57 protein-coding genes (1 of these 57 running past the window's edge) are annotated in these 57,671 nt (G+C 27.7%); 13 read left to right on the top strand and 44 right to left on the bottom strand.

Annotation, left to right across the window (positions count from 1 at the left end):
* The 8 genes from KGF38_RS09470 to KGF38_RS09435 form a co-directional block, all read right to left on the bottom strand.
* On the bottom strand, window positions 1–253 hold the 5' portion of the coding sequence (locus tag KGF38_RS09470) for an RrF2 family transcriptional regulator (RefSeq protein ID WP_003419409.1). 194 nt of this gene lie to the left of the window's left edge; 253 of the gene's 447 nt are visible here — the first part of the coding sequence; it begins with the start codon at window positions 251–253; its stop codon lies beyond the left edge, outside the window.
* Window positions 254–362: 109 nt separating this feature from the next.
* Window positions 363–1,133 carry a GNAT family N-acetyltransferase gene (locus tag KGF38_RS09465; protein WP_054269772.1) on the bottom strand — a complete coding sequence of 257 codons (771 nt, stop codon included), beginning with the start codon at window positions 1,131–1,133 and terminating at the stop codon, window positions 363–365.
* Between the two features lie 30 nt (window positions 1,134–1,163).
* Window positions 1,164–2,429: a replication-associated recombination protein A gene (locus KGF38_RS09460; RefSeq protein ID WP_054269771.1), complete on the bottom strand. Its 1,266-nt coding sequence runs from the start codon at window positions 2,427–2,429 to the stop codon at window positions 1,164–1,166.
* Window positions 2,430–2,545: 116 nt separating this feature from the next.
* Complete coding sequence (codY, locus tag KGF38_RS09455; RefSeq protein WP_021384027.1) at window positions 2,546–3,331, bottom strand: GTP-sensing pleiotropic transcriptional regulator CodY; 786 nt, start codon at window positions 3,329–3,331, stop codon at window positions 2,546–2,548.
* A gap of 165 nt (window positions 3,332–3,496) precedes the next feature.
* Entirely contained in the window at window positions 3,497–5,584 is a 2,088-nt protein-coding gene (gene topA / locus KGF38_RS09450) for a type I DNA topoisomerase (RefSeq protein ID WP_054269770.1), read from the bottom strand.
* Window positions 5,585–5,616: 32 nt separating this feature from the next.
* On the bottom strand, window positions 5,617–6,717 hold the full coding sequence (gene dprA, locus KGF38_RS09445; RefSeq protein ID WP_176702472.1) for a DNA-processing protein DprA: 1,101 nt from the start codon (window positions 6,715–6,717) through the stop codon (window positions 5,617–5,619).
* 18 nt (window positions 6,718–6,735) lie between these two features.
* Entirely contained in the window at window positions 6,736–8,319 is a 1,584-nt protein-coding gene (locus KGF38_RS09440; RefSeq protein ID WP_074178889.1) for a YifB family Mg chelatase-like AAA ATPase, read from the bottom strand.
* 30 nt (window positions 8,320–8,349) lie between these two features.
* Window positions 8,350–8,694 (bottom strand): YraN family protein, encoded by a 345-nt coding sequence (locus KGF38_RS09435; protein WP_054269767.1) that lies wholly within the window; start codon window positions 8,692–8,694, stop codon window positions 8,350–8,352.
* Window positions 8,695–8,878: 184 nt separating this feature from the next.
* Here KGF38_RS09435 and KGF38_RS09430 point away from each other — a divergent pair, with 184 nt between their 5' ends.
* The 6 genes from KGF38_RS09430 to KGF38_RS09405 all read left to right on the top strand — a co-directional run bounded on the left by KGF38_RS09430 (window position 8,879) and on the right by KGF38_RS09405 (window position 14,716).
* Window positions 8,879–10,039: a sensor histidine kinase gene (locus tag KGF38_RS09430; RefSeq protein WP_054269766.1), complete on the top strand. Its 1,161-nt coding sequence runs from the start codon at window positions 8,879–8,881 to the stop codon at window positions 10,037–10,039.
* Window positions 10,032–10,676, top strand: coding sequence for a response regulator transcription factor (locus KGF38_RS09425; RefSeq protein WP_054269765.1), 645 nt, complete (start codon window positions 10,032–10,034; stop codon window positions 10,674–10,676). Before KGF38_RS09430 ends, KGF38_RS09425 begins: the two co-directional genes overlap by 8 nt.
* Before the next feature lie 188 nt (window positions 10,677–10,864).
* Window positions 10,865–11,800 (top strand): ATP-binding cassette domain-containing protein, encoded by a 936-nt coding sequence (locus KGF38_RS09420; RefSeq protein WP_054269764.1) that lies wholly within the window; start codon window positions 10,865–10,867, stop codon window positions 11,798–11,800.
* 13 nt (window positions 11,801–11,813) lie between these two features.
* Window positions 11,814–12,911 carry an ABC transporter permease gene (locus KGF38_RS09415; RefSeq protein WP_054269763.1) on the top strand — a complete coding sequence of 366 codons (1,098 nt, stop codon included), beginning with the start codon at window positions 11,814–11,816 and terminating at the stop codon, window positions 12,909–12,911.
* A gap of 2 nt (window positions 12,912–12,913) precedes the next feature.
* A complete protein-coding gene (locus tag KGF38_RS09410; protein WP_054269762.1) occupies window positions 12,914–13,978 on the top strand; it encodes an ABC transporter permease in 1,065 nt (354 codons plus the stop codon).
* A 240-nt stretch (window positions 13,979–14,218) separates the two neighbouring features.
* Window positions 14,219–14,716, top strand: coding sequence for a CarD family transcriptional regulator (locus tag KGF38_RS09405; RefSeq protein WP_054269761.1), 498 nt, complete (start codon window positions 14,219–14,221; stop codon window positions 14,714–14,716).
* A 174-nt stretch (window positions 14,717–14,890) separates the two neighbouring features.
* On the opposite strand, the gene KGF38_RS09400 is transcribed toward KGF38_RS09405, so the two are convergent.
* The 24 genes from KGF38_RS09400 to KGF38_RS09285 form a co-directional block, all read right to left on the bottom strand.
* A complete protein-coding gene (locus KGF38_RS09400; RefSeq protein WP_054269760.1) occupies window positions 14,891–15,139 on the bottom strand; it encodes a hypothetical protein in 249 nt (82 codons plus the stop codon).
* A 65-nt stretch (window positions 15,140–15,204) separates the two neighbouring features.
* Entirely contained in the window at window positions 15,205–16,221 is a 1,017-nt protein-coding gene (locus KGF38_RS09395) for an alpha-hydroxy-acid oxidizing protein (protein ID WP_227832318.1), read from the bottom strand.
* 57 nt (window positions 16,222–16,278) lie between these two features.
* Window positions 16,279–17,046 (bottom strand): ribonuclease HII, encoded by a 768-nt coding sequence (locus tag KGF38_RS09390; RefSeq protein ID WP_223152563.1) that lies wholly within the window; start codon window positions 17,044–17,046, stop codon window positions 16,279–16,281.
* A 68-nt stretch (window positions 17,047–17,114) separates the two neighbouring features.
* A complete protein-coding gene (locus tag KGF38_RS09385; protein ID WP_054276285.1) occupies window positions 17,115–19,307 on the bottom strand; it encodes an adenosylcobalamin-dependent ribonucleoside-diphosphate reductase in 2,193 nt (730 codons plus the stop codon).
* 428 nt (window positions 19,308–19,735) lie between these two features.
* The gene (gene brnQ / locus KGF38_RS09380) at window positions 19,736–21,028 is read right to left on the bottom strand and encodes a branched-chain amino acid transport system II carrier protein (protein ID WP_074178888.1); all 1,293 of its coding nucleotides are present in this window, start codon (window positions 21,026–21,028) and stop codon (window positions 19,736–19,738) included.
* A 1,158-nt stretch (window positions 21,029–22,186) separates the two neighbouring features.
* Window positions 22,187–23,479, bottom strand: coding sequence for a branched-chain amino acid transport system II carrier protein (brnQ, locus tag KGF38_RS09375; protein WP_074178887.1), 1,293 nt, complete (start codon window positions 23,477–23,479; stop codon window positions 22,187–22,189).
* Window positions 23,480–23,869: 390 nt separating this feature from the next.
* Entirely contained in the window at window positions 23,870–24,766 is an 897-nt protein-coding gene (gene ylqF, locus KGF38_RS09370) for a ribosome biogenesis GTPase YlqF (protein ID WP_054269754.1), read from the bottom strand.
* Window positions 24,767–25,084: 318 nt separating this feature from the next.
* Window positions 25,085–25,435: a 50S ribosomal protein L19 gene (gene rplS, locus KGF38_RS09365; protein WP_021383988.1), complete on the bottom strand. Its 351-nt coding sequence runs from the start codon at window positions 25,433–25,435 to the stop codon at window positions 25,085–25,087.
* A 190-nt stretch (window positions 25,436–25,625) separates the two neighbouring features.
* Window positions 25,626–26,315: a tRNA (guanosine(37)-N1)-methyltransferase TrmD gene (gene trmD / locus KGF38_RS09360; RefSeq protein WP_227832317.1), complete on the bottom strand. Its 690-nt coding sequence runs from the start codon at window positions 26,313–26,315 to the stop codon at window positions 25,626–25,628.
* Between the two features lie 8 nt (window positions 26,316–26,323).
* Window positions 26,324–26,839: a ribosome maturation factor RimM gene (rimM, locus tag KGF38_RS09355; protein ID WP_054269752.1), complete on the bottom strand. Its 516-nt coding sequence runs from the start codon at window positions 26,837–26,839 to the stop codon at window positions 26,324–26,326.
* 109 nt (window positions 26,840–26,948) lie between these two features.
* Window positions 26,949–27,176: a KH domain-containing protein gene (locus KGF38_RS09350; RefSeq protein WP_054269751.1), complete on the bottom strand. Its 228-nt coding sequence runs from the start codon at window positions 27,174–27,176 to the stop codon at window positions 26,949–26,951.
* A gap of 63 nt (window positions 27,177–27,239) precedes the next feature.
* Window positions 27,240–27,512 (bottom strand): 30S ribosomal protein S16, encoded by a 273-nt coding sequence (gene rpsP / locus KGF38_RS09345; RefSeq protein ID WP_054269750.1) that lies wholly within the window; start codon window positions 27,510–27,512, stop codon window positions 27,240–27,242.
* A 38-nt stretch (window positions 27,513–27,550) separates the two neighbouring features.
* The gene (gene ffh / locus KGF38_RS09340) at window positions 27,551–28,903 is read right to left on the bottom strand and encodes a signal recognition particle protein (protein ID WP_021383940.1); all 1,353 of its coding nucleotides are present in this window, start codon (window positions 28,901–28,903) and stop codon (window positions 27,551–27,553) included.
* Window positions 28,900–29,268 carry a YlxM family DNA-binding protein gene (ylxM, locus tag KGF38_RS09335; protein ID WP_003419333.1) on the bottom strand — a complete coding sequence of 123 codons (369 nt, stop codon included), beginning with the start codon at window positions 29,266–29,268 and terminating at the stop codon, window positions 28,900–28,902. The genes ffh and ylxM overlap by 4 nt, the downstream gene beginning before the upstream one ends.
* Window positions 29,269–29,370: 102 nt before the next feature.
* The gene (gene ftsY / locus KGF38_RS09330; RefSeq protein WP_074178886.1) at window positions 29,371–30,645 is read right to left on the bottom strand and encodes a signal recognition particle-docking protein FtsY; all 1,275 of its coding nucleotides are present in this window, start codon (window positions 30,643–30,645) and stop codon (window positions 29,371–29,373) included.
* A gap of 26 nt (window positions 30,646–30,671) precedes the next feature.
* Window positions 30,672–34,226 (bottom strand): chromosome segregation protein SMC, encoded by a 3,555-nt coding sequence (smc, locus tag KGF38_RS09325; RefSeq protein ID WP_074178885.1) that lies wholly within the window; start codon window positions 34,224–34,226, stop codon window positions 30,672–30,674.
* 27 nt (window positions 34,227–34,253) lie between these two features.
* The gene (locus KGF38_RS09320; RefSeq protein WP_227832316.1) at window positions 34,254–35,324 is read right to left on the bottom strand and encodes a radical SAM protein; all 1,071 of its coding nucleotides are present in this window, start codon (window positions 35,322–35,324) and stop codon (window positions 34,254–34,256) included.
* Window positions 35,325–35,377: 53 nt separating this feature from the next.
* Window positions 35,378–36,088 (bottom strand): ribonuclease III, encoded by a 711-nt coding sequence (gene rnc / locus KGF38_RS09315; protein WP_021383953.1) that lies wholly within the window; start codon window positions 36,086–36,088, stop codon window positions 35,378–35,380.
* A 163-nt stretch (window positions 36,089–36,251) separates the two neighbouring features.
* Window positions 36,252–36,707 (bottom strand): CD1247 N-terminal domain-containing protein, encoded by a 456-nt coding sequence (locus KGF38_RS09310; RefSeq protein ID WP_054276277.1) that lies wholly within the window; start codon window positions 36,705–36,707, stop codon window positions 36,252–36,254.
* 91 nt (window positions 36,708–36,798) lie between these two features.
* The gene (gene efp, locus KGF38_RS09305; RefSeq protein WP_054269745.1) at window positions 36,799–37,356 is read right to left on the bottom strand and encodes an elongation factor P; all 558 of its coding nucleotides are present in this window, start codon (window positions 37,354–37,356) and stop codon (window positions 36,799–36,801) included.
* A 311-nt stretch (window positions 37,357–37,667) separates the two neighbouring features.
* Window positions 37,668–38,198, bottom strand: a complete 531-nt coding sequence (locus KGF38_RS09300; RefSeq protein ID WP_054269744.1) for a hypothetical protein — start codon at window positions 38,196–38,198, stop codon at window positions 37,668–37,670.
* Window positions 38,188–38,607, bottom strand: a complete 420-nt coding sequence (locus tag KGF38_RS09295) for a hypothetical protein (protein WP_054269743.1) — start codon at window positions 38,605–38,607, stop codon at window positions 38,188–38,190. Before KGF38_RS09295 ends, KGF38_RS09300 begins: the two co-directional genes overlap by 11 nt.
* Before the next feature lie 19 nt (window positions 38,608–38,626).
* Window positions 38,627–39,310, bottom strand: a complete 684-nt coding sequence (locus KGF38_RS09290; RefSeq protein ID WP_227832315.1) for a hypothetical protein — start codon at window positions 39,308–39,310, stop codon at window positions 38,627–38,629.
* Entirely contained in the window at window positions 39,294–39,656 is a 363-nt protein-coding gene (locus tag KGF38_RS09285; RefSeq protein WP_054269741.1) for a hypothetical protein, read from the bottom strand. The genes KGF38_RS09290 and KGF38_RS09285 overlap by 17 nt, the downstream gene beginning before the upstream one ends.
* Before the next feature lie 475 nt (window positions 39,657–40,131).
* Between KGF38_RS09285 and KGF38_RS09280 the strand changes: the two genes are divergently transcribed.
* Both KGF38_RS09280 and KGF38_RS09275 read left to right on the top strand, forming a co-directional pair.
* On the top strand, window positions 40,132–40,539 hold the full coding sequence (locus KGF38_RS09280) for a sigma-70 family RNA polymerase sigma factor (protein WP_074178880.1): 408 nt from the start codon (window positions 40,132–40,134) through the stop codon (window positions 40,537–40,539).
* Between the two features lie 484 nt (window positions 40,540–41,023).
* Window positions 41,024–41,200, top strand: a complete 177-nt coding sequence (locus tag KGF38_RS09275) for a hypothetical protein (protein ID WP_054269740.1) — start codon at window positions 41,024–41,026, stop codon at window positions 41,198–41,200.
* A 239-nt stretch (window positions 41,201–41,439) separates the two neighbouring features.
* Here the strand turns inward: KGF38_RS09275 and KGF38_RS09270 are convergent, their stop codons facing one another.
* Window positions 41,440–41,949, bottom strand: a complete 510-nt coding sequence (locus KGF38_RS09270) for a VanZ family protein (protein ID WP_074178879.1) — start codon at window positions 41,947–41,949, stop codon at window positions 41,440–41,442.
* A gap of 247 nt (window positions 41,950–42,196) precedes the next feature.
* Between KGF38_RS09270 and KGF38_RS09265 the strand changes: the two genes are divergently transcribed.
* Together KGF38_RS09265 and KGF38_RS09260 are read left to right on the top strand one after the other, a co-directional pair.
* A complete protein-coding gene (locus KGF38_RS09265; protein WP_227832314.1) occupies window positions 42,197–42,838 on the top strand; it encodes a TetR/AcrR family transcriptional regulator in 642 nt (213 codons plus the stop codon).
* 3 nt (window positions 42,839–42,841) lie between these two features.
* A complete protein-coding gene (locus KGF38_RS09260; protein WP_074178877.1) occupies window positions 42,842–43,654 on the top strand; it encodes an alpha/beta fold hydrolase in 813 nt (270 codons plus the stop codon).
* A gap of 134 nt (window positions 43,655–43,788) precedes the next feature.
* Here the strand turns inward: KGF38_RS09260 and KGF38_RS20575 are convergent, their stop codons facing one another.
* Window positions 43,789–44,403 (bottom strand): DUF1653 domain-containing protein, encoded by a 615-nt coding sequence (locus tag KGF38_RS20575; protein ID WP_223152566.1) that lies wholly within the window; start codon window positions 44,401–44,403, stop codon window positions 43,789–43,791.
* 550 nt (window positions 44,404–44,953) lie between these two features.
* On the bottom strand, window positions 44,954–45,172 hold the full coding sequence (locus KGF38_RS09250; RefSeq protein ID WP_223152567.1) for a hypothetical protein: 219 nt from the start codon (window positions 45,170–45,172) through the stop codon (window positions 44,954–44,956).
* Between the two features lie 280 nt (window positions 45,173–45,452).
* Between KGF38_RS09250 and KGF38_RS09245 the strand changes: the two genes are divergently transcribed.
* Window positions 45,453–45,590, top strand: coding sequence for a hypothetical protein (locus KGF38_RS09245; RefSeq protein WP_227832313.1), 138 nt, complete (start codon window positions 45,453–45,455; stop codon window positions 45,588–45,590).
* 107 nt (window positions 45,591–45,697) lie between these two features.
* Here KGF38_RS09245 and KGF38_RS09240 read toward each other — a convergent pair whose 3' ends face one another.
* Window positions 45,698–45,856 (bottom strand): type I toxin-antitoxin system toxin, encoded by a 159-nt coding sequence (locus tag KGF38_RS09240; protein WP_054276265.1) that lies wholly within the window; start codon window positions 45,854–45,856, stop codon window positions 45,698–45,700.
* A 331-nt stretch (window positions 45,857–46,187) separates the two neighbouring features.
* Here KGF38_RS09240 and KGF38_RS09235 point away from each other — a divergent pair, with 331 nt between their 5' ends.
* Window positions 46,188–47,705 carry a recombinase family protein gene (locus KGF38_RS09235; protein WP_074178875.1) on the top strand — a complete coding sequence of 506 codons (1,518 nt, stop codon included), beginning with the start codon at window positions 46,188–46,190 and terminating at the stop codon, window positions 47,703–47,705.
* Between the two features lie 22 nt (window positions 47,706–47,727).
* Entirely contained in the window at window positions 47,728–48,012 is a 285-nt protein-coding gene (locus KGF38_RS09230; protein ID WP_021383999.1) for a sigma-70 family RNA polymerase sigma factor, read from the top strand.
* Between the two features lie 95 nt (window positions 48,013–48,107).
* Here the strand turns inward: KGF38_RS09230 and KGF38_RS09225 are convergent, their stop codons facing one another.
* The 8 genes from KGF38_RS09225 to KGF38_RS09190 all read right to left on the bottom strand — a co-directional run bounded on the left by KGF38_RS09225 (window position 48,108) and on the right by KGF38_RS09190 (window position 57,669).
* Window positions 48,108–49,772: a peptidoglycan D,D-transpeptidase FtsI family protein gene (locus KGF38_RS09225; protein WP_074178874.1), complete on the bottom strand. Its 1,665-nt coding sequence runs from the start codon at window positions 49,770–49,772 to the stop codon at window positions 48,108–48,110.
* 71 nt (window positions 49,773–49,843) lie between these two features.
* A complete protein-coding gene (locus KGF38_RS09220) occupies window positions 49,844–51,091 on the bottom strand; it encodes a peptidase U32 family protein (RefSeq protein ID WP_054269731.1) in 1,248 nt (415 codons plus the stop codon).
* Window positions 51,078–51,752, bottom strand: a complete 675-nt coding sequence (locus tag KGF38_RS09215) for an O-methyltransferase (protein WP_054269730.1) — start codon at window positions 51,750–51,752, stop codon at window positions 51,078–51,080. Before KGF38_RS09215 ends, KGF38_RS09220 begins: the two co-directional genes overlap by 14 nt.
* Before the next feature lie 171 nt (window positions 51,753–51,923).
* Window positions 51,924–53,003: an endolytic transglycosylase MltG gene (gene mltG / locus KGF38_RS09210; protein WP_074178873.1), complete on the bottom strand. Its 1,080-nt coding sequence runs from the start codon at window positions 53,001–53,003 to the stop codon at window positions 51,924–51,926.
* Between the two features lie 166 nt (window positions 53,004–53,169).
* A complete protein-coding gene (locus tag KGF38_RS09205) occupies window positions 53,170–54,495 on the bottom strand; it encodes a pyrimidine-nucleoside phosphorylase (protein ID WP_227832312.1) in 1,326 nt (441 codons plus the stop codon).
* 186 nt (window positions 54,496–54,681) lie between these two features.
* Window positions 54,682–55,494 (bottom strand): purine-nucleoside phosphorylase, encoded by an 813-nt coding sequence (locus KGF38_RS09200; RefSeq protein ID WP_054269727.1) that lies wholly within the window; start codon window positions 55,492–55,494, stop codon window positions 54,682–54,684.
* Between the two features lie 55 nt (window positions 55,495–55,549).
* Complete coding sequence (locus KGF38_RS09195) at window positions 55,550–56,722, bottom strand: phosphopentomutase (RefSeq protein ID WP_054269726.1); 1,173 nt, start codon at window positions 56,720–56,722, stop codon at window positions 55,550–55,552.
* Window positions 56,723–56,763: 41 nt separating this feature from the next.
* Complete coding sequence (locus KGF38_RS09190; RefSeq protein ID WP_227832311.1) at window positions 56,764–57,669, bottom strand: tyrosine-type recombinase/integrase; 906 nt, start codon at window positions 57,667–57,669, stop codon at window positions 56,764–56,766.
* Window positions 57,670–57,671: the final 2 nt, after the last annotated feature.

Genomic DNA, 57,671 nt, shown 5'->3' with positions numbered 1-57,671 from the left:
CTTCTAATACTACAAGTATGTCACCTACTGTTATGTCTTCAGCATTCTTTGAAAGCAAATAACCTCCTTGAGCACCTCTTACACTTTTTACTAGACCTGATTTTTTTAAAGATGAAAATATTTGTTCTAAGTACTGATCTGATATTTTCTGTTTCTTAGCAATAAATTTTAATGACACTGGTCCATTATCTTGATTTAATGCTAATTCAAACATTGCTTTTAATCCATATCTACCTTTAGTAGACAACTTCATATATTATCACCTCTATATAGAAATCTAATTCATACTGATTTAGTAGGAATTACTTTCAACATCATTTTATTATACCCTACTAATTTTGTCAAGATTAATTTGAAATTTTTTATTTTGAATAAATCCCCCATTTTCCAATGTTCTCAAATCCTAGTTTTTTATATATCTTTCCAGCTTCTTCATTATCATAAAACAAACAAGGTATTTTATTTTCTCTTAGGAGTTCTGAACACAGTTTAATAAGGCACTTTGTAGCAAGTCCTTTGGCTCTATACTTTGGATGCGTCCCTACTCCAATTATCATTGCATGAGTCTTATTTTCTGAAGTACTCTTTGCCATGGATACTACTTGTTTGTTAATCTCTATACAATATCCTCTACCTGTCCTCAATCCATTTTTTAAATTATCTAAAGTAGTGCTGTGAAATTCATCTATCAAATCATAAAGCCTTACTGTCTTTTTAAGATTACCAAGCCTAATTTTTTTAATCTTTTCATTACAGTTATTATTTACCAAGAATTTTCTAGTTTGAAGTTTACAAAAATCAACTATCTTTAGATTATTAAGTCCTAATCTTTTTGCTAATGCATCCACAGCACATATTTTCCCAGAAATTTCTTCATAATTGGTATTACAAAGTAGATTATAAAAACCTTCAACATCATATTCTCCATCAGAATAAAACATCATAAACTCAAAATATTTAAGTAATACTGCCCTTATTTCACCCTTTTCATCTATGTCTGCCCATATATTTAAAAAATTATGTCCATATCCATATCTTTCAATGTCACCTATTATAAACAAATTGTACTCAGGTTCTCTTTTTAAGTATTTCATAACTCTACTATGATAAGTTGAATTAAGCTTTATAATCATAATATCTACCCCCGATACATAAAGTCCAGTTTAAAAATCACTGTCTAGATATTCTAAATATTTCTTTATATTTTTTTCAGTTTTATTTTCTTGTGGTATGTAATAGATACTATCTTTTATGCTATCTGGTAAATACTGTTGCTTTACATAATGATTTTTAAAGTTATGAGGATATTTGTATCCACAACCCCTACCTATATCTTTAGAACCAGAATAATGAGCATCTTTTATACTATTTGGTATGTCCTTAACAAACTCTTTATCTAATTCCTCCATAGCTTTCATTATTGCCATACATGCAGAATTAGATTTTGGAGATGTAGCTAAAAGAATAGTAGCTTCTGCCAATGGTATTTTTGCTTCTGGAAATCCAAGTTGCATAGCCGAATCTACACATGCCTTTACAATCATAATAGCATTTGGATAAGCTAGACCTATATCTTCACTAGCTATTACTAAAAGTCTTCTACATATACTTATCAAATCTCCACCTTTTATAAGTCTTGCTAGATAATGTATAGACGCTTGTGGGTCACTTCCCCTTATAGATTTTTGGAATGCACTTAAAATGTCATAATGACTATCACCATTTTTATCATAATTTATAATCTTATTAAATGTAGATGACTTTATTACATCTGAATCTATGTGAGTTATATTATCTTTATTTGGTTTGGTTGAATAAACTACCATTTCCAAAATATTCAAAGCTCTTCTCATATCTCCATCAGAAAGAATAGCTATATCTTCAATCGCATCTTTATTACATTCAATATCCATATAACTATCTTCATTTAATACTTCAATAGCTCTTTCCAAACCTTTTTCTATATCAAACTTCTCTAAAGGTTTAAATTCAAACACAGTAGACCTGCTTAAAAGAGCTTTATACACATAATGATATGGATTTTCTGTGGTACTAGCAATTAAGGTTATACTTCCATTTTCCATAAATTCTAATATTGATTGTTGTTGTTTTTTATTAAAACTTTGTATTTCATCTATATATAACAAAACTCCATTTATATTATTTATACTTCCAAGTTCTGATATCACCTTTTTTATATCTTCTAGAGATGAGTTTGTAGCATTTATTTTGTAGAAATTTTTATTGCTTTTTTCTGCTATTATTTCTGCTACTGTGGTTTTTCCAACACCTGGAGGACCAAAAAATATCATATTTGGTAAAAAATTAGATTGTAATATCTTAGACAATATTTTGCCATTACCTATTATATGACTTTGACCTATTACATCATTCATTGTTTTTGGTCTTATTCTATCTGCTAAAGGCATATCCTCACTCCTTTTTTGATTAAAATACTTACTCTATAATTATTTCAATAATTCGTCTAAAAAAGGTATCTATTTGAAATAGATACCTTTTCTAATCTCAACCTATAAAATATAGATTATTGATTGTTTTTTAGTTTTTTCAATTCATCTGTAAGTTTATCATTAAGTATTCTTATATGAGTACCTTTCATACCTAATGATCTTGATTCTATTACACCTGCACTCTCAAATTTTCTAAGTGCATTTACTATTACTGATCTAGTTATACCAACTCTATCAGCTATCTTACTTGCAACAAGTAAACCTTCTTTACCATCTAACTCAGCAAAAATATGCTCAACTGCTTCAAGTTCGGAGTAGGACAGAGTGCCTATTGCCATTTGAACTACAGCTTTCTTTCTCATTTCTTCTTCTAATTCTTCGCCTATCGCTCTTAATATTTCTAGACCAACAACAGTTGCACTATATTCAGCTATTACTAAATCATCATCATTAAATGAAGCTGAATATCTCGAAAGTACTAATGTCCCTAGTCTTTGACCACTACCTAAAATTGGTACTACTGTAGTATATTTTTGTAATCTTCCATGTTCTTCTGGGAAAATTTCTAATATCTTTTCACCATTTAAATTTTCTAATGTCTCATCAATCTTTAATACATTTTGAGTATATTCATCTGAAAATTTCTTTTGTTTAGTATACTCATCTTCTATAACTGAACTGTCTTGAGCATCATTTAAATGAAGACCTAGTACTTTACCTTTTGCACTTACTACATAAACATTAGAATTTAAAACATCTCCTAATGCTCCGGCCAGTAAATCAAAAGAGACACTACTTCCACCACTTGTTTGTAATGTTTTATTTATTTTCCTTGTTTTTTGTAACACTTCACTTGCCATTTAATCATCTCCTCATGAAATTTAGGCCTTTTAATAACCTTTTATATTTTCTAATATTATTTTCATTTATAACGAAAATTTATTTTTTATATTAGTTGTTTACACTTGAAAGATTATCATAGATTGGAACCTTTTTCAAGAGAATTATGTGATTTTTTTCAATTTTCACTCTTTTCCGTCATTATGCTCTTTTGACTCTTTGTTACATTCTTTATTAGAACATACTGTTTTTGTTTCAGATTTAGTCACTTTTTCAACCATATATGAACCACACTTCTCACAGAACTCTCCTGTTGGCTTATTCCAAGCTACAAAGTCACAGTTTGGATAATTAGAACATCCATAAAAAGCTTTACCTCTTTTGGATTTTCTAAGTATAATATCTCCTTCTTCACATTTTGGACATTTAACACCAATTTTATTCATAATTGGTCTAGTTGTTTTACAATCAGGATAGTTTTTACAAGCCATAAACTTTCCAAATCTACCATATTTTATAACCATATTAGAACCACAATTTTCACATATTTCATCAGTTTCTTCATCCATATTTATTTTTTCTATATTTTCAAGTGCTTCTTCTATAGCTTCTTTAAGTGGAGCATACGATTCAGATACAATCTCTTTCCAATCTGTATTCCCTTCTTCTATAACATCAAGTTTACTTTCCATATCAGCAGTAAAATCTACATCTATAAATTTATGAAAATTATTTTCTAAAATATCAGTAACTATTATTCCAAGTTCTGTTGGACATAGGCTTGTTCCTTGCTTTTCAACATATTCTCTATTTAATATAGTAGCTATTGTTGGAGCATACGTACTTGGTCTACCTATACCTAGTTCCTCTAGTGTTTTTACTAGACTAGCCTCTGTATATCTTGCTGGTGGTTGTGTAAAGTGTTGGTCTGGTAATATATTTTCTATATTTAATATATCTCCCTTGTCTATACTTGGTAAAATTTTATCTTCTCTTTCTGAAAAATTGTATACTTTAGTATAACCATCAAACTTCATTTTTGAACCAGTTGCTTTAAACACAAGGTCTCCTATTTTACATTCTACATTTAATATATCGAATACTGAATCCTCCATTTGACTAGCCACAAATCTTCTCCAAATTAAATTATATAACTTGTACTGGTCTTTGCTCAGTGAAGCTTTTATACTATCTGGTGTTCTGTCAACAGAAGTTGGTCTTATTGCCTCATGTGCATCTTGGACTTTTTTAGTATCTTTTTTTTCTTTTTTATCACTATTATTTTTATAGTAATTTTCTCCTAAATTACTTACTATATAACCTTCAGCCTTTTCTCTTGCCTCATCAGATATTCTCTTAGAGTCAGTTCTTATATAAGATATAAGACCGACAGTACCTTCACCCTCTATGTCTATACCTTCATATAATTCTTGTGCTATCATCATTGTCTTTTTAGTAGTGAAAAATAGCTTATTTGCCCCTTCTTGTTGAAGCATACTTGTTGTAAATGGTTTTGGAGCTGATTTACGTCTTGATTTAGATTCTATCTTCTCAACTTTTAAATCTTTTCCTTCCATTTCTTTTAATATTTCATTTACAGCTTCTTCATTTTCTAATTCAATTTTTTCATCATTCTTACCATAAAATTTTAAAGTTATATCTTTATCTTTTGCTGTCTTTGCTTCAACATCTATTGTCCAATATTCTTTTGGAATAAATGCTTTTATTTCTTTTTCTCTATCACAAATTAATTTTGTTGTAACAGATTGCACTCTACCTGCACTAAGACCTTTTCTAACCTTTTGCCACAATATAGGGCTTATCTGATAACCTAGAAGTCTGTCTAATACTCTTCTTGCTTGTTGTGCATCAACTAAGTTTATATCAATATTTCTAGGATGCTTAATTGCTTTTTTAATTGCATCCTTAGTTATTTCATTAAACTCTATTCTACAATCTTCAGATTCATCTAAATTTAGTATATGAGCTAAATGCCATGATATAGCTTCACCCTCTCTATCAGGGTCAGTTGCTAGATAGACTTGTTTAGACTTCTTAGCTTCTTTTTTTAATTCTTTTATTACATCGCCTTTACCTCTTATGTTTATATATTGAGGTTCAAAATTATTTTCTATATCTACACCTAATTTACTTTTAGGCAAATCTCTGACATGACCAACTGATGCTTTCACTGTGTAATGACTTTTTCCTAAAAATTTTTCTATAGTCTTAGCTTTTGCAGGCGATTCTACGATGACTAATGTTTTGGCCATAAAACCACACACCCCCACTACCTAATCTTAATTTATACATTCAAACTGTACGTTTTATTATTCATTTCTACTACTAACTCATTTAGTAATAATTCATTGATTATTGAATTTACATACTTTATTTCTATACCAGTATAATCACAAATACTATCTATATGCAAGTTTCCTTCTCTTTTTATAGCCTCAATTATTTGCTTAGACTTGGCATTTAAACTTATATTATCATATTTTTGATTTATTTTTTTATCAATAATATTAAATATGTTATATTCATTCAAAATATCATCTATATTTTCAATTAATTTTGCACCTTCTTTTATAATTTTATGACAACCTCTACTCATTTGAGAATTTATATTACCAGGTATTGCGAAAACATTTTTTCCATGTTCAAGAGCAAAATCCACTGTGATTAATGCACCACTTCTCATTGCTGCCTCTACAACCACTACTCCATCACTTAATCCGCTAATAATTCTATTCCTATTAGAAAAATGATACGGTGCTACTGTTGAGTTAATATTATACTCTGATAATAATAATCCCCCATTTTCTAATATTTTATTTGATAAATATAAATTTTGTTTTGGAAGAGGATTGTCTACTCCTGAGCCAAGCACTGCTATAGTTTTAGATTTTCCATTCATACAACCTATATGTGAGTATGCATCTATTCCTATAGCTAATCCACTTACTATATTAACCCCATACTGGGATAGTTGACAACTAATTGTTTTTGCACAACTAATTCCATAAGCTGTAGGTTTTCTTGAACCTACCATAGCTATATTAAAATTATCATTAACTAGACCTATATCACCTTTATAAAATAATAATTTTGGAGCATTGTATATATTTTTTAATTTCTCAGGATATTCTTTATCATATTGACAAATATATTTAATTGTTTTTTTATAAAGAAGTTCTTTTATATTTTCTAAATAAGCGTGACCTCTATATTTTACTATATTTTTTCTAATATTCAAGCTTATATTTTTTAAATTATATATTTCTTTTTCAGAAAAATCAAATATATCCTCAATATTTACTACTTCATTTTCTATTATTTCAATTGTTTTTGTTGTTATTCCACTAATTGATTTTAACCATAAATAGATATCTCTTTTTTCCATAAAATCCACCTCAAAAACTTATTTAAAATAACTATAATAAGCCTTTCTAAATGAAAAAGCTTCTATAATACATTGCGAATTTATTGTTTCCATCTCTTCCAAATCCGCTATTGTTCTTGCCATTTTTAAAAGTTTTGTATAACTTCTACTACTGAGATTATATTTATTAAATATTGTCTCAGCTGTTTTTGAAGCTTCTTTTTCCAATTTACAATATTTTAATAAATTAGAAGCTTTAATTTCACTATTATTTTTTATATTATCTTTCTTAAATCTATTTATTTGTATTTTTCTAGCATTTTCTACTCTTCTCTTTATTTTTTGAGAACTTTCTTCTTGTTTTGAGGAATTAAAATCAACATATTTTATAGAATTAACTTCTACAAAAATATCAAACCTATCTAATAATGGACCTGATATTTTATTTATGTATTTATCAATTTCATTGCTCCTACATCTACATTCTATGTCTGACATATAATAACCACAAGGACATGGATTCATAGCTGCAATTAATAATACCCTACAAGGATACTTTGTACTATATTTCACTCTAGATATATTTACATAGCCATCTTCTATGGGTTGCCTTAAAGTCTCAAGTATTTTTCTATCAAATTCAGCTATTTCGTCTAAAAATAATATCCCTCTATGTGCTAAAGCAACTTCTCCAGGCCTTGCATCTATTCCACCACCAATTAAGGATTGCTTTGTAGTTGTGTGATGAGGTGCCCTAAAAGGTCTATTATCAATTATTCCTTTAGTTTCATCTATCATTCCTAATATGCTATAGACTTTACTTACTTCTATCATTTCTTCTATACTTATATCTGGTAAGATTGTCCTTATCCTTTTTGCAATCATAGTTTTTCCTGAACCTGGAGGTCCAATCATAAATATATTATGATTACCAGCTGCTGCAATTTCTGCACTTCTCTTTACAAAGTAGTTTCCTCTTACATCTTTAAAATCTTCATCATATTTACTCTCTTTTATACTATGAACTTTTGTATGTTTATAATCTTTATAGGTGTCATATCTTTCTAATTCATCATTCAAAAAAGACATTATCCCTTCTTTATCGACTTTTATTTCTTCATTTAAAAATTCAATACATTCATTTAAACTTTTAACAGGTATTATATCAATTTCATCTATAAATAAACTTTCTCTTGTATTCTCAATTGGTATAAAGATACGTTTTATATTTTGATTTTTTGCCCCTATAATAATAGGCAATATACCTCTTACTTTTCTTATTTTTCCATCTAATGACAACTCTCCTATAAACATACTTTCTTCTATGTAATTTTCATCTTTTTTTATTAATCCTCTTAAAATACCTATGCTTATAGATAAATCTAAAAAAGCTCCTTCTTTTTTTATATCTGCTGGGGATAAATTTACAACTATTCTTGTATTTGGAAATTTATATCCACTATTAAGAATTGCTGATTTTACTCTTTCTCTTGCCTCTTTAATTTCTTTACTTGGCAGACCAACAATATTAAAACTAGGTATACCATTACTTATATCAACTTCAACCTTTACCAAAAAACTATCTATTCCTACTAAATTACTTGAATTAATAATACTTAACATTTTTAATCCTTTCAAAAAACTTTATATTTTTTAAAAAGCATTCATTATATGATTTACTCTCTTTTCCAATAAATAGACCTCTATAATATCAAACCTTATTGGAGTATTATGTAAATTTTTTTTCATAATATAGTACTTTGCAACCTCAATTATCTTTTTTCTCTTTTTGAAACCTACAGATTCGCAAGGATATCCATACTTTATATTGGACCTTGATTTCACCTCCACAAATACAATCTCATTACCTATATTTGCAATTATATCGACCTCTCCTGTCTTCAATCTGTAGTTTTTTTCTAATATCTTTGCTCCTTTTGATAGCAAATAATTAACTGCTATTTCTTCTCCAAAATCACCTTTTTCTTTATTATTCATTATTAACTCCAATACATTAAATTTTTACTTTTAAATTATTGTCAGTATACAATTTAACTATTCAATCTTTCGAGATTGATTTTATTTCCATTAACATTAATAAATACTTCTATTGACTTTATTCTTTTATGATATTATGCTAGTTTTCATAAGGAAAGTTTATTTTTATGGAGGAATGTCTTTAATGAACAGAAAAAAATTATTTATTTTTATACGATATTTATCTCTATCTATATTACTTGTAAGTTGTTTGAGTAATTCTGAAAATACATTGTATCCAGTTATAACAATGATTATATTGTTTCTAATAATAAATAATCAAGTTAGATTTTTTTCTTTATCAAATGAGAATAAATTTATACTTATTTCTTATTTTTTAGAGCTTATTTTAATTTTTATATTATGTTCACATACAAATACTTTTAATTCACTTTACTTTGTTTCTTTAATTTTGGATGCCTCATTTTTAATAAAGAAAAAATATAAATACATATTATTCTCTTTAGTTATAATATCTTCTTTTATTATTGGTTTAGATAAAAATTTATATTTAGCACTAGAATCAAGTTCCATATTACTAATTATAACTCTACTTTCTATGTATCTAGAAAACGAGAATTTATCTAAATTATACAATCAAAGTCTTTATGATAAACTCAGAGTTTCTAAAGATGAACTAAAAAAAGCTAATGCTGATTTAGAGATTTATGCAAGTTCTATAGAGGAATTAGCAATTTTGAAAGAAAGAAACCGTATATCTAGAGAAATACATGATAGTGTTGGACATTCTCTTTCTACAACGATAATCCAATTAAATGCTATAGAAAAACTCTTAAAAGACAAACCTCTCATTTCTGATTTAGTACATGAACTTAGAGAATTTGTAACTGAAAGTTTTCAAGATGTAAGAAAAGCTATATCTGAACTAAAACCTGTTGAATATGAAAATTACCAAAATTTAATTAAAATCAAAGAACTGGTTGAAAGCTTTATTAAGCTTACAAATATCAATGTCAGATTAACTATATCAAAAAATACTTGGAACCTATCTAGAAATCAATCTATCACTTTATATAGACTTGTTCAGGAATCGCTTTCCAACGCATCAAGACATGGAAAAGCAACTGAAATCAGAATCTTTATAACATTTAATACTTCAAATCTTATAATTACTATAAGTGATAATGGTCTAGGGTGTAACAATATAAAAAAAGGAAATGGACTTAGCAGTATTAGTGAAAGAATATATGAATTAAATGGCAAAGTTGAGTTTGATAATTCTAACACTGGGTTCACAATTAGAGCGTCTTTTCCTAAATTTTCAGGGGGTGATTTTTTTGAATAAAATCAAAGTTCTTATAGTAGATGATGAAAAATTAATTAGAAAAGGTCTTAAGATTATTTTATCATCTTATGACGATTTAGAAATTGTAGGAGATGCTTCAAATGGATATGAAGCATTAGAGTTTTGTAAAACAAATGATGTAGACATGGTTCTTATGGATATTCGAATGAAGGTTTGTGATGGAGTTCTAGGCACAAGACTTATAAAAGAATATGATAGCTCTATAGCATTATTAATTTTGACAACCTTTAATGATGATGAGTACATAAAAGATGCTATGAAATTTGGAGCTTCAGGATATCTTTTAAAGGATAGCTCGGATGAAGTATTACATGAAGGGATTCGTTCCTCGTTTTTTGGCAATATTGTACTTGATAAAAGTGTAGCTGAAAAAATTATGTCCCCTGAAAAAACTATAGAACAAGAACATATTTCTGATATGTATAATTTAACAGAAAAAGAAATATCCATAATTAGATTAATCGCAAATGGACTTAACAACAAAGAAATCAGCCAAGAATTATTCTTATCTGAAGGTACAATAAAGAATAATATTACTAATATCTTAGGTAAATTAGAACTTCGTGATAGGACTCAACTAGTTATATTTGCCTTCAAAAATAAAATTGTAATATAAATATATAGGTAAGAAATCTATACCTTAAAAAATTTCTTACTCACAAACTCATTTATAATAAATAAAAATATAAAGTGACTTAAGTCACTTTTTTTAGTGACTTATAGTAATAGAATTATGATTCATAATTCTTTATTATAGTATTATAGCTTTTTAACTTATACAAAATTATTTTGGGAGGGATTATTATGGATATAGTCAGAGTAAATAATATAACAAAAAGATTTAATGATAAATTAGCACTTGATAATATCAGCTTTTCTGTTAAAGAAGGAGAGATATTTGGACTTATTGGACCAAATGGGGCTGGTAAATCTACACTTATAAATATAATTACAAATCTTATGTTACCAAATAGTGGCAACATCCAAATCAATGGTTTAGATTTGTCAAAAGATTATATAAAAGCAAAGTCTATAATAGGATTAGTTCCACAAGAATTAGCACTTATAGAAACCCTTACTCCTTTTGATAACTTAGAGTACTTTGGAGCTTACTATGGATTAAAGGGAAAATTGCTTCAAGAGAGAATAACTGAAGCCTTAGAAGTCACAGGACTTACTGATGTTAAAAAGAAAAAAGTCAAAAAATTATCTGGTGGTATGCAGAGGAGATTAAACATTGGAATAGCACTTTTAAATCATCCTAAAATATTAATATTGGATGAACCAACTGTAGGTGTTGACCCTCAATCGAGAAATCATATTTTCAATTTTATAAAAAATATATCTGAAAAACAAAAAACTACAGTAATATATACTTCTCATTACATGGAAGAAGTTGAGCATCTTTGTTCTAAGATTTTTATTATGGATGAAGGTAAAGAGATTGCTTTTGGAGATAATGATTATTTAAAATCATTAGTATCTACAAATACAAAATTAATTATGGAAATAAAAAATATAAATGCTCAACTTATATTTGATTTAAAAAATACTAAAGGTGTTATATCTATCTTAGAAAATAATTCATTATTAGAATTAGATATAGACAAAAAATTACAGCTTACAGATGTGTTATCTGTTGTTGACAAAAACAACTCAAAAATAACAAGAATATCTTATGAAGAACCTAGTCTAGAAGACGTGTTTTTAAATCTAACAGGAAAAAATTTAAGGGATTAATGGAGGTGATTTTATGAAATTATACATTAGTGTAAAAACTATGCTAAAAGGTTTAAAAAGCTCCTTTATACTTAATTTAATATATTTCTTAGCATTACCTCTAGTTTTAGCTGGATTTCTTGGGATGGTGACAGAAAGTATGTTTCAAAATCCTATAAAAACAGATTTGACATCAATTGTTATATATGACAAAGATAATACAAAGCTATCAAGTAATTTGACAGGATATTTAAAAAATGATTTATCTTCTATATTAACAGTTCAAAAAGATGATTCTAAGGTAGACTTAAAACTTACTATACCTAAAGGATATGAGAATAATTTATTAAATGAAAAATCAAATACTCTAAGTATAGAAAAACTTAAATCTAGTGATAATATTGCAATATTACTTCAAGATATTTTAGATACTTATCATGAAAAATTATATTTGAATAATTCTCAAAAATTAAGTTCAGAAGATTTCTCAAAATTATTTAATAAGAATTCTATTGATGCTTCTATAATAAAAAATAATGTTAAACAAAATTCTTATGAGTACTTTGCTTTAGTTTCTCTTGGATTCCTTGTAATAATTTTTATAATGAATAATATTTTATCAAATTATATAAATGAATCAAAAGGGCTTTCAAAAAGACTTTACTCTATGCCTGTAACTAGGGTACAATTCTTAATTTATGATTTTGTAGGTTTATGGATTTACTCATTTATATTCTTATTATTATATGTTTTATTTTTTAGAATACTTGGTATAACATTCAAAGGTAACTTTGCTATATTAACTTTACTTTGTGCTTTATCTTCTTGTTTTATGACTTCAATATCTACTTTTGTAACCGCCTTTTTTAGCAAGAAATATGGTACAGTTATAGTTTATGCATTACTCTTCTTGCAAACAGTTTTTGGAGGTATCTTCAGCATGGTAAATGATGTGTTTACTAAGTTTACAAGTTTATCTCCTACTTATTTAATAGGAACATTGTTCAGTAATTATGAAACGTTTAAAACTATAGACTCAATAGAAAGTTTAATTTTCATATGCCTAATTGCATCTACAGTATTGATTGCACTTTCTATTATAAAAGAAAAATATAAGTGGAGGGAGGTTTAATAATGATTAGATTAATTATTGCAAACATAAAAAGATATATAAAAAATCATACTCTTTTAGTTAATATGGTCTTGTTTCCTGTTATATTAGTATTTTCTCTTAACTTTTTTACTGGCAGCTCAGAAAATCAATCAATGTACTTTTCTCCAGTAGCAATTGTATCTAATTCTTCCGGAAAATACGAACATAAGTTAATAGATAGTTCTAAATTAAAAGAAAACTCATTTGGACTTGACGAACAAGACAAAGCTATGAATCTATTAAAAAACAATAAAGTTTCTGCTGTCTTCATTTTAGATAAAAATTTTTCAAACAATATAGATAACTTAAAACGACCTGTGGTTAAATGTTTTAAAACTGAAAATGGTGGAGGTAGTCTTTGGGCAGAATCACAAATAGAATCTTTTATTACTAATTCATTAAAATTAAAAATAGATGGAAATATAGATGATAAATTGACCAAGACAAATATAATTGATAACAGTCCAGATAAGAATAAAAATTCGTTTTTAATAGTTTTCTTAATATGTTATTTTATGTACATTAACGCAGCACATCTAGCTTCTGATTTATTTGCATTAAAAAAATCTAATACCTTAAAAAGACTTGTCTCTACAAAACATAATGATATAAAAATAATTTTCAGTATATTTTTAGGGTTATTTTTTACTCAAGCAATTGTATACACCTTAACTTTAGTATGTTTCACATTTACAAGAGATTTTAAGTTAACTCTAAATACATTGATGATTGTACTATCAAATAGTTTTGTTGCTACTGGATTCGTATTTTGGATAGCTAGAGTGTTTAAAAACGAGAGTTCTATAAGTCTTATATCTACATTTTATTCTTTAATAGGTTTAGCTATATCCATATCTAGCATGATACCATCACTTGATAAATTGTCCTTTATGGCTAATCTTTCAAAGCTTACACCATTTTATTGGACTATAGATGCTATTAATAATAATGGTAATATATTAATAAATATAATTGTTCTAATTCTTATTGGAATGGTATTTGTAACGGCTGGAAGTCTTAAATTAAGAGATTTTGCTAGAAATTAATACTTATTAAATCTAGTTAGTATGTTATTTTATACAATACTAACTAGATATCTTAATATATTAAATCATCTTATCTTATATTTTTATATCTAATTATATATATCTATTATTCCAAACTTTTTATTATATATCATTTAATTTGACCTGTCAAGTATTTTATGATATAATATTAATTATTAGATAATTAAAGCATTGTACCCAAATTGCAATATCTAAAATTCAGTTTGGAGGTATAACCATATGTATGAAATCGGTGAAAGTGTAATGTATCCAAAAGAAGGAGCCTGCTATATAAGTGGTCTTGTAACAAAGGATGTAAATCATCATATACAAAAATACTATGAATTGACTGTTATTTACAATAGTAATCTTAAAATTTTGATTCCTGTTTTAAATGCTGATAAGATTGGTATACGTCCAGTTATGGATGAAAATGAAGTTGATAACTTTATACAATCTCTTGATAAAGCAGATTGTTTATGGGTTCTTGATAGAAAAAAACGACTTAAACTATACCAGGATAAATTTCACTCAGGAGATGTTTTCGAGATTGTAAAATTAATTAAGATGCTTATGATACAAGATAATTCAAAACAACTATGTAGCACAGATAAGGATTTTCTAAATAAGGCTCAAAGATTTGCTTTGTCAGAATTGGCTGCAGCACAATGCAAATCCTACACAATTGTATTAGAAGAAATGAAAAACCATATACTAAATTCAAAAAATAACAATTAAATTAGTTTTATATACTAGTTTAATTGTTTAGTTATTCATATAATTACTCTATTCTTCCAAATCTTTTAATCTAAAATTGATAAAGATAGATTAATTAGATAGACATCTTTATTTAAATAAAAAGTCTAGGGGTAAATCATATTCTTGATTTTCCTCTAGACTTAGTAGTAAAACTTACTCTTTCTCAAGTTCTTTTTTCTCTTCTAATAAAACACTTAACTCATTTGCTTCTAAAATTTGTGCCTCTGCAATATCAAGTAACTCTTGTTGCCATTCCACACATTTATCTTTGTAATCAAAAGGTAGCGTTCTGTCAACTATGTACTTATCAATACAACTCTCCGCACTTTTAATTATTTCTTTTCTTTCATTAATAAATTTTTCTAATTCTACTAAGGCTTCTTCATAAGCTTTTTTACTCATATAAATTCCCCCTTTGTACAATTATTCTACATTAAAATGATTTTTCCTCTTTTTTGTATAAAATTTTATTTGTATATAACTTTTCCATCAATATCTTTTATAGTTTGACATCCAGTTAATATCATAGAGCTACTTAGTTCTGATTGAAGCTTATTTATGTAAGTTTCTACACCATCAGTTGCTCCACCAAATGAAGCTGTCACAAAAGGTCTTCCTATTAATACTGCATCTGCTCCTAGACCTATCATCTTTAATACATCTAATCCTGTTCTAACTCCACCATCTGCAAGTATTGTAACTTTATCTTTAACAGCATCAGCAATTCTTGGTAGAACTTCACATGCTCCTGGTGTACAATCTAGTACTCTTCCTCCATGATTTGATACAACTATAGCATCTACACCTGCTTCAACTGCCATTAATGCATCTTCAACAGTCATTATTCCTTTCAATATAAATGGTAGCTTAGTAGAGTTTACCAATTCTTTTATTTGTTCAACATTTTTAGGAAGTACTGGTTTTCCATGTAGTGATAAAGTTACTAAACCACAAGCATCTATATCAACTCCAACTGCAAATGCACCAGCTTCTTCAGCTAATCTTATCTTTTTTATAATATTTTCATTATCCCAAGGCTTAATAAATACAATTCCAGCACCATTATACTTTTTAACTACATCCAAATTTTCCATTAAAAAAGCATCTACTGCTGTATCTCCAACCATTGCATAAATCCCACTATTAGCACATCCTGCAACTACTGGTTCTATGTAATCTCTTTCATTAATCTTTCCACCCATATTCAATGTAGTTCCTGTTACTGGAGCTGCAAATATAGGTGAACTCATTTTTTTTCCAAACATATCTATAGATGTATCAGGATTTGAGACATCATGTATTACTCTCATATTCACTTTTACTTTTTCTAAACTCTTACTATTTTCTATAAAAGAAGAACCACTTCCTTTACCTCCCATACCAGGAACTTCCCCTGCACAAACAACTCCATTACAAACTTTGCAAACTTTGCAACTTCCATTTAAATTTTCTCTAGCATTTTTTAATAGTTCATTATACTCCATCTTTAATCCCCCATTTATTATAGTAATTTATATCATATACATTATATCATATTGTATTTACAGTATATTTTTCAAAAAACTTTTTCTATGTATAGGAGTTATTCCATGTTTTTCAATAGCTTCATAGTGTTCCTTAGTCCCATACCCTTTATGAGATTTAAAGCCATATTCTGGATATACTCTATCATATTGATACATTATACTATCTCTAGTAACCTTAGCTAATATACTTGCTGCTGCTATTGATATAGATTTTGAATCTCCTTTTACAATTGGATTTTGAGCTATATCAATTCCTGGTATTGTCGCTGCATCAACCAATAGATAATCAGGTGCTTGTTTTAAACAATTTATAGCTTTTTTCATTGCCATATATGTAGCATTCAATATGTTAAATTCGTCTATTTCTTCATTATTTACGATACCTATTCCATAGTCTAATGCTTCTTTTTTTATTACTTCAAAAAGTTCATCTCTTTTTGCTTCACTTAGTTTTTTAGAATCATTTACACCTTCTATTTTTGTATTTTTTTTAAATACTACTACAGAGGCTACAACAGGCCCAGCAAGTGGCCCTCTTCCCGCTTCATCAATTCCTCCAATATATAAATAACCTTTATTATAACCTTCATTTTCAAATATATTTATGGTTTCTAATCTTTCTTCTTCTCTTCTAATATTATCTAATTTTTTAGCTAGTTTTATAGCTAAACTTTGAACAGATTTTCTGTCATCGACTCTCAGTAGTTCTATATATTGCATATATTTTTCTACTTCTAAAGTCTCAATTATTTCTTTAATCTCCCTCACGCTTTTATTCTGCATACAATTCCCTCATCTTTCATTTGTAAAAATATAAGTTTTAATATATTAAATTTTTGCTAACGCAAAGTTTAATTGCATCCACTATATCCACATTTTAAGCATATACTACAACCACCTGTGTGTGCAATTCCTTCACTTCCACACTCTGGACACACAAATTTCTCATCTTCTTCAAAATTTTTATTTACTATTTTTTTGGATTCTTCATCTTTATTATCTTTTTCTTTTTTATTATTTTTATAACATTCTTTTTTATTATCTTCTTTTTTATTATTTTCTTTATTGTTTTCTTCCTTTTTTTCATTTATTAAAATTCCACTCCTTTTGCATCCATCTCTAAATATTGTCACACCTTTAAGACCAGCCTCCCATGCCTTAATATATATATTGAAAACATCTTCAATTGTAGTTTCAAAAGGTATATTTATTGTAGATGATATAGAAGCATCAATATACTTTTGCCATACTTTTTGCATGTTTATCCTTTCTTCATATCCTATATTCATAGCAGTTACAAAAAAATCTGGTAAACACTCTTCATCTGTAATACCTTTTTTATCCATATACTCCTTAACAATTGGAGTATATACTTTATAATATACATCTTCATCATGCAAACTCTCAGTTTTTCTTATATATGAAAGATTAAATATTGGCTCTATTCCTCCACTAATTCCTATCATTGTAGATATAGAACCTGTAGGAGGTATAGTTAATAGTTGTGAGTTTCTAAGCCCATATTTTTTAACCATTTCCTTAGTATCGTCATTTAAATTTTCTATAAAAAACTCCGATTTAGAGATATTTTCATATTTATATTCACTAAAAGTTCCATATTCCTTAGCAATTAATGCTGATTGCTTTACAGCTTCATTCAGCATAGTCTTACCAATCAAATCACACAATTCTAAAGATTTATCAGAACCATATCTTATTCCCATTTTTATAAGCATGTCAGCTATACCCATTACACCTAGACCTATCTGTCTATATTTATGTACACTATCCCTTTGCTCTTGTAATGGATGTAAGTTTAATCCTTCATCTAACACATCATTTAAAGCTACTACAGCTTCTCTAACGCAAGATTTTAGTTTATTAATATCAAAGGTAGCATGTTCACCAAATGGCTGTATTACAAACTCTGACAAGTTTATTGAACCAAGAAGACAACTTCCTCCACTTGGAAGTGGCTCTTCTGCACAAGGATTCACTCCTGAAAAGCAAAAACTTTTGTCTTCACTCATAAAATTATATGTTCTTATTTTGTCCCAAAATAAAATACCTGGTTCTGCATAATCCCAGTTATTTTTCACAAATTTAGTAAATAAATCATATGCATTTACTATCTTGACTATTTTTTCTCCAGTAGTTTCAACTTCAAAAGTACAGTTATAAAGTTTCTTTTCTTTTACAGCTTGCATAAATTCATCTGTTACTCTTACAGAAATATTTGCTTTAGTAACTTTCTCTAAGTCCGTTTTTATATCTATAAACTCTTCTATCTCTGGATGGTTTACATCCATAGAAATCATAAGAGCTCCTCTTCTTCCTCTTTGACCAATCAAACCAGTTGTCATGCTGTAAAGTTCCATAAATGAAACTGCTCCAGTTGTGTGTTTTGCAGCATTATTCACTTTTGCTCCTTTTGGTCTTAACTTTGAAATATCAATTCCAACTCCTCCACCATAGCTAAATGTTCTAGCAAGTTTTTTTGCAGTATCGAAAATATCTTCTATACTATCTTTTGGTGGCTCTATTACATAGCAATTAGAATATGTTACTTTTTTACCTTCTTTCTGCAGACCTCTATTTGCTAAAATTCTTCCAGCAAATAGAAATTTTTTTTGTCTTATTAATTTTGAGATTCTTGGACTGTTATTTGAGATTCTCTTTATCCATTCATCAAAACTCTCACCATTATTTCTATACTTGTTTTTCCATATTGATTTTTGTAATTCATCAAACTCCCACGCTTTGGTTCTTATTTCAGAACGTCTTTCTCTATATAATATGTAGTGTTTCGCTATATCTTTCCTATTTGATTCCATAAGCAATACTTCAACTATATCTTGTATTTCCTCTACAGATAAACACTTTTCCATAGAGTTATAGTCTTTATCTATTTTTCTTGATATATCATACGCTAAATCTCTATCCACTCCACCTTCACTATTTATACTAGCCTTATAGACAGCATCTTCAATTTTACTTTTACTAAAAAGTTCTTTTGTACCATCTCTTTTTATTATGTACTTCATCTTTAGACCTCCAATAAATTAGTATTAAATTAATACACCTATTAACTATAATTCTAAACAAACTTTTTTATATGTTTGTATTTTTTCAGATTAATTATCTAGCATAATATATATTATACTATTTTATATTCAATATAACACTCCTTATAGTTTTCTCAACTTGTAAAACACATTCTTGAAAAACTTTAAAATAATATAAAAAAGTATATAAAAGTCCAATTCTACTTTTATATACTTTATCTTTTTTATGTTTTTATCACTTTAACCTTCATTAATTAATAAATACTTAAATAGTAAATCCTTTATTTTTTCTTTACAAATATATGTGATGATATTTTACATTGACATTCCATATTTGTAGTAAATATAAAAAGGAATTGCCTATATAATTTAAAGGCAATTCCATAATTATCAATTATTATTTGTTACTATGCAGTTTTACTGCTTTTAGATGGAATAAAGTATCCTATTATTCCTGCTATTACAACTGGAACTATCCAGTTAAATCCTAATGAAGCAAATGGTAAGCTATTAACTAGAGGAATGTTTACTCCAAAGCTTGTTGCAACTGTTAATACACTTACTAATAATGCCATATATGCAGCACATTTGAATACATTGTCATTTTTAATTTTGTTACTAAATAATGCTAATATAACTAGAGTTATAGTTGCTGGATATACCATACTTAATATAGGAGCAGAGAATTGTATTATTGTACTTACTCCAAAGTTTGATATGATTGCACTAAACACACAAACTACTATAACTATATGCTCATATTTTAATTTTCCATCTGTAAGTGTTGAGAAATATTGACCAGCTGCTGAAGAAAGTCCTATAGCTGTTGTTAAACATGCTAACGCAACTATAATAGCTAATAAAATTTTACCTGTAGTTCCAAGTAAAGATGCTGTTATTGCAACTATTAAAGCTGTTTGTTGAACATCTTGTCCATATGCTTGAGATACAGTTGCTCCAAGATAACATAAACCACCATAAACTAGTGCCATACCTATTACTGCAATAACACCTGCACTTACTGTAGCTTTCATCTTTTCTTTTTCACCTGTGTATCCTTTAGCTATTACTGACATGATTATGATTGATGCAAATACACTAGCTGCTAGTGCATCCATTGTTTGATAACCTTGAGTGATACCTTCTGCAAATACATTTTGTATTAGAGAACTATCTCTTATTTCTCCTAATGGAGATACGATACCTTTAACTATTAATACTGCTAAAGCTATAAGTAAAGCTGGAGTTAATATTGACCCAACTATATCTACAACTTTTGATGGTCTTATTGTTAGAAGTAATACTATAGCAAAGAATACTATAGAGAATATTACTGGGCTTATTCCTGAACCTATTGTAGGTAATATACCCATTTCATAAGTTGTTGCTGCTGTTCTAGGTATTGCCAAAAGTGGCCCTATACAGATTACCATTGCACATCCTAATGCAACACTTAATCCTTTACCTGCTCTTGAGAACATCTTTGATGTATCTCCATTAAACTTAGTTGCTGCTATAACTGCTAATAATGCCAAACCACCATCTGCGAAAAGGAATCCTATGAAAGCTACTAACCAGCTACTTCCGGATAAAACTCCTAGATATGGAGGGAATATTAAGTTCCCAGCACCAAAAAACATTGCAAATAGTGCAAATCCAATTACAATTACATCTTTAAACTTGATTTGTTTCTCACCCATTTAAAGCACCCCCATTTTGAATTTTACTACTTTACTGCTTTTTTACTACATTTTACTAAAAAATAAGTCCAATCTCTTCTTAAATGAAAACCTTTTGACGAGATTTTATTTAATTATACATTTTTGACTTAAACTTGTCAATTATGTTTCATAATTTATAAAATCTTCGCAATATTTAATACAACTTTCTTAATTAAATAAAATCAACCTGTATACTTTAAACATGATTGGTTTTTTATTTTTTCTCTAAATTTTCTTGACAAAATTAAAAGTTCTCACTTTTTTGAATATTCTTAATTTTAACATCATTTGAACTATTCTTGATTTAACTTGTTTTGTATGGTAGTGTATATCCCTCCTTCTATATTACATATAATTTTTTTAATTCAATTTAAATAATTTAATTTAAATTTTAAATATTTTGTGTTTATTATATAATTCTAAAAAAAAGACGTCAATATGATTTTTAATTTTTTAAATTTTCAAAATTATGATATTCAGAAAATCGTTTTCCTTTTATCATAACTCTTATTTACGTTAATTCTTGTAGTATTTTGTATTTATTTTGCTAAATCGATTTCTAATTTTACTAAATTATTGTTCTACATTCATAGATTTTTCACTTCTTTTCCATCTCTGAAATCGTTTTTTCTGAAAATTCCTTATTATGATTTGCAAGCTTACTTTTCTTCATTGTAATTATTTTCTAACTCCCAACTTACTTAAACTTTGCAGTTGCTTGTATCCACGTCGACATACTTATATTTCAAAATTAACTAAAAATTCTTAATATATATCTATATAAAAACAATTTAGTACTTTGCTTAATTGATTTATATATGCAAACGCCTTAAATTTTATTTTATTATTTTATTATTGTTATAATTTTATTTATATAATATCTTTGTAAAAATCAGTTAATACTTATAACTAAACTTATAAAATTACTCCAAAGTTCTTTTTTTAACATCTAATATTGTTAAAAAATAAACTATATATTTTTTCCAATATTTTCTCATATTTCTTATATTTCTTATATTCTAAAAACAAATAATTAGTATAGAAACAAAAAATAAAAGGAGTTATCTATATAAATAATTTCATTTATTATAGATAACTCTTTTATTTAAAAGTAATTACATTTTAACTGAATAAAGTTTAATTTGTTCCAAGTGTATTAGATTGACTCTTTGATGGTATAAAGTTACCAATTATTCCAGCTATTATAACTGGAACCACCCAGTTAAATCCTAATGAAGCAAGTGGTAAAGAATTTACTATTGGAACATTTACTCCATAAGTAGATATAACTGTTAATATACTTACAAGCAGTGACATATATACTGCTCCTTTGTATACATTGTCATTCTTAATTTTTTCATTGAAGAATGCTAAAATTATTAAAACAATTGATGGTGGATAAACTATACTTAATATAGGTGATGCTATCTTTATTATAGTCCCAACACCAAAAGATGCTACTACTGCACTGAATACAGATACAGCTAAAACTATTTTTTCATAACTTAATTTTCCTTTTGTAAGTCTAGAGAAATATTGTCCTGTAGCAGATGTAAGACCTATAGATGTAGTTAAACATGCTAATGATACTACTATTGCTAAAATCGCTTTCCCAACATTACCAAGTAATCCTTGTGTTATATTTACTATTACTTGCGATTGCACTGCATCTGTTCCATACATTGTTGATACAGTTGCTCCAAGGAAACATAACCCTCCATAAACTAGAGCTAGACCTCCACAAGCAAGGACACCTGCTTTACCAATCATCTTTAACTTCTCACTAATAGAAGTATATCCTTTTTCATTTAGAGATACTATCAACACTGATGCAAGTGCTATTGCTGCAAAGGCATCCATCGTCTGATATCCTTGACCTATACCTTCTGCAAATACATTAGGTATCATAGGTTTATCGATTATCTCTCCAAGTGGAGATACAACACCTTTTATAATTATAAATGCTAAAGCTATTAGAAGAGCTGGAGTTAAAAATTGTCCAACTATATCTACGACCTTAGAAGGTCTTATTGTTAATACATATGATATCGCGAAATAAACTACACAGAATAATAACACTGGAATCGAAGTTCCAAATAGAGGCATCATACCCATTTCATAAGTTGTTGCACCTGTTCTTGGTATAGCTAGGAATGGTCCTATACATAAAATATCTGCACAACCTATAAGAATCCCTAATTTCATACCACATCTTTTAAACATCTCAATTACGTTTCCATCAAATTTAGCTGTAGCCATTACTGCTAGAAGTGCCAAACCAGCATCGGCAAATGTAAATCCTAAGAAGGCAATTAACCATTCTGGACCTGTAATTATTCCCAAATATGGTGGAAATATTAAGTTACCTGCTCCAAAGAACATTGCGAATAATGCAAATCCAAATACTATCATATCCTTGGTCTTACCCATTATAAAATCCCCCTTTTTAACCTTATTAAATTAATAAAATGCCTCAATTGTTTACGCTTGCATAAATAAATTAATTAAAACAATAAGAAGTTATTATTAAATTAATAAAATTAAATAAATTAAATTTTTAATATATTGTATTGATTTGTGCTTATTATATATTATACGAAACAAGCAAGTCAATATACCAAAATTTGAAATAATCACATTCATTTTAATTTTCAAAAAATTAGGTATATTTGTCTTAAATTAATATTTTTAAAGGTTTTCTAATCTAATTTATACTTTCATATGACAATATTTGTCTATATTTTAAAAAAATAAAAAAAACCTTAAGGAAAAGGTTTTTTTTATTTTATAATGTTAAATTTTTTAACCTGGCTTTAAAATCTATCTTTTAACATTCTCTGGTATTTCTAATGTTATATTCCCTATTTTTCCATCTCTAAACTCATTTAAAACGGTTGTAGCTATACGTGCATAATCAAGCTCTTTTTTTCCTGTTATGAATCCTCTCTTATGACCAATCATATCCATAGTTTCAATTGGAGTTTCTCCTAGAGATTCCAATTTATATCTAGCTTTCAGATTCTCAGGTGCTATCTTCATAAGTTTCTCTATAAGTCTTAAAGCTAAAGTCTCAGTATCCAAAATTTCATCCTTTATAGCTCTACTAAAGGCTAAGTTTAGAGCGACTTCTTGGTCTTCAAACTTAGGCCAAAGTATTCCAGGTGTATCCAAAAGTTCAAGATTCCCTTTTAACCTAACCCATTGCTTCCCTTTAGTTACTCCTGGCTTGTCTCCTGTTTGAGTACTTTTTCTACCTGTTAATTTATTTATAAGAGATGATTTACCAACATTTGGGACCCCAACTATCATTATTCGTATAGCTCTTTCTTTTCTACCTTTATCTTTTAAATTGTCCATTTTTTCTCTAGTTACATTCTTACATTCTTCTATTATCTTATTTATACCAATTCCTTTTATTGTATCAACTGGTATAGCTTTTATGTTAATTTTTTTATAGTACTCTACCCATTGATTTAATTTATCTCTATCTGCCATGTCACTTTTATTAAGTACAACTACCCTTGGTTTATCTCCTACAAGCTTATCTATATCTGGATTTTTACTACTAAATGGTATTCTGGCATCTAATAGTTCAATAACTACATCAATCAATTTTAAATTGTTTTTCACTAACTCCTTAGTTTTTTTCATATGACCTGGATACCAGTTTATATGTAGATTGTCATCCATAAGATACTCTTCATATTCATTTGACATATATATCACTCCTTTAAAATATTATATTACTATTCCTTAATTATAATTAAAAAATAAATTTATTTAAATCACTGTATTGTCATGCTTTTAACATCATACTTTACATAATATTCTCTTCTTATTTTAATATTATTTCAAAATATAATTCAATATTTATCAATTTTATTTTTCATTTTAAAAGTTATAAATTCATAAATAAATAATGTATATTTCAACAAATAGTTCTATTTATTTCTGATATAATTATTGACTATAATTTTCATTAAAATAGAAAGAGGACTGATAAATCAGCCCCCCATTTATAAGTAAAGTTTTTAATTATCTATTTCTAGCTTCTTTTATCTTAGCAGCTTTACCTACTCTACCTCTTAAGTAGTTTAGTTTAGCTCTTCTTACTTTACCTTTTCTAGTAACTTCTATTTTTTCTATTTTTGGAGAGTGAACTGGGAAAGTTCTTTCTACACCAACATTGAAAGACATTTTTCTAACTGTGAAAGTTTCTCTTGCTCCTCCACCTTGTCTCTTTAATACTACACCTTCGAATACTTGTATTCTTTCTCTTTTTCCTTCTATAATTCTAACGTGTACTTTAACTGTGTCCCCAGGTCCAAAATTAGGAACTTCATTTTTTAATTGTTCTTGCTCAATTGCTCTTAGCATTTCATTCATCTTTCTTCCTCCTAAATATCATAGACGTTCTTAACTACCCGACCAGTGTAAACAGAGGAACGCCCGTATTTTCAACATTTTATATTATACTATACTTCAATAGTTATTACAAGCACTTTTACGTTTTTAATTCCATTTATAGGTACTTTATTGTATACATGTATATTGATTACTTCTTGTATTTTTATTTTTATTTAGATTTTCTATATAAGTCTAATCGTCTTTCTTTAGTTATTCTTATAGATTCTTCTTTTCTCCACTCATCTATCTTTTTATGATTACCTGATAAAAGCACTTCTGGTACTTTTAATCCTTCAAAATCTCTAGGTCTAGTGTAATGAGGATACTCTAACAAATTATCTTTAAATGATTCTTCTTCAAAAGATTCATCTTGATTTAATACACCTGGTATTAGTCTTGATATAGAATCTATCATTATAAGTGCTGGAAGTTCCCCTCCAGTTAGTACATAATCTCCAATTGAAATTTCATCAGTTACAATTAAATCGATTATTCTTTCATCTATACCTTCATAATGACCACATAGCAGTATTATATCCTCTTTGATAGACATTTGCTTCACTATAGATTGGTTGTATACCTTTCCTTTTGGAGTTAGATAAATTACTCTTGGATTATTTATATTATGAGTTGTTATTATATGCTTATACGTGTCATATATCGGTTGAGGAGTCATTACCATACCAGCTCCTCCTCCAAATGGATAATCGTCTACTTTTTTATGTTTATTATCAGAAAAATCTCTTATATTATATATATGAACTTCAATTACACCTTTTTCAACTGCTCTTTTCATTATACTCTCATTCATATATGAATTAAATATTTCTGGAAAAAGCGTCATTATATGAAATCTCATATTGCCACCTAATCTATCATTCCCTTAATAGGGTCTATAATCATTTTTCTGTCATCAATGTCTATTGTAGGTACAAATTTTTTTATAGCTGGTATCATGAATTCTTTATCCTCTTCACCTTTTATTACATAAACATCATTTGCAGAGTATTGAAGTACATCTTCTAACACTCCTACATATTTTCCGTCTACAGTTAAAACTTCCATACCAATCATATCTGCTATAAAAAATTCGCCTTCTTCAAGTTCTCTACTATCTTCCCTAGACACGTACATAAATTTATTTTTTAGTTTTTCTGCTTTTTCTATACTATCTATATCCTTTATCTTCATTATAACCATAGAACCTTTGTATCTTACCTTTTCAACAATCCACTTATTATTTAAATCTTTTCCTAGATAAAAATCTTTCAATTCATCAAATCTATCTATATCATCAGTAAGTGGATAAACTCTTACCTCACCTTTTAGACCTTGTGTATTTACTATTTGACCTATCTTAAAATGAGTTACTTTTTCTTTCATGTTATCACCTTCTTAAAAAATTTAATCTTATATACTCATATCATCATAAATTCTTAAAACTACATATAATTATATAAAAAGGACTAGGTATTATACCTAATCCTCCTATTTACACTATCTCAAGAGAAACTTTTACATTTTCTCTATTTGCAACAGATCTTACGACAGTTCTTATAGCTTTAGCTATTCTTCCCTGCTTCCCAATAACCTTACCCATATCATCTTGAGCAACTGTAAGTTTTAAGACTATACCGCCATTATCTTCAAATTCCTCAACGACAACTGAATCAGGATTATCAACTAGAGCCTTAGCTATATCTACAACTAGCTCTTTCATATATTTCATCTCCTAAAGTAACCTCAGCAATGAGTATTTACTTAAACTAATTGCTAAGAAAAATTATTTTGCTTGTTTAGAAGCTTCGAATTTTTCTATTACTCCATTTTTCACAAGTAATTTTTTAACTACTTCTGTTGGTTGAGCACCAGTAGTTAACCATTTTATAGCTTTTTCATCATTTATTTTTACTTGTTTAGGTTCAGAAACTGGATTATAGTATCCTATTTCTTCTATAAATTTTCCATCTCTTGGAGCTCTTGAATCAGCTACTACTATTCTGTAGAAAGGTTTTTTATTAGCTCCCATTCTTTTTAATCTTATTTTAACTGCCATTACAGTCACCTCCGAATAATTTTTACTTTTTTTATATTTTATTTAAAAAAAGGTAAACCGCCTAAGCCGCCCCTTTTCTTCATACTTTTTTGCGAACCAGCAAACATCTTCATCATTTTTTTCATTTCATTAAGTTGTTTTATAAGTCTATTTACATCTTGTACACTAGTTCCACTACCTCTAGCTATTCTTTTCTTTCTAGAAGCGTTTAATACTCCTGGGTTTCTTCTCTCATATGTAGTCATTGATTGAATTATGGCTTTAGTTCTATTCATTTCCTTGCCATTCAAATCTACATCTCCAAGTTGGTCTTTTACATTTCCCATACCAGGTATCATACCAATTATCTTGTCAAGAGGTCCCATATTTTGTATTTGTTCCATTTGTTGTAAGAAATCCTCAAAATCAAGTTCTTGTTTTTTTATTTTTTGTTCTAATTCTTTGGCTTTCTCTAAATCTATATTTTCTTGTGCTTTTTCTATTAAACTTAAGACATCTCCCATACCTAGTATTCTTGATGCCATTCTATCTGGGTGGAAAGGCTCTATATCATCTAGTTTTTCTCCCATACCCATAAATTTTATAGGTTTTTGTGTAACTGCTCTTATTGAAAGTGCAGCACCACCTCTAGTATCTCCATCCAATTTAGTTAAGACTACTCCATCAACACCAAGAGCTTCATTGAAACTTTCTGCAACATTTACAGCATCTTGTCCTGTCATAGAATCTACAACCAAAAGTATTTCATGTGGTTTAACTTCTGACTTAATTGATTTTAATTCATCCATAAGCACTTCATCTATGTGAAGTCTACCAGCTGTATCTATAATAACTAAATCATTAGCATTTTTAATTGCATGGCTTAAACCTGCCTTTGCAATATTTACAGGATTTTCTTTATCTCCCATATTAAATACAGGTATATCCAATTTTTCCCCAACAACTTGAAGTTGCTTTATTGCTGCTGGTCTATAAATATCACAAGCTACTAATAAAGGTTTCTTGCCTTGCTTTTTAAAATATCCTCCCAGCTTTCCTGCTGTAGTAGTTTTACCTGCTCCTTGCAGTCCAACCATCATCAAAATTGTAGGAGGTTTTGAGGAAATCATTACTTTACTTTGTACATCTCCCATTAAACTTGTAAGTTCTTCATTTACAATTTTAATTACATGCTGAGCTGGAGTTAAGCTTTGCATAACTTCTTGTCCAACACATCTTTCTTGAACTTTTTTTATGAAATCTTTAACTACTTTAAAGTTAACATCTGCTTCAAGAAGAGCAAGTTTAACTTCTCTCATAGCATTTTTTACATCTACTTCTGTAAGTTTTCCTTTTGATTTTAACTTACTAAATGCCCCTTGTAGTTTATCAGACAATCCTTCAAATATCATTTTATCATCTCCCTACATACATCTTCTATATTTTCTAGCTTAGGGATTAAATTAGCACAATCTCTATTGTGCAATAAATCTTCTTTAATGTCAATAATTTTATCTTTTATAATTTTAATATTTTTTTCCTGCTCCTGAATCTTAGATACTAAGTGTAATTTTTCTTCATAATCTCTTAGTATTTTTTCTGAACGCTTCAAAGTATCATACACACCTTGTCTTGATACATTCAGATTTTCACTAATTTCACCTAAAGAATAATCTTCTTCATAGTATAGAGCTACTATTTCTTTCTGCTTGTCAGTTAATAATTCTTTATATTGTTCAAATAACAATCCAATTTCGACCATTTTTTCTATATTCATATCTTACACTTCCTAGCAGTATACTGTAAAGGTTATCTACTTTACACTATTGTATTTTATATCATATAAACACTCTTGTCAACCATTATTTTTAAAAGAATACTAGTTACCAAATAATGCATCTGAAAATGATTTTGCATCAAAATCTTGCAGGTCTTCTACTCTTTCTCCAACTCCAATAAGTTTTACAGGTACATCTACTTCTGATTTTACTGCAAGTACTACTCCACCTTTTGCAGTCCCATCAAGTTTTGTAAGCACTATACCTGTTATGTCTGCAACTTCTTTAAATGTCTTTGCTTGAACGACTGCATTTTGACCTGTTGTTGCATCTACTACAAGAAGTACTTCACGTTTTGCCTCTGGAAATTCTCTATCTACTATTTTAAATACTTTTCCAAGCTCATTCATAAGATTAGCTTTATTGTGTAATCTTCCCGCTGTATCACATATTAATACATCTGTTTTTCTAGCCTTGGCTGCCTTTATAGCATCAAATACTACTGCTCCAGGGTCTGCTCCTTCTTGATGCTTTATTATATCTACATTCGTTCTATTTGCCCAAATTTCCAATTGCTCTGTAGCTGCTGCTCTAAATGTATCTGCTGCTGCTAATAAAACCTTTTTACCATCTTTTTTGTATTTATTTGCTAGTTTACCTATTGTAGTAGTTTTGCCAACTCCATTTACACCAACCATTAGAATTATACATGGTGCTGGCTCTATATCTAATATAGAGTTTTCATTTGTAAGAATCTCTTCTACTATAGATTTAAGCTCTTCTCTTACTTTCATAGGCTCTGTAATACCTTTTTGCTTTATTTTATCTCTTAGTTTTTCAATTATATCCATAGTTGTATTTACACCAACATCTGCTGTTATTAAAATTTCCTCTAAATCCTCAAGTAAATCTTCATCTACTTTTGTATATGATTTTAAAACCTCATCTATTCTATCAGTTATTCCTTGCTTTGCTTTTGTTAATCCTTGTTTTAACCTTTCAAACAAGTTAATCTTTTTTTCTTCTTTATCTTCCATCTCTTCAGATTCAGTTTCATCATTATGGCTTTCTAATTCTTCTATTTTATCTTCTTTAGAATCATCACTTAAAATAGTTTCTACATCTTGTTCATTAATTTTTAACTGGCCTTCTACTTTTTCATCTTGTTCAGTACTTTCATTAGTGGCATCTTCTTCAGTTTTTTCTTCAATATCTTCTATTTTATCTATAACTTCTTCTTCAAGGCCTGAAAAAATAGTTTCTTCTACATTTTCTAGGTTATCAATACTACTTTCTATTTCTTCTTCTGGCTCAGCATCCTTTTTTTCCAGTTCCTTTTCTTTGTCTTTTCCAAAACCAAATAATTTTTTTAACACTGTTCTTCCTCCTATGTCAATCTAAGTTATATAATATCTGTTATTTCTTGAGCTTCTTTTAATTTTAAGCTAATAACTTTTGAAATGGCTTTTTCTTGCATAGTAACTCCATAAATATAATCAGCAGCTTCCATAGTCCCTCTTCTATGTGTTACCGATATAAATTGTGTTTCTTTAGATAAATCCTTCAAAAACTCTCCAAATCTAAATATGTTTGCATCATCAAGTGGTGCTTCAATCTCATCTAATATACAAAAAGGTGTTGGTTTTGTAATTAATATAGCAAAGAGTATACTTATTGCTGTTAAAGCTTTTTCTCCACCAGACAATAGATTTAGATTTTTCATTTTTTTACCTGGTGGTTGGGCTGTTATTAGTATATCACTTTCTAATAAATTTTCTTTATCTAAAATAGTTAATTCTCCACAACCTCCACCAAATAATCTCTTATACACATACTTAAAGTTTTTACTTATTTCTTCAAATTTAATCTCAAATTCAGATTTCATATTTTCTTCTAATGTATGTATAAGTTTTTCTATCTCTTCCATAGATTCTTCTAAATCTTGTTTTTGTTCACTATAAAAATCGTATCTTTCTTTTATTTCTTCATATTCCTTTATAGAATCTATATTTATATTTCCAAGACTTCTTATTTCTCTCTTTAAATTTTCTAAGAATTTTCTATCTATATCTAAATTTTCATCTTTTATTTCTAATGCTTGTACTAAAGTCAGCTCATATTGCTCAAATAACTTATTTACATATGTGTCTTGACTAGTCTTTAATCTTTCTAATCTTCCACCAACCTTAAATAAACTTTCTTTAAGTTCTATATGTTGTCTATCTATAGCTTTTAATTCTTTATTGATTTCATCAAAACTATTTTTCAAATCATCTTTAGCTATTTTTCTAGTTTCAAGATTTCTGTTACTATCTCCTAATTGTTTTGTTAGGTTTTCTTTTTCTTTTTCTTCAATAGATATAGAATCTTGCAATTTAATTATTTCTTGTTCTTCATAGTTCAATGATTTTTCTAATTGTTTATTTTTTTCTTCTAGCTCAGAATTTTCGCCAATTATTCTTTCTATATCTCTGACTATACTATTATAAACTTCTCTTTTCTTTACTAAGGTTAAGTTTAATTCATCAAATTGGGACTTTTCCTTATCATATAAATCATTATATTTTTTTATTTCATCATTTAAACTATCAATTTTTTCTTTATTTTGATTGTATATATTATCTAATTCTTCCATATCTTTTTCAACAATATCACTTTTTTCAAGTGTGTAATTTAAATTAGAGTTCAAATCATTCTTTTCATTATCTAATTTAGTAATACTGCCTTTTAAAGATTCAATTTCAGATTCAATGTTCTTTATACTTGTACTTTTTATTATTATACTTTTTTCTAAATCTTTTATTTTATTCTCATACGAATTAATTTCATTTTTTATATCTTTTATATCTTTGTCTAGAGACTCTCTTTTTGATTCTAAGTCTGAAATCTCAATTTTAATGTTATTTATCTTTTCTGTATATTCATTGATGTATCTTTTTCTAGATAGTATATTACCATTAGTTTTTAAACTTCCTCCAGTCAAAGAACCTCCTGGATTTAATATTTCACCATCTAAAGTCACTATTTTAAATCTATGACCAGTTTCTTTTGCAAATTTTATACCTTCATCTATATTATTTATAAGTATAGTTCTTCCAAGTATATTCTCAATTATATTTCTATACTTTTCATTAAATGTAATTAAATCACTTGCTATTCCTATAAATTTAGTATTTGCTTTTAAATTTCCTAAACTTATTTTGTTTGATTTAATTATATTTAATGGAAGAAAGGTTACTCTACCTAAATTATTCTGCTTTAAATAATTTATTGCAGATTTAGCACTAAATTCATCATCAGTTATTATATTCTGCATATATGCACCCAAAGCTGCTTCTATAGATTTCTCATATTGTTCAGGTACATTTATAATTTGACCTAGTGCTCCATGAATGCCTTTTAAACTTTTATTTTTTAGGACTTCTTTTACACCTCTATTAAATCCCTCATAATGATTTTCCATATCTACATAGACATTTAATTTTGAATTATATCCATTTAGATTATATTTACTTTTCTGTATTTCATCTTCTAGCTCGTTGTATTTACTAATTGTATCTTGTAAATTAGTTGCTAATTCCCTATTTCTATTATTTATATTCTTTAAATCATCATTTTGCATATTAAATTCTTCACTTATGTTGTCTAATTCAAGAGACTTTATTTCAATACTCTTATTTAATTCTGCTATTTCTGAGCTTATATTTTCATCTCTTATATTCATATTTTCTTTATTTGCATTTAAGGTAGACAACTTATTACTAAACTCTTGTTTCTTATTTAATATATCTATTATACTTTCTTTCAACAACTCTATATCATTATTTAAAGATTCCAATTTCATTTTTTGTTTATCTTTACTAGACTCCAACACTTTTATATTTTCTTGTAAAATAGATAGTTCTTCATTTCCTGATGATTTATTACTTTCTAAGTCTTTTATGTATTGCTTATTTTCATTTAGCTTTTCTTTTATATCATTTATTTCTGAACTTTTTCTATGAATTTCATTCGTGAAATTTCTTATTCTTTCTTTAATTAAATTTATTTGAGATTCTTTTTTTGATATAACCCCTTTAATCGAGTTTATATAATCTACAGACTTTTCAATTACATCTTGTAATACATCTATCTCTTTATTGATGTCTTCTTGTTTTTTCTCTACAATACTTTTTTGTTCTTCTTTTTCATTAAGTTCTTTTTCAATAACTTTTCTATGCTCATTAACCTCACTTAATTCTTTTTCTGTTCCTTCGATTTCTCTTATAAAGCTATTTACTTCTAATATCTTCAACTTCTCACTTATTTCCAAATACTTTTTTGCTTTTGTTTGTTGATTAAAAAGAGGTTTTAATTGATTTTCAATTTCTATATATACATCATCTATTCTTTCTAAGTTCTCTTTTGTATTACTTAAATTTCTTTCTGCTTCCTGCTTTTTATATCTATACTTTGATATACCACATGCTTCATCAAAAACTTTCCTTCTACTTAAAGGATTATTACTTAATATTTCGTCTACTTTTCCTTGTTCTATGATTGAATAACCATCTTTTCCAATACCAGTATCTAAAAAGACTTCTTTTATATCTTTTAATCTACAGCTCTTATTGTTCAGAAAAAACTCACTTTCACCATTTCTATAAGCTCTTCTTCTTATAGTTACTTCTGTAAAATCTAATTCCAATTGATTCTCAGAATTATCAATGGTAAGAGCAACTTCACAGTAATTCATAGGTTTTTTTGTATCTGTACCTGCAAATATCACGTCTTCAAGTTTATCCCCTCTAAGACTCTTAATACTCTGTTCTCCTAATACCCATCTTACAGCATCAGATATATTACTTTTTCCACTTCCATTTGGCCCTACTATAGCTGTTATTCCTTCTTTAAAAATAATATCTGTTTTCACTGGAAAGGATTTAAATCCCTTTAACTCTAGTCTCTTTAAATACAAATCGTTTCTCTCCCTTCATCGTTAAAACTAAAGGTCATAAATGTCATACAATTTTCTATGAATGTCTATCATATTAGCAATAATTAAACTTTTTCCATCTAACACAATTTCTAATTGATTTATATCTAAATCTGATTCTTGTGTTTTTAAAATCACACCAAATTTTTCTTTCATATACTTCACATTTGTTTTTTTATTTCCTATTATCTTAGAAATATTCTTTTTATTTGATTTCACCAACATTTGTTTTACATCTTTATTTTGTAAAATAATAAATTCCAAATAATCTTTTATCATATCAGCTTCTACTAATTCTCTAAATGCAGGGTGATATGGTCCTGCTAAAACAGCTTTCCCAATTTGTATATCATCAGTAGCTTGAAGTCCAACTCTTATTACATTTATATTATTAACATAAAACAATACAAGAACTTTCTTTACTACATTTATACTTTCATCAAGAGTAAATGGACTATACTCATTTTGCTCCATCAATTTTTCAAGCCCTGTATCTTTTACTACTAAAGTTGGATACACTCTAACACAATCTGGTTTTAGCTCTACAAATTTCTTTGCTGTAAATATACATTTTTCTTCTGTATCAGCTGGAAGACCAACCATCATCTGCAAACCAAGTTTAATTCCACTATTTTTTATCATTTTTGAACTCTTATATACAATTTCTGCTTGATGACCTCTTATACTATCTAATAATACTTTTTCATCTAAGGATTGTACTCCTAATTCAATTATGCTCGTTTTATAGTCTTTTAACATACTTAGTATCTCTTCGTTGATACAGTCTGGTCTTGTAGACATTCTAATATCTTTCACAATTCCTTTTTCTACATATTCTTTGGCAACTGATAACAGACTTTTTTGTATATCAATATCTATCGCAGTAAAGCTACCACCAAAAAATGCTATTTCTACATCAGCATCTTTATCTATAGTCTCTAAACATTCTTCAATTATCTTTCTTGCATCTTCACTTGTAACATCAGTACTCACACCTGTTATTTTTTTTTGATTACAAAATATACAATCATGAGGACACCCTTTGTGAGGAACAAATATAGGTATAATTCTCTTTTTCATCTACAACATCCTTCTAATATAAATATTTCTTTTTATATTTTTACATATTACATTTATTTTTCCCATAATTTTTTCTTTAAAGCTACTTTAGCAGCTAATTGTTCAGCTTCTTTTTTACTCTTACCTTCTCCTATACCCAGAACATCTTCATTGATTCCAACTTCCATTACAAATCTTTTATTATGGTCTGGCCCTTTTTCTTCTATAAGCCTGTACCAAATATTATTTTCGCCATTCCCTTGTAACACTTCTTGAAGATGTGTTTTATAGTCTCTGAATATATTTCCTTTTCTTGAATCATAAATTATATTTTCCATATAATTCAGTATAAACTGTCTTGCACTTTCAAAGCCTCCATCAAGATATATCGCAGCTATTACAGCTTCAAATGCGTCTGCTAGTATTGAAGTTCTATGTCTTCCTCCAGTTGCCTCTTCTCCTCTGCCTAATAACATGTGAACACCTAAATTTATATCATTAGCTACTTCACTCAATGAATCTTCACAAACTATATTTGCTCTAAGTTTAGTTAGTTCCCCTTCGGGTAGATTAGTTTCTTCATTGAATAAATAATCACTTATCACTATACCTAAAACTGAATCCCCTAAAAACTCCAATCTTTCGTTAAAATTATATTTTTTATTTTCATTAGAATATGAACTATGAGTAAGAGCTTCTAGTATATATTCTTTATTTTTAAATTTATAATTTATAACATTTTCAAATCTTTGTATATTATCTAGTAATTTTTTACTTATTTTCATAACTACATCCCTCCAAAATCCTATTCTATAAATTCTAGTGTACTATTTTTGTCCAAGTATTGCAAAACCAAAATACACAATACCCTTCCTCATAAAAATAAAACTACCTATGAAACAAAATTATCTCATAGGCATCATAGGCAGTTTTATTTCTTATGAATTTTTACTCTCTATCATCACAACTTGAACAACCACCACATGCACAATCATCATCACAATCATCTTCTGATGATAATATTACAGCCTTACAATCAGGACAAACAACATCCACTTCATCATCATATAATAAATCTTCGTCTATTTCTACTAACTCTCCACAATTTGGGCATTCCATTTCTATATAGCTGAAGTCCTCATCGTCATCATCTTCATCGTCTTCATAAAGATCATCTTCCATGTCAGCGATTTCTTCTTCTAAATCTGCTAAATCTTCATCTATAGATTCAACAAAATCTTGAAGTTCTTCTTGCTCTTCATCCAATGTTACAATAGCATCTGCAAATACTTCTAATGCATCAACTATTTTATGTATCATTTTCCCTTCTTTGCTTTCAGCACTTATTTCTAGTCCTTCTGCTAGGCCTTTTAAGTATGCAACTTCTTCATATAAATGTTTCATGTAACACCCCTCGCTTTCTTTTTTATATATAAACTAAAAGCTCATATATCTTATATTATTAAGACATATAAGCTTTTATATACATAAAGTTTTATACTCTTGATAAATATTCACCTGTTCTCGTATCTATCTTTACTTTATCTCCAGTATTTATAAATAATGGAACTTGAACAACTGCTCCAGTTTCAACTGTAGCTGCTTTAGTTACATTACTTGCTGTATCACCTTTTATACCAGGCTCTGTATCTATAACTTCTAACTCTGCAAAGTTTGGAGCTTCCACTTGGAATGGTTGCCCTTGATAAAATCTTATTGTAGCAACTTCATTCTCTTTTAAGAACTTAATTGCATCTTCAACTTGCTCATAGTTTAATGGTATTTGTTCAAAATTTTCTTGGTCCATAAAATAATATAACTCACCATCATTGTATAGATATTGCATTTGTCTTGTATCTATAACAGCTTTAGGGAATTTTTCACTTGGATTGAAACTTTCTTCTCTTATAGCTCCTGTTTTTAAGTTTCTGTATTTAGTTCTAACGAAAGCAGCTCCTTTACCTGGCTTAACGTGTTGAAAATCAACTACTAAACATGGTTGTCCATCTTTTTCAAATGTAACACCTTTTCTAAAATCACCTGCTGATACCATTTCTTGTTCCTCCATATTAAAATAAATTTCTTATTTTTTAGTAAATTTTACATTACTATGCCTTTAAAATTATATCTCTTACTTGAATTCTGTCAAGTCAGGATTACAAATTTTTACTAATATCATAATATCATAAGTTATACAATATAAACAAGTATTTGGCAAATTACTTATTCTATATTTTTATTATTCTCCTCTACAATCTTAGTCTATACATTTTATATATTGATATTATTTAATTATATAGTTCTCAATAATTACGCTTTATATAATTTATTGATGTTATTTCTTTTTCTCAAACTTATGTGTTTTCATATGCTTTCACTAAAATTCCATATTTTTATTTTGAATTTAGTTTCATAGTTTTGACTACGTTTTGATAATTTCAATTTTATATTAACATATTGGCCATTATTGGACATCGACACATACATTTCATCTACATAATCTCCAATTTCATAACCACCTGCTTGACTACTTTCACCATTTAAAGAATTTACAAATAGCTTATTTCTTCTTTCATTTAATATAATTTCTTTGTTACTTATATATTCCTCATTATCAGTTAAACCTTCATCCACATATCTGCATTTTATAGATGTTGTTCTTTTAAAACTTTCTTCATTATTAGATAGATTTATTATTCCCATAGAATTACTAATAATTCCTTCCATAGATTTTACAATTTCAAGACTTTGTTGTTGTAATTCTATGTTATCTTCTATTTTAAGTTTTAAATTTATTGTAATCACAAATACAGAATATAAAACCATTATCAATATTACAATTGAAGCTAATGATACTATACTTTCTAAAAGTAAGTAACCATGTTTACGTTTCATATTTTCCCTCTTTCAGAAGTACTCTTCCACTTACGGGTGTTATTGTTATAGTTTTTCTTAGTCTATGATTATATATCTCTATTGTAGATGCTTTTTGAGGTGAGCCATCAGATTTAAATTTTATTATATCTATACTTCTTGCTATCTTTACATTTTTAGGTAGTACTATAGATTTAACATTTTTACCATCTTTTCTCAATACATATCCTTCTTGTTTATCTTGATTTATATAATATATATATGTATCATAATCACTAAACATATTAATTCTTCTAACATATCTTATATCTGAGCAGAGTTGATGTGCAAATAAATTTATCTTTTGATTTTCAAGATTATCTTTTGGAAACGATAATGTAGCTATCAATAATATTATACTAATAGATACCACTAATTCTACTACAGTCACATTCCTTCTTTTTTCAAAGTTATACACCTCTATACTTATACACATGTACTAAATTTTTTTCATCAAAATTCTTTTTTATATTTTCAATTATATCTTGTTTAATTTCTTTGTCTGTAGACTCTTCACGTTCTTGATTATTCATATTTTCACTCGCATCTTCAAATTCATTTAAGATTTCATTTTCTTCAAGTAACTTATATTCATTAAACACCTTACTATGAGACTCATCCATATAATCTTCAATATCAATCCCTACCCATGGATTTTTAATTTTCACCCTCACTTTTATGACTTTTAAAAAGTTTTTCTCTTTAACTGTACTTGTTATATCTAATTCAAAAAAATCTCCTCTATCATATATAGTATTATTCTCTACCTTTAAAGAAACTTTGTCTAAGTTGCTATAAGATGTATCTTTTATTTTTTTTATACAATTAATCATATTATTTCCTAAGAAATATGTTTTAAATTCGTCTTCATTATTTGATATATTAATAGCTTCCTTTACACAAGAATATACATTACTTATTGATAATTCTATTCCACTCAAAGAAGTTTCTTTTAATTGAATGTCCTTACATTCTAACTCATATATATTATTATGTGTATAAATTAATCCTATAGACATAATGCACACAGTGCTTATAATAGAAAATATTATCAATGTCATTATTAATATAGAACCTCTATTGTCTAGTAACATAACTAGTAAACCTCAATTTTTTAAAATTATTTTTTATTTCTATATTTATTTCATAACATTGATAATAATCTAAAATTTGTTTTACTGTACTGATAACTTCATATCCATTTATGTAATTTTTATTTGTTCCATTCTCAATCAACTCATATTTACTATTTTTTATTCTGTACTTTTCATCTTCCATATATTTTTTTACAGTGCTTAACATTTCTCTATCAGATGCATTTCTACATACAAAACTGTAGCAACTATATAAAGATGTCGACACTAAATAAACAGTAACATATAATATAGCAATACTCATTATACATTCGATTGATATAAAACCATTCTTTTTTGTTTTCAATAATAAAAACCTCTCAATAATTTTTTGTATATAAAAAGTATATAAAAATTTAACTATAAATTTTCTTTATAAATATCTTATATAATTTTTTTCATTTTAGTACACCACCTTCATTTTTAATAATATTAACTACCCCTACTAATCTAGCTTTGTAATCAATATCATCCAAATAAACAATTATGCATGATTAGTGAAAAACTTTGTTTCACTGTTTATAATCCTTTCTCCTTTATATTTATTGACATTTAAATTTCAATTTATACTGAATAAGTTAATAATTCCTTCGTCTTGTTTCATATATATACAACAAAAATTTAAACTTAAGTTCTCATTTTTTATGTTATATTATGGTCAAAAGTTTGTAAATATATGTTTTAAATTCTAAAAGTATACATATTATTTTATTAGATAACAGTCAACTTGGATAAGTCTTCTTCATATAATTTAAAGTGACCGTTGAAAAGGGGGTGACCTATTGGCAGCTCTTAAATCTTTTGAAAAACCCTTAACCCCTGAAGAAGAGATTGAGTATTTAACTAAATTTAAAATAGAAAATGATAAAAGTGCAAAGGATACATTGATTGAAAGAAACATGAGATTAGTAGCTTATATAGCAAAAAAATATAATAATTCGACGGAAGACCAAGATGATTTAATATCCATAGGTACAATAGGATTAATAAAAGCTATAGAAACTTATAACATAGATAAAGGAACTCGATTAGCAACATATGCTTCTAGATGTATTGAAAATGAGATTTTAATGAATATTAGATCCAACAAAAAAAATAAAACTCAAGTATCTCTACAAGACCCTATCGGAACAGATAAAGAAGGTAATGAAATAAATACTACTCTTTATATGTATTACTCTGTTGTGTAAAATAAGCTCATATCAAAATTTTTTCTTAATTATATCAAACAAAAATACATATCAATTATATTGTTAAGTATAAGCATATATTTTTTAATCTTTTAAAAATCTAACTAAATCAGCTAATTTTTTTAGGTATTACCTTACCGCTATATAATACCAAAATCATACTCTTAAATAAATTGTTATACATATAGCAAACAAGTATTTTATATTAAAACTAAAAATATTCTATTTTAATAGTTTTTTCATCTTTGTCATTTTATGGATATTAATGTATATTTTATTATTATAAAAAATAATAAAATTTTATAAAATATTCCATATTATACTTTTTTCTATAAATATTTTATATATAGCCTTTATTTTTTTATTAAAATGCATTATAATAAGAAAATAAAGGTCAAGTTGATAGAGTTTTAACAATTATTATTTTCAGAAAAATTACACTATTGAATATATTAAGAATAATCAGAGACGGAGGAATTAAAATATGAGCGTAATCGTATTATGTAGTTGTTGTGGAAAAGAAATAGATGAATATAGAAATAAATATATAACTTATTATGATAAAAGTACCAGTGCAGACATCAAGGTTTGTATTAATTGTGCTTTAGATTTATTAGAAAAGACAAAAGAAAATCAAGAATTAAATATCCAAAATTTTTAAGATATAATACTTCCATGATAATTTATGAAAATACCTATATATAGATATGACCCTATCAAGTAAATACTATAAAAAGCACATTAAATGGCATGAGTACGATATTCAACTGGACCCACGCCATTTAATGTGCTTTTATTTATAATTAAATTCTTATACAATTGTATTTTACTATTTATTATAAGTTTATTATTACTTTTGATTAATCACATCATCATTATTAATATACACTTTAATTGTCTTTATAAGTTTGTAATAATAAGCAATCCTAAAAATAATATCACAACAACTGTCACAATCAATGCTAGTATATTTATTATTTTTATTGCCTTGTCCTTAAATATTTTTGACAATAACACAAAAACTGCTATTCCTATTATTCCTCCTAATGTATTTCCTATCAAATCGGTTATATCACTTGCACCTATTGCGAATATATATTGAAGTGTTTCAAAAACTAAACTTGCTAAAAAAATAGGTACAACCTTTTTTATAAAACTCCACTCTTCTTTTAACATACATAAATATATCCCAAATGGTGCAAATACAACTACATTTAATATAATCTCTGATATGTCTACTCTATTATTAACTATAAGCGAACTAGCAAAAGGCACTAAGTTTATATTTCTAAGATTCATTGCTTCAAGTGATGAAATATCAAATTGCATCTTAAATAATATTATCCATGTCAAAATGATTATATATACTATAAACAATCCTTTTGTAATATTATATTTTCTAGCTTTCATTCATTGCCTCCTTATCATACTACTGTATTAAGTTCTTAATACAATAATATAATAATACAATTTGTATGTCAACTCTTTATTTAGTCCTTATAAAATTACATGAATCATACTATTTACACATTGATAGATTTTCTTTAAAGTATGTTGACAGAAAAATATATACAGGATATACTCATTATAGTGACCACATGGTCACCACTTTAAAACTAATCAGTGACCATATGGTCATTTAAAAAGGAGAGTTATTATGCCTACTAATATATTTCTTGAACTAGGTGAAGAAAAACGTAACAAGATTACTAGGGTTAGTATTGATGAATTTGCTAAATATGGATATGAAAATAGTTCAACAAATAGAATTGTCCAAAATGCAGGTATTAGCAAGGGAAGTCTTTTCAAATACTTTAAAAATAAGGATGAATTGTACTTCTATATACTCGATTCTGTTACACAAGAGCTTATGGTGAGTTTAGCAAAGGAAATAGATTTTCTTCCAAAAGAGTTGTTCGAAAGAATCATTAAATATTCAGAATTGGAATTTGATTGGTATATTAAGCACCCCAATGAATATAAATTGATTGCTACTGCATTTACCAAAAGTAATACTGAAATCTATCAAAAAGTTGAAGCACAGTATGGACTGGAAGGCCAAAGCATTTATTATAAGCTATTGTATGATGTAGACACATCAGTACTTAGATTTGATAAGGAAAAGAGTATTGATATTTTAAAATGGTTTTTAACTGGGTTTAATGAGGATTTTTTGTCTCATATTCAGATACAAGAAAATACAAATATTGATAACATACGACAGGAATATGTTAATAGCCTTACAGACCACATAACAATCTTAAAATGTGGACTTATTAGTGAAAAGAAAGAGGTGTAAAATATGTTTTATGGTTCTCGATTCCATCAAGTAGTAGTAGACAAGGAAACAGTGAATTATATTGAGTTTGGAAAAGGCCAAAAACCACTGATTATCTTGCCAGGTTTGGGGGATGGACTTTCCCCAATTCATGGGCAGATACAGGCAATCGCTTTTGCATTGAGTTATAAGCAATTTGCTCAAAAGTTTAAGGTGTATATGTTCAGCAGAAAAAACTGTTTGAAAGAAGGTTATACTACAAGAGATATGGCTAGAGACCAAGCAAAAGTCATGAAAACTCTTGGGATTTTAAAGGCAGATATTATGGGAGTATCTCAAGGTGGAATGATAGCACAATATCTTGCTGCCGATTATCCAGATTTAGTTAATAAACTTATGCTGGTGGTTACCTCATCAAAACAAAATGAAACCATACAAGAAGTCGTTGGTAGTTGGATGAAGATGGCAGAGCAAAGTGATTATAAGAGTCTAATTATTGACATAGCAGAAAAATCATACTCAGAAAAATATTTAAAAAAATATCGTTTTTTCTATCCGCTTCTTGTAAATATTGGCAAACCAAAAGATTTTAGAAGATTTCTTATACAAGCCACTTCATGTATTGAGCATAATTCCTATTCTAAATTGGATAAAATATCATCTCCAACCTTAATTATTGGAGGCGACAATGATAGTATTGTAGGGACAAAGTCATCTTTAGAATTAGCAGAAGGAATCAAGAATAGTGAATTATTTCTATACAAAGGTCTTGGCCACGCCACCTATGAAGAGGCAAAAGACTTTAATAATCGAGTTTTAAACTTTCTAATGAAGTAAGACAAAGCCACATAGACCTAGTATTTATGTGGCTTTACGGCATTTTGTAAAACATACTTTATTGTTGAAGTTGATAGTATATTCTACAATTTTTTATAGTATCAATATGACCTTAGTAGAAACATCATAGTTAACTACTCAAACTCCTCAAATCTATACTCTTGTGCTGTATTAAGATACTTTTCTTTATCTACTTTAGACAGAAAAATATCTATTGGCCTTGCAAATGCTCCAGTTCCACTATATAAAGACTTATAAATCACTAGTTCTTCACAATCTATTTCTTTTTGATGATAGAAATTGCCATCTGAGTCTTTATATATAATCACAATATCATTAGTTTCAGTATGTACTGCATTAAATCCATTTTCTGCTACCAAATAATAACTATCAACTTCAAACAATGATTTATTAAGTTCAAAATAAGCAACAGGCTTACTAATTCCTATAGTTACATAAAAACCACCTTTAAAATGCTTATATATATATGGATATTTCACTTTTCTTTCCTTAGATACTTTCATGTCTAAAGCTTTAACCATTATATCTACAGTATCAAATACCTTAAAATTTTTAATATCTTTATATAAACAACTATTATTATTTAAATCATAGTTATTTATATAAAATTCACAATCACTACAGTTTAGATTATCTCCTTTTCTTGATTTTTTCATAAAATCATTGCAGTGTTTCTCTATTTTATATAAAACTTTATGTAACTCTAATAATAACTCATTTTTAGCCACTACTTAAATCCTCCTAATTCACCCATTTCATATTCATATTATTTTTTTAACTAGTATCTTTATAATTTCAATTATTTAATATATCTTATATAAAACTCCTTTAATATTTAAATAACACATTAACCTATTGATTATAATTTTATTTGTTACTACAAATATGATATATGTTTTCAGTAAAATTCTTCTCACAGTTAGAATATATATCCAATATTTATGGCAAATAATATACAAGCTCATTTTTTTTGCATATTACAATTGTCATGATTCAACTTCTATAATACATCTTACATAAGCTTTTTACACTTCAAGTTTTCTTCAAGTTTTATTGCTATCATTAAATCTTCTACATATTTCATAACCTAACATTAACTATGAATCATAAATTCTTTTATAATTATAGATTCAATTATTTTTATAAAATAAAAATTCCTTTTAAATTTCTTCGCTTTTATCTTATATCAACTAAGTAAATTAATATCCTAGTTGTTTAAAAATACTTGTCCAACTTTATGCCAAAGAAGCGCTAAATAGTAGCAACTTCTATACTTTATTAATATTCTACTGTCTCAGCTTTTTTCATTGATATATTAATGGCTACTTCTTTAGCTACAGCATCAAAGTCTTCCCATCTTCTTTTATTCTCTTCATTAGAAATACGCGGATATATTATATAGACTTCTGTACTTTGATTAGCTATAATCTTTTCATCATACTCTATATCTTTTTCTGTATCATATTTAAATGGTTTAAATTGTTGTAGTATTTTCACAATATCACCCCTTGTTATAAAATATGAGTTCATATACTTGTCTTATACTCAATATATATCTTGTTTTTAGAATTTTAATTTGACATGTATTTACTATCTTAATTTAGATTTTAAAATTAGAAATATAGTACTATGAACAATCACTACAATCATAGATACATTGTATTCAATTTATGTTGTAACCTTATTTTGCAGGAGTTGGTGGATATTGAGAAAGAAATGTTATTAAATTAAAACAGATAAATGTATTAAACAGAGCTTAATAATAACAAAATAATACATGAGTGAGAAATATTATGGAAAAATGAAAGGATACTTAATATTTATAGATATAGTCACTTTAATAGGTGAAGGAAAAGAACAAATTTCTAGGAGAACTAATGGTATAAAAACTATACTATATACTTTTACTATGTAGTAAAATTATTATTTTTGAATATTTATACCAATTTGTGATATAATAAAAGCAAGAAGAACTGCAATCTATGTGGTGTAGAGTGAAGTTCGTGATTAAAAAACTAGAAATTATTTAAACTTATGGAATTTGATTTTAAAGTCAAATTCCCAACCACTCTTAGTGCCAGCTTTGAGTGGTTTTTTACGTTTTCTAAATAACTTACTCATCAAGTAAACTATATAGCTAGCCATAATACTGGCTAATATACTTAGTAAAAAATTATCCATACATAATCACCTCCCTTCTTAAAATGGGGAGAATAATCCTTTGTTTGTATGAACTCCACTCTTAGATTGTAGGTTACAACTTCTTGCTAGAATTATTATAACATATTCTGGTAACTTATATAATTAAAAACACCTGTTTAAGGTAATAACTGACTAGAGCGGATAATGGCTTTACAGCAAATATTATAAGTAAACTTTAGACTATACCAACATATGCTATCAATTCATGCGATATTTTAATACTATTTTTACAATCTTAACTAATTTTGCTTAACATGAAATATCTCCTTATATAACTAATATACTATATTTAAGGAGTGTGATTACTTATATGAGTGTTGCTATATACTTAAGAAAATCTCGTGCTGATGAAGAGGCAGAAAAGCAAGGAGAATTTGAAACTCTAAGCAGACATAAATCAACTCTATTAAAACTAGCAAAAGACCAAAATCTAAATGTACTCGAAATAAAAGAAGAACTGGTATCTGGAGAAAGTATAATACATAGACCAAAAATGATTGAACTTCTAAAAGAAGTTGAAGAAAATAAATATGATTCAGTATTAGTAATGGATTTAGACAGACTTGGTCGTGGAGATATGAAAGACCAAGGTATAATCTTAGAAACTTTTAAAGAAAGTAAAACTAAAATTATAACACCTAGAAAAACGTATGACTTAACAGATGAATTTGATGAAGAATACTCAGAATTTGAAGCATTTATGGCAAGAAAAGAACTAAAACTTATATCAAGAAGAATGCAAAGAGGAAGAATAAAATCAGTTGAGGAAGGAAATTTTATAGGTACTTCTGCCCCATTTGGATATGACGCTGTAACTACAGGTAGAAAAGAAAGAATTCTTGTACCAAATAAAGATGCTGATGTAGTTAGAACTATCTTTGACCTATATATTAATGAAGATATGGGTTGTAGTAAAATATCTAAATATCTAAACAATCTAGGAATTAAAACTGCTACAGGTGCTAGTTGGTATAACTCTGCAATAACAAATATAATAAAAAACAAAGTTTATTGTGGTTATATACAATGGCGAAAGAAAGATTATAAAAAATCCAAAAATCCAAATAAAATGAAAACAGTTAAATTAAGACCTAAAGACGAATGGATTGAAGCGAAAGGTAAACATAAACCTCTAATAAGTGAATTGGTTTGGAAAAAAGCTCAGAATATACTTAATAAAAATGGTCATGTTAGTTATGGTAATCAAATAAAGAATCCACTTGCAGGCATAGTAATCTGTAAAAACTGTGGTAGACCTCTAGTATATAGACCATATACAGACCATGATTATATAATTTGTTATCATCCTGGTTGTAATAAGAGTTCTCGCTTTGAATTTGTTGAATCTGCTATTTTGAAGTCATTAGAAGATGCAGTAAAAAAATACCAGTTAAGAATATCTGATATAGATTTAAAGAAAAGTAATACTGATAATAATATAGAATTTCAAAAACGAGTATTGAAAGGCTTAGAAACTGAATTAAAAGAATTAGGAAAACAAAAAAATAAGTTGTATGATTTATTAGAACGTGGCATATATGATGAAGATACATTTATTGATAGGTCTAATAATATAGATTCAAGAACTGAAGAAATTAAAATTTCAATAGAAACACTAAAAAATAAATTAGATATAGTTAAAAAAGATACTTCAAAAATGATAGAAGATATTAAAACAGTTCTATCTCTTTATCATGATTCAGATTCTCTTGGAAAAAATAAACTTTTGAAATCTGTCATTGATAGAGCTGTTTATTACAAATCTAAAGAACAAAAACTAGATTCCTTTGAGTTAACAGTCCATCTGAAATTATATGAAAAGCAGTGATATCAATAACATATAAAGCGTAGTGTGTAATGAAATAAGTCTTTTAGATATACTTGGTACAGAAGCTAACCATGTTCTTGATGAGGTTGAGCTAAAAGTTCAAGTCGGAAAACTTTATGAGCAACTAAACAAAATTCTTACTCCTAGAGAAAGAGAAATTGTACAGTTAAGATATGGGTTAACTCCTTATGGGTATAAAACGCAAAGAGAAATTGCACAAAAACTCGATATATCGAGGTCATATGTATCTAGAATCGAAAAAAAAGCTCTTAAAAAACTAGAAAAAGAGCTTGTTCAAGAAAGTTAATATTATAATTTTTAAAAGGATATATCGTAATAGTATTAGACATAGTCTTTAATCTAAAAATTACGATATATCCTTAAACTTTATAATATATAATTTTATTGTATGCTTTCACATATTTCTTTAAATATAGGTATTGCAGATTTACTTCCTTTTTGAGTTCCTTCTACTAACACAGTTATTACATACTTAGGTCTTTCTTCAGGATAAAATCCAGTTATCCATCCATGGTCTATTGCTTTTTTATTTAAACTACTTTGAGCTGTACCAGTTTTAACTCCACATCCACCTTCTAAATCCTTTAAGTCTTTAGCTGTACCATCCTTAGACACAGACTTCATAATCTCTTTAACTTGTGTACACACATAAGGAGAAATCAGTTCTTCCTTTTTTGAAGACTTATAAGTTTTTATTGTATTCATATTATTATCCACAAGACTTTTGTATAAATATAATGGTTTGAATGTTCCATTATTAGCCATTATTTGAGTCATTTGATTTATTTGAAGTGGTGTAAATTCTATATTTTCTTGTCCTATAGCTAAATTTCGTATTGATATGTTTTTGGGAGCTTCTCTAACTTTTTCTTCATCAAGACCAATATCAACCTTTTCAAATAAATGCAGTCTTTCAGCAGATTTAAGTATCTTTTCTTTGCCAAGTTTCATAGCTATATCTAAAAATGCAGGATTACATGAATTAGAAAAAGTTTGTCTTAAATTTTGGAAACCATGACCATTTATTTTATTACATCGTAATATTTCATTAGTATTTCCAACTTTAGTCTTTCCTGTACAGTTATAAGTATAGTTCTCATCTACAACACCATTTTCAAGTGCAGAAAATAAAACTACCATCTTAAATACAGACCCTGGTGGATATGTAGCCTTTATAACTCTATTTTCAAATTCTCCATTTTTTCCTTTCAAACTTTTTGATATATCATTTTGGTCAAAATTAGGTCTAGAACACATTGCAAGAATTTCACCTGTAGAAGCTTCTGAAATTACCACTGCTGTAGGGTTTTCTTCTTTATCTAGTATCTGTTCTAATTTTTTCTGAATATCATAATCAATTGTAGTTTTTAGATGTCTATCTTTAGCCTTATCATCAATAGTTTTTACACTTCCCTTTAGTATGTTTAGAGATTTTTCATTTCCTGCATCTCCAGCTTTAAAAGCACTTATATACTTTTCATTTGAATTTCTAAGCACACTGTCCATACTTTTCTCGATTCCTGCTTGTCCTGACTTATCATCCTCTTTTATATATCCTATTGTATGTGACAATAAACCATCTTTTGAATATCGCATAGTTTTTTCTTCTATCATTATTCCATTTTTCTCAAGCTCTTTTTTCATTCTATTATCGATATCTTTAGCCTGAATCTGTATTATAGGATGTGTTAATTGTTCTTGTATAGCTTTATATATATCCAAATCTTTCATCTTAGTAGCCTTCTTAACCAGCTCTAAAATCTTATAGTTATTATTTAATTTTTCCTTTTCAACCACCAATACCTGAGTTTTACTTGTATCTGTAAGTTTTTTGTTATTTCTATCATAAATTATTCCTCTTCCACTATTTAACTCTACTTTCTCAACACTTTGCGATTCTACACTCTGTTTGTATTTATCACCTTTTAATACTTGTATATCAACTAGTCTATAAATTAAAGCACTATAAATTATCAAAATTATAGTAAATATATACCAGCTTCTCTTTCCCACTTTTTTCAAAAATGGAGTCTTCTTTTTTGACATGAAATCACCCCTTAGATAATTTCATTATTGACAATTTCTAAGGGGCTAATACTATCTTTATCAAATTTTTATTATTCTTCAACCTTCTCTTCTATAACTTTTCTAAGCATATAATCCTTACCAACTTTTACTGATAGTTTTAATTTAACTATTTGTCTAGGATGAGGAGCTGACTCTATAGCTTCTCCTTCTTCATTATACATTTCTTCAATTTTAGTGAACATAGTTTCTTTATATGGTCCCATGACCTCTATTTCATCACCAACACACATTTTATTTCTTTGCTCAACTACAACAAGACCATCTTCATCTTCTGTTTCTCTAACTATACCTATAAAATCATAGTTTCTAACATATGATGCTGACTGATAATTTTGGTCTTCTGTTGTTGGTTTATTCAAGTAAAAACCTGATGTAAAATGTCTATGGCTACCTTTTTTTAATTCTTCCATCCACATTGGATTGAATTTCCAGTTTTCTGGGTCTTTATAAAATTCATCTATTGCCATTCTGTATGCTCTTACAACAGTAGCTACATAGTATGAAGTCTTCATTCTACCTTCTATCTTTAAACTTGTTATACCAGATTTGATTAATTCTGGTATATACTCTATCATACATAAATCTTTTGAATTAAAGAAGAACGTTCCTCTTTCATCTTCATATATTGGGAAATACTCACCAGGTCTTTTTTCTTCTACTAAATGATATTGCCATCTACAAGACTGAGCACAAGAACCTTTATTTGCATCTCTTCCAGTCATATAATTACTTATTAGACATCTTCCAGAATAAGAGATACACATAGCTCCATGCATAAATGCTTCTATATCCATGTCTAAAGGTGTCTTTGCTCTTATCTCAGATATTTCATCAAAAGATAATTCTCTTGCCACCACAACTCTTTTTATTCCATGCTCATACCAAAATTTTGCACTTAAATAGTTAGTTGTATTTGCTTGTGTACTTAAATGTATTTCCATATTTGGAATTACTTTTTTGATAACACTAAGAACTCCTGGGTCAGCTATTATGACTGCATCTATTCCTATCTCTTCTAATTCCAATAAATAATCTTCTAATTGTAGAAAATCTTCATTATGAGGTATTATATTTACTGTTACAAATACTTTTTTACCTCTTTCATGTGCAAAAGCTACTCCTTCTGCCATATCTTCCTTACTAAAATTCTTTGCAGCAGACCTCATTCCAAAAATTTCTCCACCTATATAAACAGCATCTGCTCCATATGTTATAGCTATTTTTAATCTCTCCAAATCACCTGCTGGAGCTAAAAGTTCAACTTTATTTAATTCCATCTACGTCACCTCTTTTACTTTCTTTATAACTTAGTGCTACACCATCACCTATTGGTATTAATGATGTACTTAAATAGTCACAATTACATATATAATCTAAATAATTTCTCATTCTTTTTACTATGGTTTTCTTTCTTCTTATAACGAAATCATCATGTGCAACCATACCCTTATATAAAATATTATCAGATACTAAAAGTCCACCATCTTTTAATTTATCTATAACTAAATCAAAGAACAACTTATATTGACCTTTAGCTGCATCTATAAATATAAGGTCAAATTCACCTTGGACTTGACTAAGTTTTTCTTCTGCATCTCCTTCTAGTATAGTTATGTTATCGTCAAATCCAGCTAATTTTATATTTACTTTTGCTTTTTCTATCATTTTTTCATTTCTTTCAACAGTTATTATATCTGCATCTTTTCCTATAATAGTTGCAAAAAAAATAGAAGAATAACCAATTGCACATCCTACTTCTAAAACTCTCTTTGGCTTTTGAATCTTTAATAAGACTTTTAATAAATCTGAGACTTCTTTATGTATTATAGGAACGCTATTTTCCTCTGCATAAATTTCTAAGTCTTTTAAAAGTCCTTCTTTTTCTTTTAATGTCACTCTTATATAATCTTCAACTAAGTCATTAACTATATTACTCATAAAAACACTCCCTAAAATAATAAATATTAAAACATTGTCTTAATTTATTATTTTTTAAATTCATATTGTTATATATGTTTACACTTTCTTTATTATAAATCTAAGAATAACAATTTTCAATAAAAAAGCCCAACATTATTCTTACCCTGTTAGACTTTTTATAATCATTGTTTATTTTTTTGTATTTTCTTTATTTGTTGTTTTTGTATCTTTGTCCTGTTTATCTCTCGCTTCTTTATATTCTTTGACATATTTTAAATGGTCTTGGTAGTTTGTACTATAGTTATTCCCACCATCAATCTTAGCTACAAAATACAGATAATCAGTTTTATCTGGATATAGTGCAGCTTCAATAGATTTTATACCAGGATTTGATATTGGTGTAGGAGGTAAACCTTTATTTTTATAACTATTATATGGTGAATCAATTTTTAAATCATCATATGTTACAATTTTCTTTCTCTCTTCAAATATATATTGTATTGTCGCATCTGATTGAAGAGGCATACCTACTTTAAGTCTATTATAAAATACACTTGCTATTATTGGTCTATCTTTATCAAGTACTGCTTCTTTCTCGATTATTGAAGCCATTTCCATTACTTCTTGAAGAGTCATCTTTAATTCTTTTTGCTTATTTTTAAGCTTGTCCGTATATTTACTATCAAATACCTTTAACATTTCACTTAAAATGTCTTTTTCTGATTGTTTTTTCGAATTAAAATAATAAGTTTCTGGATATAAGAATCCTTCTAAAGAAGTTATTCCATCCTCCTTCAAGTACACAAATTTATCATAAAATTCTTGAGGTTTTTTTATTAAATTTTCAAAAGTAGCTTTATCTCCTAAATTTTTATTCACTAACATCGCTATAATTTCTTTGGATGTAGCACCCTCTGGAACAGTAATTTTTATACCATCCTGATATATTTTACCTGAAACCAAAAGAGTTATTATATCATTATTTGAGTACGATTGGTTAAGCAAATATGTTCCTGATTTTATGGATGGAGCTTTATTACTAACCTTTACCAGGAGTTTAAATAATAGTTCATTTTTTATTAATTTATTTTCATATAATATGTCAGATATTTTTCCGACAGATGCTCCACTTGGAATATCAATAATTACATCATTCTTGTTATTTTTATTATAAGGACCTATTTGCATGGATATAAACACCCCTGCTAAGATAATTAAAATAACAATTATTAATGCTGCTATTTTTAATCTATTTTCTTTAAAATTCATAATATAATCTACTCCTTATGTATATTTATCCATTTTCTATTATAAATCTAGATACTGTAATTTTCAATCATCTTGTAGAATAAACTTATTTATATATCAAAAAAATAAAAAACCTAACACTATTTTTGACATGTTAGGTCTTTTATAATCACTTTTCTAAAATTTTCTAAAACTTTTTAATTCCACACTGTGTTACGATACCATATATTAATTTATTTTTTTCTATTTTTTCATCTACAATTGAATATGAATTAACAAATCTGTCTTTTGCTAATAAAAACTTTTGTTCATCATCATAATACAAATATGCTAAAACTTCACCTTCATTTACATAATCTCCAACTTTCTTTTCTAAGACTATTCCTGCTGATAAATCCAAAATATCCGCCTTAGTCTCTCTACCTGCTCCAAGAATCATTGCTGATAAACCAACTTCTTCAGCCTTAATTTTACTTATATAACCTGATTTGTTTGATTTAACTGGATGTTTATACTTTGGTTTTTTGAATAAAGAATAATCATCTACTATATTTTTATTTCCGCCTTGATTTTCTATAAATTCTTTAAGTTTCTGTATAGCACTTCCAGATTTTATAGATTCTCTTATCTTTTCAATACCATCATCAAAATCATGTGCAACCTTTGATAAAACTAACATATATGCTCCTAATACTTCACATAGTTCAACAAGGTCTTTAGGGCCATTTCCTTTTAAAGTTTCAATTGCTTCTATAACTTCTAAAGAATTTCCTATTGCAAAACCTAAAGGTTCATCCATATCTGTTACAATCCCTATTGTATCTTTGTTCATACCAGTACCTATATCAACCATAGATTTAGCTAATTCAAAAGACTCTTCTAAAGTCTTCATAAATGCTCCATCTCCAGTTTTTACATCTAGCACAATTGCATCCGCTCCTGAGGACAATTTTTTGGACATTACACTAGATGCTATTAATGATATATTATCAACAGTTGCTGTAACATCTCTAAGTGCATATATTTTCTTATCTGCAATTGCTACCTTTGCACTTTGGCCACATACTGCTATTTTAGAGTTATTTACAGAATCAATAAACTTATTTATATCCATCTCTGTTGAAAAACCTGGTATAGACTCCAATTTATCAATAGTGCCACCAGTATGACCAAGACCTCTACCAGACATTTTTGCAACTGGTGCTCCACATGAAGCAACTAAAGGTATAAGAGCTATGGTAGTCTTATCTCCAACACCACCAGTACTATGCTTATCTACCTTTATACCCTCTATACCTGATAGATTTATAATATCACCAGAGTGCATCATTGCTTCTGTAAGATACACGGTTTCTTGTTTATTCATCTTATTTAGATAAATAGACATTAATAGTGCAGAAGCCTGATAATCGGGTATATTCCCTTTTGAATAGTTTTCTATAAAATAATGTATTTCTTCTTTACTAAGTTCTAGTTTATCTCTCTTCTTTTTTATAATATCATACATTCTCATACTTGAAATCTCCATTCTAATCTGTAATAATTTGAATAAATATTAAACTTCAAAACACTTTCAAATATTATAGTATTATAAAAAAACTGTCTTTCATTAGAAATAACTTTCTATATCAAGACAGCTTCTTATTAATTCTTTTCAAATAATACATTAACTATTTCACTATAAATCCACTCAAAATATTTATAATTTTTTTACTGTACTCTTAACTAAATTCATAAATTCTGATTTAACTTTTTGAGTAGTTTGTATTACTTCCTCATGACTTAATGGCTGATTTAAGATACCAGCAGCCATATTAGTTATACAAGATATACCAATAACACTAATATTAGAATGTGCTGCTACTATTACTTCTGGAACAGTAGACATTCCTACAGCATCAGCGCCTAATATTTGAGCCATTCTTACTTCTGCTGGTGTTTCATAATTTGGCCCACTAAAAAACATATAAACACCTTCTTTTACATCTATATTGTACTTCTTTGCACAATCTTTGACTATATCTATATATTTAGAAGAATATGCATCTGACATATCTGGAAATCTAGCTCCAAGTCTATCATCATTTTTACCTACTAATGGATTACTTCCACTAAAGTTTATATGGTCTCTTATAATCATTAAGTCTCCTGCTTTAAACTTTTTATTTACGCCTCCAGCAGCATTAGTTACTATAAGAGTTTCGACACCTAAAGCTTTCATAACTCTTACTGGAAAAGTAGCTTCTTTTTGAGAATATCCTTCATAGTAATGAAATCTCCCCTGCATAGCAACTACTTCTTTCCCTTCAAGCTTTCCAATAACAAGTTGTCCAGCATGTCCTTCTACTGTTGACACAGGGAAATTGGGAATTTCACTATATTTAATTGTAACAGAATCTTCTATATCATTTGCCAAATCCCCAAGTCCAGAACCTAATATCAGACCAATTTTAGGTTTTATACTAATTTTGGAATTTATAAATTTGTTACTTTGCTCTATATTTTCAAACATCCAATCCCTCCATTCTATTAAGCTAAATTTTTTAATTTGTTATTTACCTCTTAATTTAGAATAATTCTTTTTTAAAACTTGAGCCATGTTTAGGTAATTTTACATCTAGTATATCTGCAACAGTTGCTCCAATATCAGCAAAAGTATCTTTTATTCCTAAATTAAATCCTTTTTTAACTTTATTCCCATAAATCATAACTGGTATATATTCTCTTGTATGGTCTGTACCTTTATATGTTGGGTCATTTCCATGGTCTGCATTGATTATAAGAACGTCGTCTTCTCTCATATTATCCATTATTTCTGGAAGTCTACTGTCAAACTCTTCAAGGGCCTTCTTATATCCTTCTGGGTCTCTTCTATGACCATATTTAGAATCAAAATCGACAAGATTTGAATATATCAGACCTTTATTTTCTTGCTTCATATAATTTAAAGTTTCATCTACTCCATCCATATTACTCTTAGTATGGATAGCATCTGTAATCCCTTTTCCATTAAAAATATCTTCTATTTTTCCAACTGCCAAAACGTCAAGCCCTGACTCTTTTATATTATCAAGAACTGTTGGTTCAAATGGGTCTAATGAATAGTCTCTTCTGTTTGAAGTTCTAACAAATTCACCTGTTTTCTTCCCTATAAATGGTCTAGCAATTACTCTAGCAACTGCATTATCTCCCATCATTATCTCCCTAGCTATTTTACACATATTGTAAAGTTCTTCTAGTGGGATTATCTCTTCATTAGCAGCTATTTGAAATACACTATCAGCTGAAGTGTATACTATTACATCTCCAGTTTTTATTTGGTGTTCTCCATATTCATCAATTATTACAGTTCCTGAAGCTGGTTTATTTCCTATTACTTTTCTTCCAGTTTTTTGCTCAAATTCTTCTATTATTTCTTTTGAAAATCCATGTTCAAATGTTTTAAAAGGTTTGTCAACTATTATGCCAGTCATTTCCCAATGACCAGTGGTAGTATCTTTTCCTTGAGACATTTCCTTGCATTTTCCAAAACAACCTATTGGCTCTTTTATACTTTCAAAAAAATCTACACCATCTATATTTCCTATGCCTAATTTTCTCATATTAGGAATTTGTATATCTGGATATTCTTTAAATATATTTCCAAGAGTACTTACATCCTTACTGTCTCCAAATTTTTCGGCATCAGGCAACGCTCCTATCCCAACACTGTCAATTACAATCCAAATCACTCTGCTCATATAAATACGCTCCTTTTAAATTATAAAATTTGCTATACAGTCTATTTAGCCTCTGCTTTTTGTAATTCTATATCAATATCATTTCTAGGATGTTTTTCCTTTATTTCTCTTCTCACGTTTTTATCTATATGATTTAAATATACTTGAAGGCTAGATAGATTAACGTTTCCTAAAATTTTACTTACAACAGCAATGTTAGCCCCTTCATTTAACAAATGAATTGCAAATGAGTGTCTAAGCATTGTAGGATTTATATTTTTATCTATATTAGCTAAATTAGAATATTTCTTTATGACTTTCCAAAGACCTTGTCGTGTAAATCTTTGGCCTAATGAACTTACAAATAATGAATTTTCACCTTCTACAGCCATTTTAGGTCTTACTTCTTTTAAATACTTCTCCAAATAAAGTTTTGTGATATCACAAAGTGGTATCACTCTTTGACTTTTACAACATGAATTACAATATATATAGTCAATATCCAAATCAACATCTTCTATGTTCATATCTACTAATTCAGACACCTTTATACCAGTCCCATATAACACTTCAAAAATAGCCTTGTCCCTAACCAACTTAGGTGTTGTTAACTTTGGAAACTTCAATAATCTTTCAATTTCTTCTTCTGTAAGTATATTTATATTTTCTTTTTTTATTTTAGGTTTTTTTATGTCCTTTGCAGGATTATTTGTGCATACATGATTTAAAAATAAGTAATCGTGAAAAGATTTTATAGAGGATATCATCCTCGCTATTGTAGCTATTGACACATTATCTTTTTCCAACTTTATTAAATAACTTATAATATCATTTTCAACTATATCTACTAGTTTAATACTTTTTTGATTTATATATTCCATATATTTTTTTATATCCATAAAGTATGATGCCACTGTATTCTCTGATAATCTTTTTTTATCTTTTATGTAATCTATATATCCCTCTATAA

It is taken from the genome of Clostridioides sp. ZZV14-6387 (assembly GCF_020657835.1).
In the GTDB taxonomy this organism is placed as follows: domain Bacteria; phylum Bacillota; class Clostridia; order Peptostreptococcales; family Peptostreptococcaceae; genus Clostridioides; species Clostridioides difficile_A.
This window is presented reverse-complemented; position numbering and strand designations above follow the sequence as displayed.

Bases quoted from the DNA above. Each gene is read 5' to 3' on its own strand.
- KGF38_RS09435 (WP_054269767.1), bottom strand. From the start codon at position 8,694: ATGAATAATAAAGAAAAAGGTGATTTTGGAGAAGAAATAGCAGTTAAT.
- KGF38_RS09410 (WP_054269762.1), top strand. From the start codon at position 12,914: ATGATTAGATTAATTATTGCAAACATAAAAAGATATATAAAAAATCAT.
- KGF38_RS09395 (WP_227832318.1), bottom strand. From the start codon at position 16,221: ATGGAGTATAATGAACTATTAAAAAATGCTAGAGAAAATTTAAATGGA.
- topA (WP_054269770.1), bottom strand. From the start codon at position 5,584: ATGGCCAAAACATTAGTCATCGTAGAATCGCCTGCAAAAGCTAAGACT.
- KGF38_RS09245 (WP_227832313.1), top strand. From the start codon at position 45,453: ATGAGTGAGAAATATTATGGAAAAATGAAAGGATACTTAATATTTATA.
- KGF38_RS09235 (WP_074178875.1), top strand. From the start codon at position 46,188: ATGAGTGTTGCTATATACTTAAGAAAATCTCGTGCTGATGAAGAGGCA.
- KGF38_RS09225 (WP_074178874.1), bottom strand. From the start codon at position 49,772: ATGTCAAAAAAGAAGACTCCATTTTTGAAAAAAGTGGGAAAGAGAAGC.
- KGF38_RS09350 (WP_054269751.1), bottom strand. From the start codon at position 27,176: ATGAAAGAGCTAGTTGTAGATATAGCTAAGGCTCTAGTTGATAATCCT.
- KGF38_RS09290 (WP_227832315.1), bottom strand. From the start codon at position 39,310: ATGTTACTAGACAATAGAGGTTCTATATTAATAATGACATTGATAATA.
- codY (WP_021384027.1), bottom strand. From the start codon at position 3,331: ATGGCAAGTGAAGTGTTACAAAAAACAAGGAAAATAAATAAAACATTA.
- brnQ (WP_074178888.1), bottom strand. From the start codon at position 21,028: ATGGGTGAGAAACAAATCAAGTTTAAAGATGTAATTGTAATTGGATTT.
- KGF38_RS09385 (WP_054276285.1), bottom strand. From the start codon at position 19,307: ATGAAGTACATAATAAAAAGAGATGGTACAAAAGAACTTTTTAGTAAA.
- KGF38_RS09400 (WP_054269760.1), bottom strand. From the start codon at position 15,139: ATGAGTAAAAAAGCTTATGAAGAAGCCTTAGTAGAATTAGAAAAATTT.
- dprA (WP_176702472.1), bottom strand. From the start codon at position 6,717: ATGGAAAAAAGAGATATCTATTTATGGTTAAAATCAATTAGTGGAATA.
- KGF38_RS09195 (WP_054269726.1), bottom strand. From the start codon at position 56,722: ATGAGCAGAGTGATTTGGATTGTAATTGACAGTGTTGGGATAGGAGCG.
- KGF38_RS09200 (WP_054269727.1), bottom strand. From the start codon at position 55,494: ATGTTTGAAAATATAGAGCAAAGTAACAAATTTATAAATTCCAAAATT.
- trmD (WP_227832317.1), bottom strand. From the start codon at position 26,315: ATGAGATTTCATATAATGACGCTTTTTCCAGAAATATTTAATTCATAT.
- efp (WP_054269745.1), bottom strand. From the start codon at position 37,356: ATGGTATCAGCAGGTGATTTTAGAAAAGGTGTTACATTTGAAAAAGAT.
- KGF38_RS09460 (WP_054269771.1), bottom strand. From the start codon at position 2,429: ATGCCTTTAGCAGATAGAATAAGACCAAAAACAATGAATGATGTAATA.
- KGF38_RS09275 (WP_054269740.1), top strand. From the start codon at position 41,024: ATGAGCGTAATCGTATTATGTAGTTGTTGTGGAAAAGAAATAGATGAA.
- KGF38_RS09420 (WP_054269764.1), top strand. From the start codon at position 10,865: ATGGATATAGTCAGAGTAAATAATATAACAAAAAGATTTAATGATAAA.
- rimM (WP_054269752.1), bottom strand. From the start codon at position 26,839: ATGAAAGAAAAAGTAACTCATTTTAAGATAGGTCAAATAGTAAATACA.
- rnc (WP_021383953.1), bottom strand. From the start codon at position 36,088: ATGAAAATAAGTAAAAAATTACTAGATAATATACAAAGATTTGAAAAT.
- KGF38_RS09390 (WP_223152563.1), bottom strand. From the start codon at position 17,046: ATGCAGAATAAAAGCGTGAGGGAGATTAAAGAAATAATTGAGACTTTA.
- KGF38_RS09310 (WP_054276277.1), bottom strand. From the start codon at position 36,707: ATGAAACATTTATATGAAGAAGTTGCATACTTAAAAGGCCTAGCAGAA.
- KGF38_RS09265 (WP_227832314.1), top strand. From the start codon at position 42,197: ATGCCTACTAATATATTTCTTGAACTAGGTGAAGAAAAACGTAACAAG.
- KGF38_RS09440 (WP_074178889.1), bottom strand. From the start codon at position 8,319: ATGTTAAGTATTATTAATTCAAGTAATTTAGTAGGAATAGATAGTTTT.
- rplS (WP_021383988.1), bottom strand. From the start codon at position 25,435: ATGAATGAAATGCTAAGAGCAATTGAGCAAGAACAATTAAAAAATGAA.
- ylxM (WP_003419333.1), bottom strand. From the start codon at position 29,268: ATGAATATAGAAAAAATGGTCGAAATTGGATTGTTATTTGAACAATAT.
- KGF38_RS09205 (WP_227832312.1), bottom strand. From the start codon at position 54,495: ATGAGAATGTATGATATTATAAAAAAGAAGAGAGATAAACTAGAACTT.
- KGF38_RS09405 (WP_054269761.1), top strand. From the start codon at position 14,219: ATGTATGAAATCGGTGAAAGTGTAATGTATCCAAAAGAAGGAGCCTGC.
- KGF38_RS09300 (WP_054269744.1), bottom strand. From the start codon at position 38,198: ATGAAACGTAAACATGGTTACTTACTTTTAGAAAGTATAGTATCATTA.
- ffh (WP_021383940.1), bottom strand. From the start codon at position 28,903: ATGATATTTGAAGGATTGTCTGATAAACTACAAGGGGCATTTAGTAAG.
- KGF38_RS09240 (WP_054276265.1), bottom strand. From the start codon at position 45,856: ATGGATAATTTTTTACTAAGTATATTAGCCAGTATTATGGCTAGCTAT.
- KGF38_RS09220 (WP_054269731.1), bottom strand. From the start codon at position 51,091: ATGGAATTAAATAAAGTTGAACTTTTAGCTCCAGCAGGTGATTTGGAG.
- mltG (WP_074178873.1), bottom strand. From the start codon at position 53,003: ATGAATTTTAAAGAAAATAGATTAAAAATAGCAGCATTAATAATTGTT.
- brnQ (WP_074178887.1), bottom strand. From the start codon at position 23,479: ATGGGTAAGACCAAGGATATGATAGTATTTGGATTTGCATTATTCGCA.
- KGF38_RS09215 (WP_054269730.1), bottom strand. From the start codon at position 51,752: ATGAGTAATATAGTTAATGACTTAGTTGAAGATTATATAAGAGTGACA.
- KGF38_RS09320 (WP_227832316.1), bottom strand. From the start codon at position 35,324: ATGAAAAAGAGAATTATACCTATATTTGTTCCTCACAAAGGGTGTCCT.
- KGF38_RS09415 (WP_054269763.1), top strand. From the start codon at position 11,814: ATGAAATTATACATTAGTGTAAAAACTATGCTAAAAGGTTTAAAAAGC.
- KGF38_RS09430 (WP_054269766.1), top strand. From the start codon at position 8,879: ATGAACAGAAAAAAATTATTTATTTTTATACGATATTTATCTCTATCT.
- KGF38_RS09270 (WP_074178879.1), bottom strand. From the start codon at position 41,949: ATGAAAGCTAGAAAATATAATATTACAAAAGGATTGTTTATAGTATAT.
- KGF38_RS09260 (WP_074178877.1), top strand. From the start codon at position 42,842: ATGTTTTATGGTTCTCGATTCCATCAAGTAGTAGTAGACAAGGAAACA.
- ylqF (WP_054269754.1), bottom strand. From the start codon at position 24,766: ATGTCAAATGAATATGAAGAGTATCTTATGGATGACAATCTACATATA.
- rpsP (WP_054269750.1), bottom strand. From the start codon at position 27,512: ATGGCAGTTAAAATAAGATTAAAAAGAATGGGAGCTAATAAAAAACCT.
- KGF38_RS09465 (WP_054269772.1), bottom strand. From the start codon at position 1,133: ATGATTATAAAGCTTAATTCAACTTATCATAGTAGAGTTATGAAATAC.